The sequence below is a fragment of the Rugamonas violacea genome (assembly GCF_016461825.1).
In the GTDB taxonomy this organism is placed as follows: Bacteria; Pseudomonadota; Gammaproteobacteria; order Burkholderiales; family Burkholderiaceae_D; genus Rugamonas.
Window position 1 is genome coordinate 1 of record NZ_JAEMNU010000153.1, and the last position, 54,373, is coordinate 54,373.

Below are 54,373 nucleotides of genomic sequence, written 5' to 3' on the forward strand. Positions count from 1 at the left end.
ATCCGGCCCTCTCGCAAATCAAATCGTCGTCGGCATCCATTTTACCGGCTCACCTCGCTTCTTTCTAGACGATAGTCCGACAGACTGCTAGCCCAAGTATGTCGCAGATCATGCCAGTGGTTCGCGTCAACTATCTTGGCCGACCGGCCAAGATAATTGTCGCTCACCAATTACAGGTGTGCGGGTGGTCGGCAGTGACGAAACCAGCATCAAGAAGGGACACAATTACGTCGCCGTCGTGCACGATTTAGCGGCCAAGCGCCTGCTGTTCGTCACGCCGGGGCGCGACCACGAAACGGTAGCCGCCTTCAAGCGGGAATTGGTGGCGCACGGCGGCGTAACCGACGAGATCAAGCATGTCTGCATGGACATGAGCGCGGCCTATGCCAAGGGCGTGGCGGCAAGCTTGCCGAACGCACAGATCAGCTACGACAGCTTCTACGTCGTCGCCCTGGCCAACAACGCCATGGACTAGGTGCGGCGCGAGGAGATGCCCACCCAGCCTTTCGCAACCGTTTCCATGCGAACTTTGACTTGATCTAAGTCTGCGAGCTGCGCACAAAGACACCTCGACCGGCGCCCGGCTTGACCGGCCCCAACGCCTCCGCCAGCGGGGCACGCAACAATGCCCTTGGTTCCCACAACTACATCTGGAGACATCATGGCTATCGACGTGTACCTGCAAATCGACGGTATCAAAGGAGAATCGGCCGATTCCGCTCACCAGGGCTGGATCGAACTAACCTCGGTTCATATGGGGGTGACGCAGCCCCGCAGCGCAACCGCATCGACAGGTGGCGGTCACACCGCTGAACGCTGCGAGCATCGCACTCTGTCGTTGTCAAAACTTGCCGATGTGGCATCACCTATCCTGATGCAAACCTGCTCCACGGGCAAGACCATTCCGAAGGCAAAGTTCGAATTCATGCGAGCCGATGGTGAAGGCAAGCCTGTGAAGTATTACGAAGTCGAGCTGGAGAACGTCATGATCGCCAACATGGACCAGTTGATCAGCGAAGGTAACATCCTGCATGACGACATCGGACTGCGCTTTTCCAAGGTGAAATGGAAATACACGCAGCAAAAGATAGCAGGCGGCGCGGGCGGCAACACTTCCGGCGGCTGGGATCTCGCGGCCAGCAAGTGCGCTTGAGGGAGCCAGCCATGTCTAACGGCGTTCCTATTCAGCCAAGGAGTTCGAAGGGCCTCATCATGCTGCCCCAAGCGCCCGAGGACGCGGGCTATTATGTGTATGGGAATGTACACAACGTGCCAGGGACCGGGCCACTGGCACAGTACGCCCACCCCAGCCTGATGTCGCTGATTTTCTACATTGAGCGCGAGTGGCAGGCTATCGACGATAGAAAATTCGGTATCGGAAACATCAGCCTGGCCGACGGAAGAAAGTACGATCATGCCACCCATCGAAAAGGGATTGAGGTGGACTGCCGCCCAGTTCGAAAAGATAGGATGGTCGGCCAGGCTGCTCGCTGTTCACGCTTCGATAAAATTTATGACCGCGATGCGACCCTCAGGTTGATATGTATCTTTGCAGAGCACCCTATGGTCAATCTCATTTACTTCAACGACGACGTGATTCAGGATGCAATTGGCGGGGGCATTGTAACGTCCTGCCAGGGGCACGATGACCACTTCCATGTTCGAATAAAGGCGCAGCCATGAGCCCGCGTCTAGTCATCGTCGTCAGCGCGCTCGCAATTATTTCGCTAGCCGACGCTGCTGATAAAAAGGCACCAGGGCGGTATTTGGCCACGCCGCTCAAGGGCGATTACTACGTATATGGCGGGACGATGGCGGAAATGCTCCCCCCGACGGCGAAGGACCGAAAGGTGTCTTTTATGGTCAATGGACAATTAGCGAAAGACTTGTTCAATCAGATTGGGCCGGACGCAAAACATGCGTGTAGTGCGGAGACCGGCTACCATGAAAGACGCAAGGGGGATCTCGTTTGCATCCTTGATGAAGACGGATACAGTTGCTACTTCGGGCTCGATGTGACCATTGGGAAAAGCACCTACGGGGTGATCTGTTAAAGCGGTATTTTTGAGTACGATAATATCTGTTTCTCTCGAATTTGAGCAATTTGAATAGTTCCAAGCGAAAATCTGCTGTATATCCTGACAATCGCGTCGGTGTGAAGTGCCTGGGCCCAGCTCGTGTAGTCCAACGCTTGTGCGACCACTCGGCAGGCCCATGAACCGCAAAAAAAGGCCAGCAGTATGCCTTACACCCGCGTCAATTCGGCCGGTCCGGACGCCTACCGGGCGGGCTTTGCCCCCTCTCGCCGGCAAGGTCGTTTAAGATGCATGTTTTAACAGCCGCCCAAGTGCGCCGCTATGCATAACCTTTTGCTTGTCCTGCTCGCCCTGTTCCTCGTCGCGCTCAACGGTTTCTTCGTCGCCGCCGAGTTCGGCATCGTCACCCTCCGCCGCACCCGCATCCGCGCCATCGCCAAGACCCAGGGCCTGCGCGGGCGCATCCTGGCCACCGTCCACGGCCAGCTCGACACCTATTTGTCGGCCTGCCAGCTGGGTATCACGCTGGCCTCGCTGGGCCTGGGCTGGATCGGCGAGCCGGCCTTCGCCGGCCTGCTCGAGCCGCTGCTGCACGCGCTCGGCGTCAGCTCGCCCGAACTGGTGCACGGCATCGCCTTCGCCTTCGCCTTCAGCATCATCTCCTTCCTGCACATCGTGGTCGGCGAACTGGCGCCCAAGTCGCTGGCGATCCGCCTGCCCGAAGCGGTCGGCCTGTGGAGCGCGCTGCCGTTGTACGCCTTCTACTGGGCCATGTACCCGGCCATCTGGCTGCTCAACGCCAGCGCCAACATGGTGCTGGGCCTGGCCGGCCTGGCCGGCAAGGGCGGCCACGACTCGCACTACTCGGTCGACGAGCTGAAACTGATCCTGCGCACCAGCCAGCCGGGCGAAAAATTCAACAAGGACGAGCGCAACATCCTGGCCCACTCGCTGGACTTCTCCGACCTGGCCGTGTCCGACCTGATGCGCCCGATCCACGAGGTGATCGCGCTGCGCGCCGACCTGCCGCTCGACGACAACCTGCAGACCATGCTGCGCAACCGCTTCAGCCGCTATCCCTACTACAGCGCCGACGGCGAGCACGTGCTCGGCGTGATCCACCTGAAGGACCTGTTCTTCGCCCAGCAGCACGGCAAGCCGATCAGCGCGCTGGAGCCGCTGCTGCGCCTGGTCGAGACGATCTCGGCGCGCACCCCGGCGCTGGAGCTGTTCCGCCGCTTCCGCGACGGCGCGCCGCACTTCGCCCTGATCGGCGAGAAGGGCAAGCGGCCGGTCGGCTTCATCACCCTCGACAACCTGCTCGGCGCGATGGTCGGCGAGATCCACGACGAGTTCCGCCTCAACGAAAACGACTGGCTCAAGCAGCCCGACGGCACCCTGGTCGGCAAGGCCAGCCTGCCGATTTTCTCGCTCGAACGGCGCCTCGGCATCGACATCGAAAACGAGGAACTGGGGCTGGACGATGTAGAATCGGTGGGCGGCCTGATCATGCTGAAACTGGGCGACCTCCCCAAGCAGGGCCAGCGCATCAGCTTTAACAGTTTTGACATTGTTGCCAAGAAGATGAGCGGCCCGCGGATTTTGCTGGTCAAGGTGATTCCGAAGAGCGAACGCGGCACGGAATCGGACGAACAGGATTGAGCGGCGCCTAGACGCCGCCGGCCCCGCTCGGGGCCTTTTGGGGAGATCGGCGGTGCTGAAACGAGGTTTTCTGGCCTGCGCCCTACTCTGCTGCATCGCCGCGCCCCGGGCCGCGACGCACGCCCCGTTCGACTGCGGCGACATCGCGGTCGCCTTCTACGAGCACGGCGCCCTGTACTACCGCGACGGCAACGGCCGCTGGACCGGCATCGACAAGGACATCATCGACGAGCTGGGCAAACGCCTGGGCTGCCGCTTCCACGGCTTCGTCGACTCGCGCGTGCGCATCTGGACCAACCTGAAGGGCAACACGCTGCCGATGTCGGTGTCCGGCCTGGCCACGCCGGAGCGCTTGCAGTTCGCCCGCTTCGTGCCCTATTTCACCGCGCGCAACTACGTGCTGTTGCAAAAAAACACCAGTCCGGCCGTGCACGACCTGGCCAGCTTCCTCGCCGAGCCCAGCTACAAGGTGGCCGTCATCAAGAGCTTCAAGCACGGCGCCACCTTCGAGCCCTGGCTGAGCGAACTGCGCCGCCAGGGCCGGGTCTACGAAACGGCCGACTACAGCTCGCTGATGCGCCTGTTCAAGCTGGGCCGGGTGCAGGCGGTGCTGGCCTTGAACACCAGCTGGGCGCCGCTGGTGCGCCAGCGCGACTTGGGCGAGGGCGTCAAGATCATGGACTGGGCGCCGAAGGACGTCATCGTCGGCGGCCTGGTGCTGTCGCGCCAGCTGATCCCGGAGGCCACCGCCGAGCAGTTCGCCCTGGCCCTGCACGCCATGCGCGAGGACGGCACGCTGCGCGCCATCTTCACCCGCCACGTCGGCGCCGAGCTGGCCGCCGGCATGTTCAACTTCTAGCCGGCGCCGGCGCCGCCTTGCGCGCCGGCCCAGTCGCGCAGCAGGCCGAGCGCCACCGCCAGCAGGGTCGGGCCGATGAACAGGCCGACAAAGCCGAAGGCCAGCACGCCGCCCATCACGCCGAGCAGCACCAGGATGAAGGGCAGGCTGCTGCCGCGGCTGATCAGCATCGGCTTGACCACGTTGTCGACCCCGCTGATCAGGAACATCCCCCACACCAGCATGAAGATGCCCCAGCCGGTGCGGCCCTCGTTGAACAGCCAGATCGCCGCGCCGCCCCAGATCAGCGGCGGGCCGACCGGGATCAGCGAGAACAGGAAGGTGGCCACCGACAGCAGCGCCACGGCCGGCACGCCGGCGATGACGAAGCCGAGCGCCGCCACGGCGGCCTGCGCCAGCGCGGTGCCGAGCAGGCCGTACATGACGCCGCGCACGGTGCGGCTGACCGTGTCGACCAGCTCGGCGCGGCGCTCGCCGAGCAGTTGGTCCAGGCCGCGCGCCAGCGTGGCGACCATGCTCTCGCCGTCGCGGTAGAGGAAGAAGCTGACGAACACCGCCAGGCTGACCTGGGCCACGCCGCTGCCCAGCACCAGGCCGCCGCCCAGCAGGAAGGTGCGGGCCGGTTCCAGCATGCGCTTGGCCAGCGCCATCAACTCCTCGCGGCTGCCGAGCAGCTGGCGCAGATAGGCGTCGGCCGCCTCGCCGACCAGCGGCAGGCCCTTCAGCCAAGCCGGCGGCGCGATGGTGCCGGCGTCGATGCCGGCGCGGATCTGCTCATAGAAGCCGCTGGCGTTGTCGGCGATGTTGTAGGTGACCAGGGCCAGCGGCAGGATGATCAGCAAGGTCAGCGAACAGCTCATCACGGCGGCGGCCAGGGTGCGGCGGCGGCGCAGGCGGCGCAGCAGCATCAGGTACAAGGGCCAGCTGGAGATGGTGATGGCGGCGGCGAACAGGATCGCCGCCAGGAAGGGGCGCAGAACGAACAGGCAACCGATCACCAGCAGAATGGTGGCGGCGAGGCGGGTGTAGGGCTGAAAACGTGGGTCCATGCGGCTCCGTCAGGAAAAGGAGGGCGCGAGCAAAGCGCGCCCTCCCCGCAGGATAGCAGGATGGCGCTTCAGGACAACAGCTGTTTCAGGTCGTGCACGATGGGGCCGGGACCGAGGCCGTGGCGGACGAACAGGCGCAGCTTGCCTTCCTTGTCGAAGACGTAGCTGCCGGCGGTGTGGTCGACGGTGTAGCTGCCGGCCGTCTTGCCCGGCACCTTGGCGAAGAACACCTTGAACTCCTTGGCCACGGCGATGGTCTGCTCGGCCGTGCCGTACAGGCCGAGGAAGCGCTTGTCGAAGGCCGGCACGTATTCGGCCAGCAGGGCCTGGGTGTCGCGCTCCGGGTCGACGGTGACGAACAGCACCTGCACCTGCTCGGCCTGCGCTCCCATCTGCTGCATCACGGCGGCCATCTCGGCCATCGTGGTCGGACAGACGTCGGGACACTGGGTATACCCGAAGAACATCACCACCGCCTTGCCCTTGAAGTCGGCCAGGGTGCGCGCCTTGCCGTTGTGGTCGGTCAGGCTGAAGCCCTTGGCGTAATCGAGACCGGTCAGATCGGTGTTTTTGAACGCCAGCGGCGGTTTCTGGCCGCAGGCGGCCAACAGCATGGACAGGGACAACAGCAACAGGGTGAGCAGTTTTTTCATGGTTCGAATTTCAGGTAATGGTCCACCAGCAGCGCGGCGAACAACAGCGACAGGTAAATGATCGACCAGGTGAAGGCCTTGCGGGCGATCAGGTCGGTGTAGTGGCGGTAGATCTTCCAGGCGTGGCGCAGGAACACGGCGTTGAGGACGACGGCGCAGACCAGGTAAATCAGGCCGCTCATGTGCACGGCGAAGGGCAGCATGGTGGTGGCGGCCAGCGCGATCGAGTACAGCCAGACGTGGAACTGGGTGAACGGCAGGCCGTGGGTGACCGGCAGCATCGGCAGGCCGGACTTGGCGTAGTCGTCGCGCCGGTACATGGCCAGCGCCCAGAAGTGCGGCGGCGTCCACAGGAAGATGATGAGCACCAGCAGCCAGGCCTGCATCGGCACGTCGTTGGCGACGGCGGCCCAGCCCAGCGCCGGCGGCATGGCGCCGGACAGGCCGCCGATGACGATGTTCTGCGGCGTGGCCGGCTTGAGTATCATGGTGTAGATGACGGCGTAACCGACGAAGGTGACGAAGGTCAGCCACATGGTCAGCGGATTGACCAGCGCGTAGAGGATCCACATGCCGGCGCCGCCGATGACGGCGGAGAACACCGCCGTCTGCGCCACCGAGATGTCGCCCAGCGCCATCGGCCGGCGCGCGGTGCGCGCCATGCGCGCGTCGATCTCGCGCTCGGCCAGGCAGTTGACGGCGAAGGCGGCGCCGGCCAGCAGCCAGATGCCGACGGTGGCGGCGACCACCACGCGCCAGTCGGGCAGCTCGTCGGTCGCCAGGAACATGCCGATCACGGCGCAGAACACGGCCAGTTGGGTCACGCGGGGTTTGGTCAAGGCCCAGTATTGGGCGATGCGCGGGCTTGCTTTGTGTGTTGCGGTTTGGCTTGTCATGGGTGATGTCTGGCAGTCGTAGCGTGCGGGAATACTGCGCTGGCGGCTGCCTTCTGCGCGATCTCGTATTGGAACTTGGCCCGGTAGTTTAACATGGTCAGCAACACCACCAGCAGGGCCGCGCCGGCGTTATGCAGCACGGCCAGCGCCAGCGGGAAGCTGAGGAAGATGGTGGCCACGCCGCTGGCGATCTGCAAGGCCAGCAGCACGGCGATGCCGCGCGCGGTGCGCTGCAGCGCGCGGTGGCCCCAGGCGCGGTAGCAGGTGTAGCCGGTCAGCAGGGCGACGAGGAAGGCGAAGTTGCGGTGCACCCAGTGGATGGCGGTCAGCGCGGCGAACGGCAGGTAGTGGCCGGCGGCGGTCTTGCCCAGTTCGCGCCACAGGGTGAAGCCGTGCTCGAAGTCCATCGCCGGCACCAGCTTGCCGCCGCACAGGGGGAAGTCGGTGCAGGCCAGGGTGGCGTAGTTGGTGCTGGTCCAGCCGCCCAGCGCCAGTTGCAGCAGCAGCAGCAGGGCCGAGCCGGCCGCCAGCAGGCGGATGTTGCGCATCGCCGGCGGCGAGGCGGTCACCGCGCGCACCGGCTTGAGCAGCTGGTCCAGCCGGCCGCCGTACCACACCAGCAGGGCCAGCAGGCCCATGCCCAGCAACAGGTGGGTGGTGACGATCGCCGGTTGCAGCTTGAGCGTGACGGTCCAGGCGCCGAACGCGCCCTGCACGCAGACCGCCAGCAACAACAAGGCCGGCAGCAGCGGCGAGTATTCCGCCGCGCGCTGCTTGCGCCACTGCCAGCAGGACTGGATCAGCATCGCCGTGATCAGCACGCCGATGCCCATCGCCAGGTAGCGGTGGATCATCTCGATCCAGGCCTTGACCACGGTCACCGGGCCGTCCGGTTGCAGCGCCTGGGCCACGGCGATCTGCGCGTGCGCCAGGAAGGGATTGTGCTCGCCGTAGCAGCCGGGCCAGTCGGGGCAACCGAGGCCGGAGTCGGTCAGCCGGGTGAAGGCGCCGAAGACGATCAGGTCGAAGGTGAGGAAGGCGCAAACCCACACCAGCTTGCGGTACTTGTTGCTGTCGGCCGAGGTCCAGACCAGCGACAGCGGCAGCAGCGCGACCATCAGCCCGGTCAGCGCCAGTTGGGCCAGGGTGGAGAGGTGCATGGCGGGTCAGCCTATCGCCGAGGCCTTGAGCAGCTTGGACAGATCCTTCTTCACCTTGGACGGGTCGGCGTCCTTGGGGAAGCGCATCATCAGGTTGCCGCGCGGGTCGATCAGGTAGATGTGGTCGGCGGCCCGGTCGGCGCCGGCCTTGTCGGCGGCGCCCTGCTCCAGCGGCAGCCACTTGGCCACCGCCTCGGCCGGGGCGCGCAGCATGCGGGTGCCGTCGTTGACGCGCAGCAGCATGGTGTCCAGCGGCTCCTGGTCGGTGATCAGCCAGACCCGCTCGATGCGCTCCATCTCCTTGCCCTGCATGGTGCGCAGCTGGCGCATGGCGAACAGCTGGTCCTGGCAATCCTTCTGGCAGTCGGACGGGCCGACCTTGAGCATGATCCACTTGCCCTTGTAGTCGTCCAGCCCGGCCGGCTTGCCGTCCAGGCTGGTGCTGCCCAGCGCCGGGATCGGATGCTCGCGCGGGTCGATCAGCGCGCCGTAGTTGGTGCGGCCGCCCGGTTTGACGACGTAGTAGGCGAAGTAGGAGCCGAGCAGCGGCATGGCGCAGACGGCCAGCACGGCCAGCAGCTTCCAGCGGCCGCTGCTGACCTGGCGCGCCGCGCTCTGCGCCGTGGCGGCCGAGGCGGAGGCGGAGGCCGAGGCCGAGGCCGAGGCCGGGCTATCTTGTTGCGAATTATTTTCCACGTCTGAATCCCGTAAAGACAAAAAAGAGGACGGCCATCAGCGCCAGCGCATACCACTGGAACGCGTAGCCGCGATGTTTTTCCACGCCCAAGGCCGGCGCCGGCCAGTCGCGCACCAGTTGGGCGTCGGCGGCCGCGTTGAGCGCCGTCGCCGGTCCGCTCTGCTCGACCACGAAGGGCTGCAAGGTCATCGCGCCGGCGGCGGCAAGCTGGGCCGGCTCGGCGTTCTGCACGATGGCGCCCGGCAGCAGCGGCGCCGCGCTGCCCAACTGCATGACGTGGCCGGCGCTCAGCTTGACGATGCCCTCCAGCGTGACCCGCCCCACCGGCGTGGCGTAGGGCTGCATCTGCTCGCGCCGCGCCATGTTGCGCGGCAGCCAGCCGCGCTCGACCAACACGTGCAGCTCCGATCCCGCCATTTTAAACGGCATCAGCAAATAAAACCCGGCGCGGCCTTGATAGGGGCGGTTGTCCAGATACAGCGGCCAGTCGCGGCGGAACTCGCCCGTCAAGCGGACGCGGCGGTACTCGATGGCGGCGGCGGCGGCGGGCGTCAGCGGCGCGGCGGCGGACAGGCTCAGCGGCGCGGCGGCGTTGCCCTCGGCCAGCTTGCGCTGCAGCGCCGTCTTCTGCTCGGCGCGGCGCTGCTGCCAGTTGCCCAGGGAAATGCCGAGCGCCACCAGCAGCACGGTGGCGATGCAGGGCAGCAGGCGGAAACGGAAGGCGATACGCATTACAATGGTGCCTTATTCAATTTACAGCTGGCCAAACCCATGAAAATTGCCGTCGCCATCGCCTTCCTCCTGATCCTCGGCAGCCTCGGCTCGGCGCTGTTCTATCTAATGCGCGACAAAGGCAAGAGCAACAACACGGTGCGCGCGCTGGCCCTGCGCGTCGGCTTTTCGATCACACTCTTCCTGCTGATCCTGCTCGGCTACAAGCTGGGCTACATCAGCCCGACCGGCATCCGCTGACGCCGGCTTTCACACCACCCAAAAGCGGAGGGCCGGGGTCGGACCCGGCGGGTCCGACCCCAGTTTTCCGCCGCTGGGTCCGGCTGGCCTTGCCACCGCACTCACTCGGCCACCACGACGCCGTCAAATAAAAAAGCCGCGGCGGGAACTCCCGTCTGCGGCTTTTTTGCATCGCGGTCGACCGCCGCGAATTATAACCCCGTTACAGCCAGTAAACCACGACGTACAGGCCGAGCCAGACGACGTCGACAAAGTGCCAGTACCAGGCCGCGCCTTCGAAGGCGAAGTGGTTGTCGGCCGTGAAGTGGCCCTTGAGCAGGCGGTACAGCACCACCGACAGCATGATCGCGCCCATCGTCACGTGGAAGCCGTGGAAGCCGGTCAGCATGAAGAAGGTCGAACCGTAGATGCCCGAGGTCAGTTTCAGGTTCAGCTCGCTGTAGGCGTGCATGTATTCGTAGGCCTGGAAGCCCATGAAGACGGCGCCCAGCAGCACGGTGGCGGCCAGCCAGATGGCGGTCTTGGCGCGGTGGCCGGCGCGCAGCGCGTGGTGCGAGATGGTCAAGGTCACGCCCGAGGTCAGCAGCAGCGCGGTGTTGATGGTCGGAATCGGGAACGGCCCCATGGTCTTGAACTCTTCGACCGTGCCGGCCGGGCCGATGTTGCCCCACTGGGCGGAGAAGTCGGGCCAGATGAATTTGTGGTCGAGGTCGCCCAACCACGGCATCGAGATGCTGCGGGCGTAGAACAGCGCGCCGAAGAAGGCGCCGAAGAACATCACCTCGGAGAAGATGAACCAGCTCATCGACCAGCGGTAGGAGTAGTCGACGCGCTGGCTGTACAGGCCCTTCTCGGACTCGCCGATGGCGTCGCCGAACCAGAAGTACAGCACCGTGATGATGCCGGCCAGGCCGGCGAAGTTCAGGTACGGGCCCCAGGAGATATCGTTGACCCAGGCCGAGGCGCCTATCATGGTCAGCAACAGGGTCAGGCCGGCCAGCATCGGCCACTTGGACGGACCTGGCACGAAGTAGTACGGTGCCGCGGCGTTATGTGAACTCATCTTCATCTCCCTAAATCAACTATATTCGAGAATAGCTACTTGTTTTACTTTGGTACGACCAACTTGACGATGGTGATCAGCAAGGCGATCAACAGGGCCACGCCGAGCAGGCCGGCGATGACGATGTGCACCGGGTTCAGCTTGGCCGAGTCGGTGTCGAAGTCGCTCTTGCGGCGCAGGCCGAAGAAGGACCAGAACACCGCCTTCATCGAGTACAGGAAGGAGGCGTGCTGTTGCGGCTTGTCTGCTGGCTTCATGGTTGGCACCCGGTTCATTTCGCGGCCGTCTTGTCGAGGCCGGCAATTTCAAAAAACGTGTACGACAAGGTGATGGTCTTCACTTCCTTCGGCAGCGCCGGGTCGATGAAGAACACCACCGGCATCTGCCGCGCCTCGTTCGGTTTCAGCGTCTGCTGCTTGAAGCAGAAGCACTCGACCTTCTTGAAGTGCGGCGTCGCGCTTTGCGGCGCGTAGCTGGGGATGGCCTGGGCGTTGACGGTGCGCGCCTGGGTGTTGACCACCTCGTACATCACCGTGGCCAGTTCGCCCGGATGCACCTGCATGCTGGAGACCACCGGACGGAAGCGCCACGGTCCCTGGGCGTTGCCGTCGAACTCGATGGTCACGCTGCGGCTCTTGTCGACCTGGGTGTTCTTGTCCAGCTCGACGGTGCCGTCCTTCTGCGTCAACACGTTGATGCCCATCACCTCGCACAACTGCTTGTAGACCGGGATCAGCGCGTAGCCGAAGCCGAACATCATCACCGCGATGACGATCAGCTTGCCGAACATCTTGCGGTTCTGGCCCCGCGTCTCCTGGTCGAGGCCCACGTCAGCTCAGCCAGATACGTTTGACAAAGACGGACAGGAAAAACACCAGCGCCAGCGAGGCCAGGATCAAGCCGGTCTTCAGGTTGTTCGGTTTGTTCGGTTGGGACATGATCGGCTTTTCCAGTCGGTGGGCGCGGCGGCGTGGCATCCGCGCCGCCGCGCCGCGCCATTATTTGAACGTTGGCGGGGTTTCGAAGGTGTGGAACGGGGCCGGGCTAGGCACGGTCCATTCCAGTCCCTCGGCGCCTTCCCATGGCTTGTCGGCCGCCTTCTTGCCGCCACGGATGGTCGGCAGGACCACGCAGAACAGGAAGAACACTTGCGACAGGCCGAAGCCGAAGGCGCCGATGGTGGCCACCATGTTGAAGTCGGTGAACTGCGCCGGGTAGTCGGCGTAGCGGCGCGGCATGCCGGCCAGACCCAGGAAGTGCATCGGGAAGAAGGTGACGTTGAAGGTGATCAGCGACAGCCAGAAGTGCAGCTTGCCCATGGTTTCGTTGTACATGTGGCCGGTCCATTTCGGCGACCAGTAGTAGAAACCGGCGAACAGGGCGAACAGCGAGCCGGCCACCAGCACGTAGTGGAAGTGGGCCACGACGTAGTAGGTGTCCTGCAGCTGGATGTCGATCGGGGTGACCGCCAGGATCAGGCCGGTGAAGCCGCCGATGGTGAAGACGAAGATGAAGCCGACGGCGAACAGCATCGGGGTTTCGAAGGTCATCGACCCCTTCCACATGGTGGCGATCCAGTTGAACACCTTCACGCCGGTCGGCACGGCGATCAACATGGTGGCGTACATGAAGAACAGCTGCGAGGTCACCGGCATGCCGGTGGTGAACATGTGGTGGGCCCAGACGATGAACGACAGGATGGCGATCGAGGCGGTGGCGTAGACCATCGAGGCGTAGCCGAACAGCTGCTTGCGGGCGAAGGCCGGCAGGATCTGCGAGACGATGCCGAAGGCCGGCAGGATCATGATGTAGACCTCGGGGTGGCCGAAGAACCAGAAGATGTGCTGGTACATCACCGGGTCGCCGCCGCCGGCGGCGTTGAAGAACGAGGTGCCGAAGTGGCGGTCGGTCAGGGTCATGGTGATGGCGCCGGCCAGCACCGGCATGACGGCGATCAGCAGGTAGGCGGTGATCAGCCAGGTCCAGCAGAACATCGGCATTTTCATCAGGGTCATGCCGGGCGCGCGCATGTTGAGGATGGTGACGATGATGTTGATCGAACCCATGATCGAGGAGGCGCCCATCAGGTGCATGGCGAAAATCGCCATGTCCATGCCGGGGCCCATCTGGCTCGACAGCGGCGCGTACAGCGTCCAGCCGGCGGCGGTGGCGCCGCCCGGGACCAGGAAGGAGGTGGCCAGCAGGATCGCGGCCGGCGGCAGCAGCCAGAAGGAGAAGTTGTTCATGCGCGCGAAGGCCATGTCGGAGGCGCCCACTTGCAGCGGGATCATCCAGTTGGCGTAGCCGACGAAGGCCGGCATGATGGCGCCGAACACCATCACCAGGCCGTGCATGGTGGTCAACTGGTTGAAGAACTCGGGCTGGAAGAACTGCAGGCCCGGTTTGAACAGTTCGGTGCGGATCATCAGCGCCAGCACGCCGCCGGACAGCAGCATGATGAAGGAGAACCACAGGTAGAGGGTGCCGATGTCCTTGTGGTTGGTGGCGAACAACCAGCGCGACAGGCCGTGCGGATGATCGTGCGCGTGGTCGTGATGGTCGTGGGCGTGATCGATTGTGCTTGTGCTCATCTAAAGCTCCTGATTACTTGCGTGCAGCCACAACTTCGGCCGGTTGAACGATGTTTTCTGCGGCCTTGTTCGACCAGTTATTGCGGGTGTAGGTAATCACAGCGGCGATCTCCGTATCCGACAATTGCTTCCATGCAGGCATTTCGCTAGGGAACTTACCGCTTTTCTTACCGTGCAGCAGCACGTTGATCTGTTCGGCCTTCGGACCGTTGACGACCGGCGAGCCGTCCAGCGCGGCGAAGGCGCCGGGCACGCCCTTGCCGGTGGCCAAGTGGCAGACGGCGCAGGTGCTAGTGTAGACCTTTTCGCCCTTGACTTTGAGCTCGTCGATGGTCCAGACCTTGCTCGGATCGTCGGCCAGCGCGGCCATTTCCTTTTTCTTGCCATTGACCCAGAGCGTGTAGTCCTCGGCGCTGACCACCTTGACGACGATCGGCATGAAGGCGTGTTCCTTGCCGCACAGTTCGGCGCAATTGCCGCGATAGGTGCCGGTGTGGTCGGCGTTGAACCAGGTGTCGCGCACGAAGCCGGGGATGGCGTCCTGCTTGACGCCGAAGGCCGGCACCGACCAGGCGTGGATGACGTCGTTGGCGGTGGTGACGATGCGGATTTTTTTACCGACCGGCACGACGACTTCGTTGTCGACCTCGATCAGGTAGTTCTCGCCGCGTTTTTCGGTCGGTTCGACGCCGGGCGCGCCCACCTGCGAGCGCGGGGTCGACAGGTTGGACAGGAAGGAAATGCCCTCGCCCTCGCCCTTCAGGTAGTCGTAGCCCCATTTCCACTGCATGCCGGTGGCCTTGATGGTGATGTCGGCGTTGGTGGTGTCCTTCATGCCGACCACGGTGCGGGTGGCCGGCAGGGCCATGCCGATGACGATCAGGAAGGGCACCACGGTCCAGGCGATCTCGACCGTGGTGGATTCGTGGAAGGTGGCCGGCTTGTGGCCGAGCGATTTGCGGTGCTTGAAGATGGAGTAGAACATCACGCCGAACACGGCGACGAAGATCACCATGCAGATCACCATCATCCAGGTGTGCAGGTTGTAGATCTCGGTGGCGATCCGGGTCGCCGGCGGTTGCAGGTTCAATTCAAACGGGACCGGTCCGCCGGTGCCGCCGGTCGCCGCCGCGTAGCTGCCTGCCGCCTTGACGGCCGCCTGCTCCGCCCATGCTGGGATACCGGCAGCTGTCAACGACAGCCCGAGCATCAACGATTGAAGTCGCTTCGCATATTTCATGTTTTCCCCAACCACCCAAAAAAATAGATATTTTTTTAAACGGCGCCGGGATTCGCTGTTTTGAACCGCCAACGCACCATAAACACCTTCAGGTCCCTGCGACCGCGCGCCGCAACCCTTCATCGGCGTGATAGTGCGAGGGACCTAGACATCGGTCCGTATGGCCCCATCTTACTATCGGGCCACCGGTTGACACTGAACAGCAATGATTCTTTGTCACGCACACGCAACACATTCGAGCTGTTGTGCTTACTTGAAATCATGACAAAATTAGTCGCCGATTATAGCCAACAAAACTGACATACATCAAGAATTAATCCATCATGCAAGTATGGTCTCCGCCATGTTTGCACACCCCTGCGACAAAGGCGTGACAAGGTTGCCGAAATGTGCATTCCGGCCTCGGACAGCCCCGGGATCGCCGGCGCCGCCGGCGCCGCCCCACCCCTCAAACCATGGCTCAGCGCGGCTTGCGCGGCAGGTCGAAGCGGATGATCGCCTCGCCCTTCGAGGTCAGGCGCGGCGCCGGGCGGAAGGCGTGGCCGTAAATCACCTCGAAACTCAGTCCCAGCTTGCCGTCGGCGCGGCGGCCCCGTTCCAGCGCCGCCAGCAGGCGTTGCCAGGCGGCGCGGCCGAGCAGGCCACGGCGCCGCGTGCTGAGCGGATTGCCGCCCCAGGCGCGGGCGTCGGCCAGCAGGGCCTGCGCCGTGTCGTAGGTGACGGTGATGGTTTCCATGTCCAGGACGGGGGTCGAGAAGCCGGCCGCCACCAGTTGGTCGCCGAAGTCGTGCATGTCGACGAAAGGCAGCGCGTGCGGCGCCAGGTCGACCTGTGCGAAGGCGTCGCGCAGCTCCTTGAAGGTGTCCGGGCCGAAGCAGGAGAACATCAGCAAGCTGTCGACCCGCATCACGCGGCGCCACTCGGCGAACACACGGTCCGGCTGCGGATGCCAGTGCAGGGCCAGGTTGGACCAGACCAGGTCGACCGCGTTCGGCCCCAGCGGCAGCTCGGCGAAATCGCCGCACACCAGGTCGATGCCGGCCTTGGCCGGCAACAGCTTACTTAATAGTTGGTTGAGTCCGCTCAGCCGCGCCGCCGAGGCGCCCTGCGCGCGGGCCGCGTCCAGCATGGCGGCGGCGCCGTCGAGGCCGACGATCTGGGCCGCTTGATACTTTTTTTGCAACAGCGCCAGATCGGCACCGGCGCCGCAGCCGGCGTCGAGCACGCGCTGGGGCGCCAGCTTGACCAGGCCGAGGCGGTCGAACATCCGGCTGGCCACCTCGCGGCGCAGGAAATCGGAGGCTTGCACCCGCTCGGGGCGGGAAAACTGGGCGCGCACGCGCCGCAGGTCGATCGGGGCGCTCAATTTAGGCGGATTGGCTGGCACTTGCATGGTTCGGTCGGGCGAAGGTGAGATAATGTCGGCAGTGTACATGGTTGAGGAGCATCGCGATGCCAGCCGCGCCGGATTTGCCACCCCTGCGCACCGTGCTTACCGGCCCGGCGGCGGCGCTGCGGCGGCTACGCGGCGCCCTGTTGCGCGGCCTGCTGCCGGCCAGTTGCGCCCTGTGCGGCGGCGCCAGTGCGGACGCCCTGTGTGCCGGCTGCCGGGCGCAGTTCCTCGACGGGCCGGCGTTGCCACGTTGCCAACAGTGCGCCAATCCCCTGCCCCGGATGGAGCAGGACATGGCCGCCGAGGCCGTCTGCGGCAACGGCACGGCCGGCGGCAACGGCACGGCCGGCGGCGGCGGCATGGTCGATGGGAATGGCACGGCCGCTGGCAATCGGACGGCCGCTGGCGATCGTATGGCCGACGGCGACGGTCTGGCCGGCGCTGATGGCGTCGCCGCCCTGTGCGGCCAGTGCCTGCGCGACGGGCCGGCCTACGACCGCACCGTGGTGGCGGCCGACTACACCGCGCCGCTCGACCAGCTGGTGCTGCAACTGAAATTCGGCGGCCGTCTGGCGCTGGCGCCGCTGCTGGCGCAACTGCTGCGCGACGCCGTGCTGCGCCAACCCGGCTTCGCCCTGCCCGCCCTGCTCTGCCCGGTGCCGCTGGGGCCGCGGCGGCTGGCCGAGCGCGGCTTCAACCAGGCGCTGGAAATCGCCCGGCCGCTGGCGCGGGCGCTGGGCGTGGCCTTGCATCCCCGTCTGGCGGCGCGGGTGCACGAGACGCGGGCGCAGAGCAGCGTGGCACCGCACCAGCGCGGCGGCAACATCGCCCACGCCTTCGCGCTGGCCGAGCCGGCGCTGGTGGCCGGCCGCCACATCGGCATCGTCGACGACGTCATGACCAGCGGCCAGACGCTCAACGAGCTGGCCGCCATGTTCAAACGCCACGGCGCGGCGCGCGTCAGCAACCTGGTGTTCGCCCGCACGCCGCCGCATTGAACACATTGAGCGCCTTGAGCGCGCTGAGATGAGCGCCTTGAGCGCATTGAGATTATTTTTGAGGAGATTGCATTGTTTCACGTCGTACTGGTTCAACCCGAAATTCCGCCCAACACCGGCAACGTGATCCGGTTGTGCGCCAACACCGGCGCCCAGTTGCACCTGATCGAGCCGCTCGGCTTCCCGCTGGACGACTCCAAGCTCAAGCGCGCCGGCCTCGATTACCACGAGTACGCCCGCATGCAGGTGCACGCCAACTGGGAAGCCTTCCTGGCCGCCGTCCAGCCCGACCCGGCGCGCATGTTCGCCATGACCACGCACGGCTCGTCGCCGTTCGGCCAGGCCAGCTTCCAGCCCGGCGACGTGTTCGTGTTCGGCTCGGAGACGCGCGGCCTGGACCCGGCGCTGCGCGAATCGTTCGCGCCGGCCCAGCGCATCCGCCTGCCGATGCGGCCGGACAACCGCAGCCTGAACCTGTCGAACACGGTCGCCGTGGTGGTCTTCGAGGCCTGGCGCCAGAACGGCTACGCCGGCGGCGCCTGACACTCTGCCGCCCTGGCTTAGTGGCAGTGATGCGCTCTCCGCCCACATCGTTACGACAAGGCGTATATACACTTTTTCGACGGCAAACTCCAAGTTCGACAATACCAACATCGTCGATGCGCCCTAAGCTACTTGGGCAGTATCGAAAATCCATTGTGACTTGCCGGGTTTAGTCGTACATTTTGTATATACAAAGGTGGCGTGATGGGAACAATCGTCATTTCTGCTGCAGTGCGCGCAAAGCTTGAGCAAAAGCACAACGTGACCCGCTTGGAAGTTTGCGAGTGTTTCGACAACCGATGTGGAGTATTGCTCATTGACGATAGGGAGGAGCATCGACGTGATCCCCCTACCCTCTGGTTTATCGCAGAAACCAACACCGGTCGTCCCCTGAAAGTGGTGTTTCAAGTTCGGAGTGGGAATATGTATGTGATTACTGCATACGAGGCGAACGATATTGAAATGAACATCTACGAAACCAAGGGCAAGTAAGGTAAGGCATTTCGGGAGAGCACCATGAGCAAAGCAAAGATCGATGGCACGGCCGAAGCCTGGGAGACGGGGCAGCTTGGTCGCGACATGCAACACGCCAAGCCGGCACCACAAGTATTGGAAGCACAGATCGACGAGTCACTCGGCATGCAAATGATCTCGATCCGCCTTCCCAAAGACCTGATCGACGACTTTAAAAAAATTGCCGAGTGTCGTGGCGTTGCTTATCAACCGCTCATGCGCGAGGCGCTACAAAGATTTGTCGCTGCCGAGTACAAATTGATCGCGACCGAGTATGCGAATCTGAAAGCGGCAGCCACGCCAACATCCAAAGACACGACAAGGCGCGGCAAGCAAGCGGCTTGATCCTCCCCATGCCCGCCCGCCACCTGATTAATCAGTTGCGGATCTTGTTGAGCAGCTTGGTGGTCGAACGGTCGTGCTCGAAGTCGATGGCGACGGCGCGGCCGCCGTAGGCCAGCACCGCCTGGCCCTCCGGGATCGCCGCCATGTCGTAGTCGCCGCCCTTGACGTAGATTTCCGGGCGCGCTTGCAGCACCACCTCCAGCGCGGTGTCCTCGTCGAAGTCGACCACCAGGCTGACCGACTCCAGCGCGGCCAGCACGGCCAACCGGTCGGCGCAGGTGTTGAGCGGACGGTCGTCGCCCTTGCCCAGGCGCTTGACCGAGGCGTCGGTGTTGGCCGCCACCACCAGCGAGGCGCCCAGCGCGCGCGCCTGCGCCAGGTAGGTGACGTGGCCGCGATGCAGCAGGTCGAACACGCCGTTGGTCAACACCACCGGCTTGGGCAGCACGGCGACGCGCGCGGCCAGGTCTTCACGGGTACACATCTTCGATTCGAATTGGGGCATCTGTTTCTTCAGGTTAGGGGTTGGTGCGGCGCTACTGGCCCGGCGGCTCCGGCTCCGGCTCGGCCTCGATCTGCATGCTCAGCGCGCTGGCGGCCGCCGGGCCGGCGTCGCCGGGCTCCTTGCGGTCGCCGCGCAGCTTGATCTGCAGGCGCAGGCCGTTGGCCGAATCGGCGTTGCGGATCGCCTCCTCGTAGGCGATATGGCCCTTATTATAGAGTTCATACAGCGCTTGGTCGAAGGTGCACATGCCCAGCTCGCGCGATTTGTGCATGATTTCCTTGATCGCCTGGAAGTTGCCCTTGAAAATCATCTCGGCGATGGTCGGCGTGTTCAGCAAAATTTCGATGGCCGCCTTGCGGCCCTTGCCGTCCTCGGTGCGCACCAGGCGCTGCGAAACGATGGCGCGCAGGTTCGACGACAAATCCATCAGCAATTGGTTGCGCCGCTCCTCCGGGAAGAAGTTGATGATGCGGTCCATGGTCTGGTTGGCGTTGTTGGCGTGCAGCGTGCCCAGGCACAGGTGGCCGGTCTCGGCGAAGGCGATGGCGTGCTCCATGGTCTCGGTGTCGCGGATCTCGCCGATCAGGATCACGTCCGGCGCCTGGCGCAGGGTGTTCTTCAGCGCGTTGTGCCAGGACAGGGTGTCGACGCCGACCTCGCGGTGGGTGATCAGGCAACCCTTGTTCTTGTGCACGTACTCGACCGGGTCCTCGACCGTGATGATGTGGCCGGCCGAATTGCTGTTGCGGTAGTCGATCATCGCCGCCAGCGTGGTCGACTTGCCCGAGCCGGTGCCGCCCACCACCAGCACCAGGCCGCGCTTGGTCATGATGACCTCCTTCAACACCTCGGGCAGTTCGAGCTTCTCGAAATTCGGGATCTCCGAGGCGATGGTGCGGATCACCATGGCCACGCACTGCTGCTGGACGAAGACGTTGACGCGGAAGCGGCACACCTCGGGCAGGGAAATGGCGAAGTTGCATTCGAGCTCGGCCTCGAACTCGCGGCGCTGCTTGTCGTTCATGATGGACAGCGCCAGCGCGCGCGTCACCTCGCCGCTCAGGCGCTGCGCGCTGAGCGGCTTCATCGCCCCTTGCGACTTGATACTGGGCGGGAAGTCGGCGGAGATGAACAGGTCGGAGCCGCCCATGTGATGCATCACCTTGAGCAGCTTGTGCAGATAGGCCTGGGCCTCGTCGGGGCCAAAGGTGGCGGACATACACGGCCCTCCTTCTTGATACTGTTGCGAAAGCGAAGCACCGGTCCATTATATCGGCTGCATTCCGCTACAATAGATTTTCTTGTCCAGCCCGCCGCCCGGCGCGCGCCGGCCTCACCGCGCTTTCCTGTGGCTTTTCATGCATTGCGCCGAAGCATTGCCTGTGTTCAAATACATTCATGACCCTGACCGAACTGAAATATATCGTCGCCGTTGCAAGAGCGAAACACTTCGGACATGCCGCCGAAGCCTGTTATGTCGCCCAGCCCACGCTGTCGGTAGCGATCAAGAAGCTGGAGGACGAGTTGGGGGTGGTGCTGTTCGAACGGGGCGGCGCCGAGATTTCCGTCACGCCGCTGGGCGCGCAGATCGTCGCCCAGGCCGAGCGCGTGCTGGAGCAAACGGCCGCCATCAAGGAGTTGGCCAAGCAGAACAAAGACCCGCTGGCCGGCCCGTTGCGCCTCGGCGTGATCTACACCATCGGCCCCTCGCTGCTGCCGCCGCTGGTCAAGGGCATGATCGCCAAGGTGCCGCAGATGCCGCTGATCCTGCAAGAGAATTTCACCGTGCGCCTGCTCGAAATGCTGCGCCAGGGCGAGCTGGACGCCGCCGTCATGGCGCTGCCGCTGCCCGAGCACGGCATGTCCATGCAGGCGCTGTACGACGAGCCCTTCGTCGTGGCGATGCCGCAACAACACGCCTGGACCGGACGCAAGTCGATCCCCGCCGACGACCTGAAAACGGAGAACATGCTGTTGCTCGGCAACGGCCATTGCTTCCGCGACCAGGTGCTCGAAGTGTGTCCCGAGATGGCCCGCTTCGCCTCGCCCGGCAACGGCATGCAGCGCACCTTCGAAGGCTCCTCGCTGGAGACCATCCGCCACATGGTGGCCAGCGGCATCGGCCTGACCGTGCTGCCGCGCGCCTCGGTGCCCGACCTCGACACCAACGACGGCATGCTGCGCTTCCGCCGCTTCGACGCGCCGGAACCGTCGCGCCGCGTCGTCATCGTCTGGCGCAAGAGCTTCACCCGCAAGGCCGCCATCGACGCCATCTGCGAGGTGGTGCGCGACTGCGAACTGCCCGGCGTCAGCACGCTGTGCCTGAACGACAAATAGCCAGCGAAACCTGCCACGGCGTGACGGCCGCAACGCCACCCGGCGGCGGCGCCGGCGATTTGCGATAATGCCGCTTTTGCCCTTCCCGAAAACATGATGCTTTCCATGACCAAGCTGGAGTTGTACGCGCGCCTGTTAAGGCTGGACAAACCGATCGGCGTCGTGCTGCTGCTGTGGCCGACCCTGAGCGCGCTGTGGATCGCCTCGGCAGGCAAGCCCGACTGGACGCTGGTGCTGATCTTCTCGCTCGGCACCTTCCTGATGCGTTCGGCCGGCTGCGCCGTCAACGACTACGCCGACCGCGACATCGACAAGCACGTCAAGCGCACCGCCCAACGCCCCGTCACCAGCGGCCGGGTCAGCGGCAAGGAAGCGCTGGGCATCGCCGCCCTGCTGGCCGCGCTGGCCTTCTGCCTGCTGCTGCCGCTCAACCTGCTGACCAAGCAGTTGTCGGTGGTGGCCCTGCTGGTCGCCCTGACCTATCCCTACTTCAAGCGCTTCTTCCCGATCCCGCAAGCCTACCTGGGCGTGGCCTACGGCTTCGGCGTGCCGATGGCCTTCGCCGCCGTGCAGAACCAGGTGCCGGCGCTGGCCTGGGTGCTGCTGGCGTCGAACGTGTTCTGGGCCGTCGCCTACGACACCGAGTACGCCATGGTCGACCGCGACGACGACCTGAAGATCGGCATCAAGACCTCGGCCATCACCTTCGGCCGCTTCGACGTCGCCGCCGTCATGCTGTGCTACGCCGCGCACCTGGGGCTGACGCTGGCCTGCGGCTGGCAGGCCGGGCTGCGCGGCTGGTTCGTCGCCGGCCTGCTGGGCGCCGGCGCCATCGCCGTCTACCACTACACGCTGATCCGTGGCCGCCAGCGCGACGCCTGCTTCTACGCCTTCCGCCACAACAACATCCTCGGCGCCGTGGTGTTCGCCGGCGTGGCGCTGGACTACGCACTGCGCCAGGGCCGGCTGGCGTGAGTTGTCGCTGCACTGGTCACACTTGATCTAGCGCATAGGCGGCGCCGGGCGGCAACCTATACACTGGTTTCTTCCCGCGCCCCCCGCGCATCCCTCGAAAGGTCGAACATGGATCACATTCAACAGAACGGCAAGGCCGCCGGCGACGACGAGCTGGCGCGCAGCCAGGCCGCCAACGCCACCGCGCGCGACAAGCTGATGAGCGATTTGCAGAACGTCATCCACGAGGCCGAGTCCTGGCTGGACGACAGCACGGACCAGCTCGGCGCCGAGGCCGGCAAGGCGCGCCGCCATTTCGAGGACGCGCTGCTGACCGCCAAGAGCGACCTGCGCCGGCTGGAGGAAGGCGTGCTGGCGCGCGGCCGCCAAGCGGCCCGCAGCACCCAGGTCTACGTGCGGGACAATCCGTGGAAGGCGGTCGGACTGGGCGCGGCCGTCGGCGTCATCGCCGGCATGCTGATCGGCCGCAAGTAGCATCGCGGGGCGGCCCGGCCAGCGCCCCACGGCGGCGGCAATGCCTTCTTCGACACAAATTAGTTGATCTGCCGGGCAACTTGCCGCGACAATGGGACTCAGCATCCCTGTCGCTCTTCGAATGGACCCCATGGCCCGCCGCCCCCACCGCCGTCCTCCCCTGGCCACGCTGCTGACGCGGACCGCCCTGCTGTCGCTGTCGCTGTCGCTGGCCGGGCTGGGCGCATGCGCCGGCGCCGCCGAGGTGAGCATGGCCTTCGGCGAGAAGATCCCGCCCTACTGTTTTCCGGAAACCAACTCCGGCATCGAACTGGAGGTCATCGGCCAGGCGCTGGCCTATCGCGGCCACGTGCTCAAGCCCAAGTACTACTCCTTCGTCCGCATACCGATGGCGTTCCGGGCCCGCGAGGTGGACGCGGCGATGAGCGACCTGGGCGAGGACATGGCCGCCGCCGGCGCCCACTACGGCGAGCCGGCGGTGTTCTACGACAACGTGCTGATCAGTCTGAAGGAGCGGAAGCTGCAGTTCCGCAAGCCCGAGGACCTGCGCGGCCTGAACGTGATCGCCTTCGTCGGCGCCATCAAGCGCTATCCCGACTGGCTGGAGCCGGCGCGCCAGGACGGCCGCTACTTCGAGCAGAACAACCAGACGCTGCAGGTACTCACGCTGGACAAAAGCCGCTACGACGTCGCGCTGAGCGACCGCAACATCTTCCGCTACTTCACGCTGCAACTGCAACGCGAGCGGGGCATCGTGCTCAAGCCGACGGTCGAACAGCGCTTCGTCAAGCTCAACCCGCAGGACTACCGCCCCGTGTTCCACGACAAAAAGATCCGCGACGACTTCAACGCCGGCCTCAAGCAGCTGAGGGACAGCGGCCGCTACGCCGCCATCTACCAGAAATACCTCGGCGATCCACTACCCTGAGCGGGCCGCTCAGCCCTCGCTCAGCCCTCGCTCAGCCCTCGCCCAGCTCGCGGCCCAGCTCGCGGCCGCGCTCGGCGGCCGCCTTCATCGCCTTGACGATGGCGTCCTTGACGCCGCTCTCCTCCATGCTGCTCAGCGCGGCGTAGGTGGTGCCGCCCTTCGACGTGACGCGCTCGCGCAGCAGCGCCACCGCTTCGTTCGACTGCGCCGCCAACTGCGCCGCGCCGACGAAGGTGGCCAGCGCCAGCTCGCTGCCCTGGCGGGCGCTCAGGCCCATCTCCAGCGCGGCCTGCTGCATCGCCTCGATGAAATAGAAGACATACGCCGGACCGCTGCCCGACACCGCCGTCACCGGATCGATCAGGCTCTCATGGTCCAGCCAGACGGTGGCGCCGACCGCCTTCAGGATGGCGTCGGCGGCCTCCTTCTGCGCCGCGCTGACGCCGGCGGCGGCCACCATGCCGGTGATGCCCAGGCCGATCAACGCCGGCGTGTTCGGCATGCAGCGCACGATGGCGCCGTAGCCGCCCAGCCAGCGCGCCAGGTCGGCGGCGCCGATGCCGGCGGCGATCGACAGGATCAGCGGCTGCGCCGCCCGGTTCAACAGCTGCAGCAGCTCGGCCGCCACCGCGCGCATGCTCTGCGGCTTGACCGCCAGCACGATCACGTCGACCGCGCCGAGCGCGGCGTCGGCCGCAGTCGCGGTGCTGACGCCGAACTGCAGGCGCAGCTTCTCCAGCGCGGCGGCGTTGGGGTCGACCACGTGGATGTTGGCGCCGGCCGTCAGCTTGCCGGCCAGTCCGGCGATCAGGGCCGAGGCCATGTTGCCGCCGCCGATGAAGGCGATTTTCAGTGCGCTTGCGTTCATGTCTGTCTCTCGTGGTGGTCTGGGGGGATGCTGCCTGGACTAACTGGGCTGGACGTTACCCGGCCGGCGCGTAGTGGCGCGCGCCGAAGATGGCGCTGCCGACGCGCACGATGGTGGCGCCCTCGACGACGGCGGCGCGCAGGTCGGCCGACATGCCCATCGACAGGGTGTCGAGCGCCAGGCCGTCGGCGCGCAATTGTTCGTAGAGTTGGCGCAGCTGGGCGAAGGCGGCGCGCTGCGCGCTGTAGTCCTCGCTCGGCTCGGGGATCGCCATCAGGCCGCGCAGGCGCAGCTTGGGCAGCGCGGCGACGCGCCGCGCCAGCTCGGCCAGCTCGGCCGGCGCCACGCCGCTCTTGCTGGCCTCGCCGCTGATGTTGACCTGCAGGCAGATGTTGAGCGGCGCCATGCCGTCCGGGCGCTGCTCGGACAGGCGCTGGGCGATCTTCTCGCGCTCGACCGTATGGACCCAGTCGAAGTGTTCGGCGATGGGCCGCGTCTTGTTGCTCTGGATAGGACCGATGAAATGCCACTCCAGCGCCGCCGCGGCGGCCTGCTCGGCCGGCTGCGCCGCCAGGCCGGCGCGCACGGCAACGATCTTGTCGAGCGACTCCTGCAGGTAATTCTCGCCGAAGGCGCGCTGGCCGGCGCGCACCGCCTCCAGCACCGCCTCGGCGCCGAAGGTCTTGGACACCGCCAGCAGCCGCACGCTGTCCGCCCCGCGTCCGGCCTCCCTGGCGGTGGCAACAATTGTCGAGGCGATGGCTTGCAAGTTCTGGGCGATTGTGGACATAATCAGTGAGAATCAGTGAGCGTATAGTGTAGGAAACTTCGGTTAAGCAACAGCGTGGAACAGCATCGGCGCTGCCGGTGAATCGCCCCGGCGACCCTGCCTTCAACCCCAGCCACAGGGATTATAAATGGACATCTCAGAACTTCTCGCATTCTCGGTCAAGAACAAGGCCTCGGACTTGCACTTGTCGGCGGGCTTGCCACCGATGATACGGGTGCACGGCGACGTGCGGCGCATCAACCTGCCGCCGCTGGAGCACAAGGACGTCCACGGCATGATCTATGACATCATGAACGACGGCCAGCGCAAGGCCTACGAGGAGATGCTCGAAGTCGACTTCTCCTTCGCCATCCCGGGCCTGGCGCGCTTCCGCGTCAACGCCTACAACCAGGAGCGCGGCGCGGCGGCGGTGCTGCGCACCATCCCGTCGAAGATCATGAGCCTGGAAGAGTTGAACTGCCCGCGCATCTTCACCGAGCTGGCGCTCAAGCCGCGCGGCCTGGTGCTGGTGACCGGGCCGACCGGCTCGGGCAAGTCGACCACGCTGGCGGCGATGGTCAACCACGTCAACGAGACCGAGTACGGCCACATCCTCACCATCGAGGACCCGATCGAGTTCGTCCACGAATCGAAGAAGTGCCTGATCAACCAGCGCGAGGTGGGGCCGCACACGCTGTCGTTCAACAACGCGCTGCGCTCGGCGCTGCGCGAGGACCCGGACGTGATCCTGGTCGGCGAGCTGCGCGACCTGGAAACCATCCGCCTGGCCCTGTCGGCGGCCGAAACCGGCCACCTGGTGTTCGGCACGCTGCACACCTCCTCGGCCGCCAAGACCATCGACCGCATCGTCGACGTCTTCCCGGCCGACGAGAAGGAGATGGTGCGCGCCATGTTGTCCGAGTCGCTGCAGGCGGTGATCTCGCAGACCCTGCTCAAGACCAAGGACGGCGGCGGCCGCGTCGCCGCCCACGAGATCATGGTGGCCACGCCGGCCATCCGCAACCTGATCCGCGAGGCCAAGATCGCCCAGATGTACTCGGCGATCCAGACCGGCAGCAACGTCGGCATGCAGACGCTGGACCAGACCCTGACCGACCTGGTGCGGCGCAACGTGATCTCGGCGGCGGCGGCCCGTTCGGCCGCCAAGACGCCGGACAACTTCCCCGGATAGGAACCAGCATGGAACGCGACCAGGCATTCAAATTCATGTCCGACCTGCTGCGCCTGATGGTCAGCAAAAAAGGCTCCGACCTGTTCATCACCGCCGGCTTCCCGCCGGCCATCAAGATCGACGGCAAGTTGACGCCCGTCTCGACCCAGGTGCTGACGGCGGCCCACACCATCGACCTGGCCCGCTCGATCATGAACGACAAGCAGAGCGCTGGCTTCGAGCTGAGCAAGGAAGCCAACTTCGCCATCAGCCCGGGCGACCTGGGGCGCTTCCGCGTCTCCGCCTTCGTGCAGATGAGTTCGGTCGGCATGGTCTTGCGCACCATCACCAGCGAGATCCCCAAGCTCGACGACCTCGGCCTGCCCGAGGTGCTCAAGGAGGTGGTGATGGCCAAGCGCGGCCTGGTCATCATGGTCGGCGCCACCGGCTCGGGCAAGTCGACCACCCTGGCGGCGATGGTCGGCTACCGCAACGAGAACAGCTACGGCCACATCATCACCATCGAGGACCCGGTCGAGTATGTGCACCCGCACAAGAACTGCATCGTCACCCAGCGCGAGGTCGGCGTCGACACCGACGACTGGGCGGTGGCGCTGAAGAACACCCTGCGCCAGGCGCCGGACGTGATCCAGATCGGCGAGATCCGCGACCGGGAGACCATGGACCACGCCATCGCCTTCGCCGAGACCGGCCACCTGTGCCTGGCCACCCTGCACGCCAACAGCGCCAACCAGGCGCTCGACCGCATCATCAACTTCTTCCCCGAGGAGCGCCGCCAGCAGTTGCTGATGGACCTGTCGCTGAACCTGAAGGGCATGATCTCGCAGCGCCTGGTGCCGCTGAAGGAGAGCAAGGGGCGCGCCGTGGCAATCGAGATCATGCTCAACTCGCCGCTGATCTCCGACCTGATCTTCAAGGGCCAGGTGCACGAGATCAAGGAGTTGATGAAGAAATCGCGCGAGCTGGGCATGCAGACCTTCGACCAGTCGCTGTTCGATTTGCACGAAGCCGATAAAATCAGCTACGAGGACGCCTTGCGCAACGCCGACTCGGTCAACGATTTGCGCTTGGCCATCAAACTCGAGGGCAAGGCGGCGAAAAACCGCGACCTCTCGGCCGGAACCGAACACTTGGGAATCATCTAATGACGACAATCTACGAGCACGCCGCCGCCACGCTGTCCGGCGCCCCCGCCGACCTGAGCCAGTACCAGGGCCGGGTCCTGCTGATCGTCAACACCGCCAGCCAGTGCGGCTTCACGCCGCAGTACAAGGGGCTGGAGGCGGTCTACCAACAGTTCAAGGAGCGCGGCGCGGTGGTGCTGGGTTTCCCCTGCAACCAGTTCGGCGGCCAGGAGCCCGGCGCCGCCGACGAGATCGGCGCCTTCTGCGAGAAGAACTTCGGCGTCAGCTTCCCGCTGTTCGCCAAGGTCGACGTCAACGGCAGCGAGGCCCATCCGCTGTTCAAGCAGTTGAAGAAGGACGCCCCCGGCCTGCTCGGCACCGAGGCGATCAAATGGAACTTCACCAAGTTCCTGGTGCGCAAGGACGGCACCGTCTACAAGCGCTACGCCCCGGCCACCAAGCCCGAGGAGTTGGTCGGCGACATCGAGAAGCTGCTGGCCGAGTAAGGCCAAGGCAAGCCAAGGCGCCCCCGCCCCCGGGGTCAGCGCCCCCGGGGTCAGTGCCGACATTCGGACACGAGCTGAGCTTTGAAAGCCCGGCCGTTGGCCTCTCAACGCAACGCCAGCTGATGAGGCCGTGTCCGAATGTCGGCACTGACCCCCGCTCGCGCTCGCTCGCTGCGAGCCAGCATCGGCATCCTCATCTTCCCTGTCCCCCGGCTATGCCTAGCGGCTCTCACGGCGACCTACCTTTCCGGTTTTTCCCGCATGGAGGGAGGCTCTGCCGAGATGAGAGACTTCCACTTTGAAATCGTTTTCAAATAAAAACGCAACGCGCCGGTCTTTTCGGTAATAATGCTTGAGGACAATATTGCCGGAATCTACCCACCACCTATGTCGTTGCTGAGGAAACTACTGTCGTCTTGGCTGCGGATGGGCACCTACACGCGCCTGTTCGTGCCCATTTTCGCCCTCATCGCGGTGGTCGTTTGCGTGCGCTACTCGCTGCTGATCGAGGCCGAGGCGGCCAACGCCGACCTGCGCTACCAGCTCGACGCCCAGGAGTTGGGCGACTATCTGGACACCACCCTCAAGAGCGGCCTGGCGCCGCCCGACCGCGCCGCGCTGGAGACGGCGCTGGCCGGCGCCCTGCTGCTCAACCAGGACGCCAGTGCCGTGCGGCTGGACTATCCCGGCGGCCACCTCGAGGCGGTGCGCGCCGTCAAACCGGCGCCGACCAGCCCGGCTTGGTTCCAGTCGCTGCACGCGCTGCGCCCCCTGACCCGCGAACTGGCGCTGTCGAGCAGCGCCAACCTGGAACTCTCGTTCGAACCGACGCTGCCGCTGAACCGCGTCTGGCACACGGTGCGCCAGCAGGCGCACATCTCGGCGCTCAACATCGGCCTCATCTACCTGCTGCTCGGCCTGCTGATCTACGCCAACAAACGCATGCTGGCGCGGCTGGCGCGCGCCACCGACCGCTTCCAGGCCGGCGAGCACCACGTGCGCCTGCCGCTGCGCGGCACGCTTGAGGAACGCGCGCTGGCCAGCACCTTCAACAACATGGCGCAGGAGGTGCAGACGCTGGTCGGCTCCTTGCAGCGCAGCCAGCGCCAGCTGGGCGAACAGCTCGAACAGACCCGTTTGGCCCAGGCCCAGCTGCTGGCCGAGAAGGAGCGCATCGAGGTGACGCTGGCCTCGATCGGCGACGCCGTCGTCACCACCGACCTGGCCGGCCGCATCCTCACCTTCAACGCCGTGGCGCAGACGCTGATCGGCCTGAGCGAGGCCCAGGCGCGCGGCATGGAGCTGCACCAGGCCTTCGTCCTGGCCAACAACTTCGGCCAGCACTCGCTGCTCAAGGCGATGACGGCGATCTACGCCGGCGGCCCGGTGGTCAAGGCCGGCGGCCAAAGCCTGCGCCACCTGTCGGGCCAGGTGCGCATGGTCGAATACACCGCCGCCGCGATCCGCGACAGCGCCGGCCGCGTGCAGGGTTCGGTGCTGGTGTTCCGCGACGTCAGCGAGAAGCGCCACCTGATCCAGCAGATGTCCTGGCAGAGCAACCACGACGTCCTCACCGGCCTGCCCAACCGCGCCGCGCTGAGCGGCCGCTTCGAACAGGAGCTCGGGCACGCCCGCGACCGGCAGCAGCTATTGGCGGTCTGCCTGTTCGACCTCGACCATTTCCAGCAGATCAACCAGGGCCTGGGCCAGGCGGTCGGCGACGAGGTGCTCAAGCAGGTCGCCAACCGGCTGCACGACTTCGCCGGCCAGCGCCATTACGTGGCCAGGCTGGGCGGCGACGAGTTCGTGCTGCTGCTGCCGGAGATGGCCCAGCGCGGCGCCGTCGAGCAGGCCATGACGCGGCTGCTGGCGGCGCTGGCGCTCGACTACCAGTGCGACGGCGAGACCGTCAAGATGTCGGCCAGCGTCGGCGTGGCGCTGTACCGCGACAGCGAGATCAGCGCCGACCAGCTGCTGCGCCACGCCGACCAGGCGCTGTACCAGGCCAAGATCACCGGGCGCAACCGCTACCACTTCTTCGACGCCGACCTCGACGAGCAGGTGCGCACCCACCACAACCGCCGCACCGAGGTGCGCGCCGCGCTGCGCGGCGGCGAGATGCGCTTGTACTACCAACCCAAGCTGAACATGCGGCGCGGCCGCATCGTCGGCATGGAGGCGCTGCTGCGCTGGCAGCATCCGCTGCGCGGCGTGGTCGGGCCGGCCGAGTTCCTGCCCTTCGTCGAGCACACCGACCTGATCGTCGACATCGGCGAATGGGTGCTGCGCGAGGCGCTGCGCCAGTTGCAGAGCTGGCGCAGCTTCGACCCCGACTGGGTGGTCAGCGTCAACATCGCCGCGCGCCACTTCCAACGCAACGACTTCGTCGAGCACCTGACGGCGATCCTCGCCGAGTTCCCCGACGTGCCGCCGTACATGCTGGAGCTGGAGATTCTGGAATCGTCGGCGCTGAGCGACGTCGGCCACGTGCGCGCCATCATGCTGGCCTGCCAGGCGCTCGGCATCAGCTTCGCGCTGGACGACTTCGGCACCGGCTACTCGTCGATGAGCTATTTGAAGCGGCTGCCGGCCGACATCCTCAAGGTCGACCAGAGCTTCGTGCGCAACATGCTGGTCGACCGCGACGACCGCCACCTGGTCAGCGCCGTCATCGGCCTGGCGCGCGCCTTCGAGCTGGGCGTGATCGCCGAGGGCGTCGAAACGGTGGCGCACGGCGCGCTGCTGATGCGGCTCGGCTGCGACCTGGCGCAGGGCTTCGGCATCGCCCGGCCGATGCCGGCGCCCGAGGTGCTGCCCTGGGTCAGCGCCTTCGACACGGCGCCGGTCTGGCAGGCCGCCGCCCTGCTGCCGCCGATCGCCAGCCCGCAGGCCGAGCACGGCGCCGGCCGCGCCCAGGACGGCGCGGCGCTGGCGGGCTGATTCTACTGTCGAGTCCGTGTCCGAATGTCGGCACTGACCCCGAATGAGCATCGGGGTCAGTGCCNCCCCCCCGACATTCGGACATTGTTGTGACCAGGCTAGGCGCCGACAGCCGCCAGGGCGCGGTCGATCAGCTCGATCCAGTGCCGCACCGGCGTCGCGGTGCCGGACTGCAGATGGGCCTGGCAGCCGACGTTGGCCGAGACGATGGTCTCGGCGCCGGTGGCGGCCAGATTGGCCAACTTGCGGTCGCGCAGCTGCAGCGCCAGCTCGGGCTGCAAAATCGAGTAGGTGCCGGCCGAGCCGCAGCACAGGTGGCTGTCGGCGCACAGCTTGACGTCGACGCCGACGGCGCGCAACACGCCTTCGACCTTGCCGCGGATCTGCTGGCCGTGCTGCAAGGTGCACGGCGGATGGTAGGCGACGCGCTGGCCGATCCGCCCGCCGATGCGGCGCGCCAGCTCGGCCTCGAACTGCGGCATCACTTCGCTCAGGTCCAGTGTCAGCGCCGAGACGCGCGCCGCCTTGGCGGCGTAGGCGCCGTCGTGCGCCAGCAGGTGGCCATACTCCTTGACGGTGGCGCCGCAGCCGGAGGCGGTCATCACGATCGCCTCCACCGCGCCATCGCCGCCGGCCAGGCCGGCGACGTAGGGCCACCAGGCGTCGATGTTGCGGCGCATGTCGTCGAGCGCGCCGCCCTGGTCGTTCAAATGGTGGCGCAGCGCGCCGCAGCAGCCGGCCTTGGGCGCGACGATCAACTGCACGCCGAGCGCGTCGAGCACCCGCGCGGCGGCGCCGTTGATGTTGGGCGCCATGGCCGGCTGGGCGCAACCGTCCAGCACCAGCATGCGGCGCGCCTGCGTGCCTCCGGGCCAGTGGCCGCCGCCCTGGCGCTGCGGGATCTTGTCCTGCAACGGCTTGGACAGCAAGGGGCGCAACAGCTGGCCAGCGCGCAGCGCGGGCGTGAAGATCCATTTGCGCGTCAAGCCCTCCTTCAGCAGCAGGCGCTTGAAGCGCTGGCCCAGCGGCCGCTCGACGCGCGCCTCGACCACCTTGCGGCCGATGTCGGCCAGGCGGCCGTACTGCACGCCGGACGGACAGGTGCTTTCGCAGTTGCGGCAGGTCAGGCAGCGGTCCAGGTGCAACTGCGTCTTGGCCGTCACTGGCGCCCCTTCGAGCACCTGCTTGATCAGGTAGATGCGGCCACGCGGGCCATCGAGCTCGTCGCCGAGCAGCTGGTAGGTCGGGCAGGTGGCGGTGCAGAAGCCGCAGTGCACGCAGGCGCGCAGGATGGCTTCGGCTTCGTCGCCTTCCGGCGTGTTCTTGATGAAATCGGCGAGATTGGTTTGCATGGATACTTGGGGACTCAATCAATGGTTCGGTCGACGGCGCGGCTGCTTCGCCGCCGGTCTTCGGTTCAGTACATGCGTCCGGGATTGAAGATGCCCGCCGGGTCGAACTCCTGGTACAGCCGCTGGTTGATGCGCGCCAGCGCCGGCGCCAGCGGGTGGAAGGCGCCAACGCTCTTGTCGGCGGCGCGGAACAGCGTGGCGTGGCCGCCGGCGGCGGCGACACTGGCGCGTATCTGCGGCGCGGCGCCGGCGTCGGCGGCCAGCCAGCGCTGCGCCCCGCCCCATTCGATCAGCTGCTTGCCGTTGAGGATGATGGCGCTGGCCTGCGGCGGCAGCGACAGGCGCCACAGGCTGGCGCAGGCGAAGAAGTCGTGCGTCTGGTCGCGCAGGCTGTCCCAGTAGGCGTCGGCCTCGGCGTCGGGCAGCGCGGTGCCGCCCAGCTTGCGCTGCGCCGCTTCGACGGCGGCGCCGGCGCCGGACAGGCGCAGCGACAGCACGCCACGGTGCCAGCAGCTGGCCGAGATCGGCAGCGGCTGGCCGGCCCAGTCGTTCAAGCTGGCCAGCGCCTCGATCTCGCCCATCTCGAAGCGCAGGCTGGCCTCGCGCACCGGCAAGGGCAGCACCTTCAGCGACACCTCCATGATCAGGCCCAAGGCGCCGAGCGAGCCGGCCAGCAGGCGCGAGACGTCGTAGCCGGCGACGTTCTTCATCACCTGGCCGCCGAAGCGCAGCACCTCGCCCTGGCCGTTCATCAGCACGGCGCCGAGCACGAAGTCGCGCAGCGCGCCGGCGCTGGCGCGGCGCGGGCCGGACAGGGCGCAGGCGACCACCCCGCCGATGGTCGAGTCGGCGCTGTAGCGCGGCGGCTCGAAGGCCAGCATTTGATTGTGCCGCGCCAGCAGCGCCTCGATCTCGGCCAGCGGCGTGCCGCAGCGCGCCGTGATGACCAACTCGGTCGGCTCGTAGGCCACCACGCCGGTGTAGCCGCGGGTGTCGAGAATGGCGCCCTGCGGCGCGTTGCCGTACCAGTCCTTGCTGCCGCCGCCGCGCAGGCAGAGCGGGGTTTTTGCCGCCGTGGCGGCGCGGATCTGGGCTTGGAATTGTTCTAGGATCGCTTGCAAGATGTCTCCGTTAAAAACGTGGCAAATCGGCGAATTTCAGCAGGCCGCCGGTGACCCGCATCTTGCCGAATTCGGCGCAGCGGTTCAAGGTCGGGATCGCCTTGTTGGGGTTGAGCAGGCGCGCCGGATCGAAGGCGCGCTTGACGGCGTGGAAGGCGGCCAGTTCGGCCGGGGCGAACTGCACGCACATCGAATCGATCTTCTCGATGCCGACGCCGTGCTCGCCGGTGATGGTGCCGCCGACCGCCACGCACAGCGCCAGGATCTCGGCGCCGAAGGCTTCGGCGCGTGCGAACTCGCCGGGCGCGTTGGCGTTGAACAGGATCAGCGGATGCAGGTTGCCGTCGCCGGCGTGGAACACGTTGGCGCAGCGCAGCGCGTACTTGATCTCCATCGCGGCGATCCCGGCCAACACCTCGGCCAGGCGTTTGCGCGGGATGGTGCCGTCCATGCAGTAGTAGTCGGGCGAGATGCGGCCGGCCGCCGGAAAGGCGTTCTTGCGGCCGGACCAGAAGCGCATCCGCTCGGCCTCGTCGCGCGACACGGCGATGGCGCTGGCGCCGGCCTGCTGCAACACCGCCGACATGCGCGCGATGTCCTCTTCGACCTCCTCGCCGGTGCCGTCGGCCTCGCACAGCAGGATGGCGGCGGCCTCGGTGTCGTAGCCGGCCTTGACGAAGGGTTCCACCATGCGCGCCGAGGTCTGGTCCATCATCTCCAGCCCGGCCGGGATGATGCCGGCGGCGATCAACTCGGCCACCGCGTTGCAGCCGGCGCCGACCTGGTTGAACGAGGCCATGATGACGCGCGCCATGGCCGGCTTGGGAATCAGCTTGACGGTCACCTCGGTGACGATGCCGAGCATGCCCTCCGAGCCGATGAACAGCGCCAGCAGGTCGAGGCCGGGCGCGTCGAGCGCGTCGCCGCCCAGTTCGACCACGTCGCCGTCGATGGTGGCCATGCGCACGCGCAGCACGTTGTGCACGGTCAGGCCGTATTTGAGGCAGTGCACGCCGCCCGAGTTCTCCGCCACGTTGCCGCCGATGGTGCAGGCGATCTGCGACGAGGGGTCGGGCGCGTAGTACAGCGCGTGCTGCGCCGCCGCCTCGGAGATGGCCAGGTTGCGCACGCCGGGCTGCACCACCGCCGTGCGCGCGTACGGGTCGAGCCGGACGATCTGGCTCATCCGCGCCGTCGACAACACCACGCCGTCGACGATCGGCATGGCGCCGCCGGACAGGCCGGTGCCGGCGCCGCGCGGCACGATCGGCACCTTCAACTGGCGGCAAACGTTGAGGATGGCCAGCACCTGCGCTTCGGTTTCCGGCAGGGTGACGATCATCGGCAACTGGCGGTAGGCGGCCAGGCCGTCGCACTCGTAGGGACGGGTGTCCTCCATGGCGGACAGCACGCAGCGCGGCGGCAGCACGGCGCCCAGGGCGGCGGCGACCTCGCGCTGGCGCGCGGCCAGAACAACCGGGTCGGCCGGGTCGGCCGGGTCGGGTATGGCAATAGTCATGGGGCGGAAACCGGGAAGCGCTTGAACAGCGACGATTGTAAGCACAAAAAGTCGGGAATAGCGCCTTGGTGGGGCGAATACCGTCCTTTTCGCCACAAATCCGGCCGCCATCGACCAGCACTGTCGTATTCCGCTCAGACGGCCCCCCCATCGGCACAGCGCAAGCCGGCCAAGACTTGCGCTGCGACGCTCCGATTTGGCGTATCCTCACACCTCTCACCTCTCACCTACTTCACCAATCAGGAAGCATCATGGGCAACCGACTCTCGAAAATCGCCACCCGCACCGGCGACAATGGCACCACCGGACTGGGCGACGGCAGCCGCACCGACAAGGACAACGTGCGCGTGCACGCGATGGGCGACGTGGACGAGCTGAACTCGAACATCGGCCTGCTGCTGTGCGAGGCCATGCCGGACGCGCTGCGCGAGGAGCTGATCTCGATCCAGCACGACCTATTCGACCTGGGCGGCGAGCTGTGCATCCCCGGCTACCAGATGATCACCGAAACCCACGTGGCGCGGCTCGACGACCTGCTGGCCAAGTACAACGCCGACCTGCCGGCGCTGACCGAATTCATCCTGCCGGCCGGCTCGCGCGCCGCCGCCGTCGCGCACATTTGCCGCACCGTCTGCCGCCGCGCCGAGCGCGCCATCGTCACCCTGGGCAAGGCCGAGACCATCCACGACATGCCGCGCCAGTACGTCAACCGCCTGTCGGACTTGATGTTCGTGCTGTCGCGCGTGCTCAACCGCTTCGCCGGCGGCAGCGACGTGCTGTGGCAGCACGAGCGCAAGCGCGGTTGAAGCGGGGGCGCCCGGTTTAGCCAACCCACAGGCAAAAATCTGGGGGCGATGCGGCTCGGTTTAGAAGACCCACAGGCGTAAAACTGGGGTCAGACCCAGCGGGTCTGACCCCCGCGCTCTGCCTTTGGGTGGTTTTAGGGCCGCCGGCGCCTTGACTGCCGGCCTAGGGCCGCGCCTGCGCCACCACCGCGTCGAGCTGCGGCGCGGTGAACAGCAAGGCCATGCCCTTGGCCATGCTGAGCCGCGACGCCGGCGCCGGATGGCCGCTCGACAGCATGGAGGCGGCGTCGTCGGCCGCCAGCTTGCGGTAGAAGCTGACCATGGCCGCCCCGGCCCAGCCGGCGCGATGCGCCAGCACCATGCCCAGTTGATCGGCCTCGCTCTCCTGCAGCTGGGACAGGCCGGACAAGCGGATCTGCAACGACAAATCGGTGGCCAGCCGCTCCAGCAGCACGTCCAGCGGCGGCTCCGGCTGGCGGTTGAAGTACAGCGCCTCGGACAGGGTTTCGCGGTCGTGCTCGGCCACCGCGTGCGCCACCTCGTGGGCCAGCAAGGTGGCCAGTTCGCCGTCGTCCAGCGCCAGCTTGCGCACGAAGGCGCTGCCGACCAGGATCTTCCCGCCGGCCATGCACTGCGCGTCGACGTCGGCGTCGCGGGTGGTGTGGAACTCCCACTGCCAGGCGGCCGCCTCGGGTTTGAGTTCGGCGGCGGCGCGCACCAGGCCGGCGCCGATGCGCTGCAGCCGCGCCAGCAGCGCACGGTCGTCGTCGAGCCGGCCGCCGGCCGCCAGTTCGACCACCTGCTCGAGATAGCGGCCCTCCATCTGCTCGGCCACCTCGTCGGCGCCGAAGCGCAGCTCCTGCCAGCGGCCCGAGTCGGGCACCTGGCCGCACGCGGCCCGGCACAACATTGCCAGCCCAACCACTGCGAGTGCGCCGCGCCGCATATCTCCCCCGCCACCCGGTCCGCCGATGGACGCGGCGCGCAATGCGCCGCGATCTGATATAAACGATTTATATCAATATAGGACTGAAGCGGACACATGGCAAGAAATCCTTGAGCCCGGTTTGTGGCGGCGCAACTCGCGCGGCGAAAAAAAAAGCGACGCCGCAGCGTCGCTTCCATTCCGCCAGCCGCTTGGGCTCAGGCGTTGTTGACCACCAGCCGCGGCTCCTCGCCGCCGAAGCGGCGCTTGATCGAGGCGGTGATGCCGGCGCTGTCCAGGCCCACGCTGGCGAGCAGCTTGGCCGGGTCGCCGTGGTCGATGAACTTGTCCGGCAGGCCGAGCATCAGCAGCGGCTTGACGATGCCCTCGGCGGCCAGCGCCTCGGCCACGGCCGAACCGGCGCCGCCCATGATGCTGCCCTCCTCCACCGTCACCAGATAGTCGTGGTCGGCGGCCAGCTGCTTGAGCAGGGCCACGTCGAGCGGCTTGACGAAGCGCATATTGGCCACCGTCGCCTCCAGCGCGGCGCCGGCGGCGACGCTGGGCGCCACCATCGAGCCGAAGGCCAGGATGGCGATCTTCTGGCCCTGGCGCTTGATCTCGCCCTTGCCGATTTCGATCGAGTCGAGCTGCTGCACGATGGCCGCGCCGATGCCGGCGCCGCGCGGATAACGCACCGCCGCCGGGCCGGGATGGTGGTAGCCGGTGGTGAGCATCTGGCGGCACTCGTTCTCGTCCGAGGCGGCCATCACCACCATGTTCGGAATGCAGCGCAGATAGGCCATGTCGTAGTTGCCGGCGTGGGTGGCGCCGTCGGCGCCGACCAGGCCGGCGCGGTCCAGCGCGAAGGTCACGTCCAGGTTTTGCAGGGCGACGTCGTGGATCAGTTGGTCGTAGCCGCGCTGCAGGAAGGTCGAGTAGATCGCCACCACCGGTTTCAGGCCCTCGCAGGCCAGGCCGGCGCCGAAGGTCACCGCGTGCTGCTCGGCGATGCCGACGTCGAAGTAGCGCTCCGGGTACTTCTGCTCGAAGGCCACCATGCCTGAGCCCTCGCGCATGGCCGGCGTGATGCCGACCAGGCGCTTGTCCTGCGCCGCCATGTCGCACAACCAGTTGCCGAACACGTCGGTGTAGCTCATCTTGCCCGGCGCGGCGGGCGGCTTGATGCCCTCGGCCGGATTGAACTTGCCGGGGCCGTGGTACAGGGTCGGCTCGGCCTCGGCCAGCTTGTAGCCCTGGCCCTTCTTGGTCACCACGTGGAGGAACTGCGGCCCCTTCAGGTGCTTGATGTTCTGCAGCGTCGGGATCAGCGAGTCGAGGTCGTGGCCGTCGATCGGGCCGATATAGTTGAAGCCGAACTCCTCGAACATCGTGGCCGGCACCACCATGCCCTTGGCGTGCTCCTCGAAGCGCTTGGCCAGCTCCAGCACGGGGCCGGGCAGCACCGACTTGCCGACGTTCTTGGCGGCGGCGTAGAACTGGCCGGACATCAGCCGCGCCAGGTAGCGGTTCAGCGCGCCGACCGGCGGCGAGATCGACATGTCGTTGTCGTTCAGGATCACCAGCAGGTTGACGTCTTCCTGCACGCCGGCGTTGTTGAGCGCCTCGAAGGCCATGCCGGCGGTCATCGAGCCGTCGCCGATGACGGCGATGGCGTGGCGCTGCTCGCCCTTGATCTTGGCCGCCTGCGCCATGCCCAGCGCGGCCGAGATCGAGGTCGACGAGTGGGCCGTGCCGAAGGTGTCGTATTCGCTCTCGTCGCGCTTGGGGAAGCCGGAGATGCCGCCCAGCTGGCGCAGCGTGTGCATGCGCTCGCGCCGGCCGGTGAGGATCTTGTGCGAGTAGGTCTGGTGGCCGACGTCCCAGACGATGCGGTCGTGCGGCGTGTTGAACACGTAGTGCAGCGCCACGGTCAGTTCGACCGTGCCGAGGTTGGACGACAGGTGGCCGCCGGTCTTGGAGACCGAGTCGAGCAGGTAGTGGCGCAGTTCGTGCGCCAGCGGCGTCAGTTGGTGACGCGCCAGCTTGCGCACGTCGGCCGGTGAGTCTATGTTTTCGAGCAAGTTCATTTATGCCTTCCGCTGCACGATCAAATCCGCGAGTTCGCGTAACCGCAGAGCTTTTTCTCCGAACGACGCGAGCGCTGCGTGCGCCTCGAGCCGCAATTGTTCCGCCAACGCGCGCGACGCTTCCAAACCCAGGATCGAGACATAGGTCGGTTTGTTGTCGGCGGCGTCCTTGCCGGCGGTCTTGCCCAGCGTGGCCGAGTCGGCCGTCGCGTCGAGCACGTCGTCGACCACCTGGAAGGCCAGGCCGATGGCGCGCGCGTAGGCGTGCAGGGCGGCCGTTTCGGCCGCGTCGAGCTGCTTGCCGGCGGTGGCGCCCAGCAGCACGGCGGCGCGCAGCAGCGCGCCGGTCTTCAGCTGGTGCATCTGCTCCAGCTGCGGCAGCGTCAGGCTCAGGCCGACGCTGTCGAGGTCGATCGCCTGGCCGCCGCACATGCCGGCCGAGCCGGCGGCGTGCGCCAGCAGGCGCAGCATGGCCGCCAGCCGGGCCGGCGGCAGCGCGCCGTTGTCGACGTCGGCTTCGGCCAGCACCAGGAAGGCCTGCGATTGCAGCGCGTCGCCGACCAGCAGCGCGGTGGCCTCGTCGTAGGCGATGTGGACGGTCGGCTTGCCACGGCGCAGCGCGTCGTCGTCCATGCAGGGCATGTCGTCGTGCACCAGCGAGTAGGCGTGGATCATCTCCACCGCCGCCGCCGCGCGGCGCAGCGTGTCGCCGGCGGCGCCGAACAGGGCGCCGGCGGCGTACACCAGCAGCGGGCGCACCCGCTTGCCGCCGCCCAGCAGGGCGTAACGCATGGCCGCGTGCAGCTTGGCCGGCAGCACATCGGCGGCCGGCAGCAGGGCCGCCATGTCGGTTTCCGAGGCGGCCTGCACGGTTTTCATCCAGTCGTCGAAGGCGGCGCTCATTGCGCCGCCTCGTCGGCGTCGGCGAAGGGCTTGAGCATGTCGCCCTCGAGCACCTTGACCTGGGATTCGACCTTGTCGAGCTGGCCGGCGCAGAACTTCACCAGCGCCGAACCGCGCTGGTAGGCCGCCACCGAAGCCTCCAGCGGCAGCTGGCCGGCCTCCATTTGCGACACCAGTTGCGCCAGTTCGGCCATCGCTTCTTCGAACGAGGCGGAGGCGGCGGCTGTGTCGGCTGTTAATTTCTTGGACATAAGGGTTTCAAATCTTCAAGGCAATAGCGGCAGCAAGGGCTGCGAGCGCAGTGTAGCCCGTTATTTTAGAACAAACCACCTGATCGGGTGGAACTAAAGGCAAGGCCGGCACGCGCGACACGGGCACTTATAGAGGCAAAAGCGCGCGAATCGACGAAATATGGCTAGATTTTAGCGTAATCGGCCCCATATCCGCAGCGAACATACGTTTATTACAATTTATTCGAGGGCGAAGTGGCACCCCGGCCCGCTTTGAGGGCCGGAAGGCGGTATAATCGCCGGTTCTGTCCGAAATACCGTTTCAAAAACTTGAATTCAGGTCTTTACGGATTCTGTCTCTCTTTGGTTTGATGTACATATTAAGGGGGTTGGGATGTCCGATCTGGGTACCCACGCCAAGCTCGCGCGTTCAAACGCGCAACTTCCGGTAAGCGTCTATTTTGACGATGCGCTTCTGCAGCGCGAAATGCAGCAACTTTTCCAGGCCGGCCCGCGCTACGTCGGGCATGAACTGATGGTGCCGAACGTCGGCGACTTCGCCACCCTCGTTTCCGAAAACGAGGGTCGCATGCTGGTGCGCAACGCAAACGGCTTGGAGCTGCTGTCCAACGTCTGCCGCCACCGCCAGGCGCTGATGTTCAACGGCCGCGGCAACGCCAACAACATCGTCTGCCCCCTGCACCGCTGGACCTACGACCTCAAGGGCGAGCTGATCGGCGCGCCCCACTTCGCCGAGACGCCCTGCCTGAACCTGCCGAAAACCGCGCTGCAAAGCTGGAACGGCCTGCTGTTCGAGCAGAACGGCTACAACGTCATGGACAAGCTGGCGCAGTTGTCGGTCACCAAGGACCTCGATTTCTCCGGCTACATGTTCGACCACGTCGAGGTGCAGACCTGCAACTACAACTGGAAGACCTTCATCGAGGTCTATCTGGAGGACTACCACGTCGAGCCCTTCCACCCGGGCCTGGGCGGCTTTGTCAGCTGCGACGACCTGCGCTGGGAATTCGGCCGCGACTACAGCGTGCAGACGGTGGGCGTCAACAAGGGCCTGCTCAAGTCCGGCTCGGCGATCTACCAGCGCTGGCAGGAGCAGGTGCTCAAGTTCCGTGGCGGCGAACCGCCGCCGTACGGCGCCATCTGGCTGACCTTGTACCCGAACATCATGGTCGAGTGGTATCCGCACGTGCTGATCGTCTCGACCCTGTGGCCGGACGGCCCGCAGCGCACCAAGAACGTGGTCGAGTTCTACTACCCCGAGGAAATCGTGCTGTTCGAGCGCGAGTTCATCGAGGCGGAACGGGCCGCCTACATGGAAACCGTGCTCGAGGACGACGAGATCGCCCTGCGCATGGACGCCGGCCGCAAGGCCCTGCTGCAGCGCGGCACCAGCGACGCCGGCCCCTACCAGTCGCCGATGGAAGACGGCATGCAGCACTTCCACGAGTGGTATCGCAACAATATCGAGTTGTAAGCCAGGCGCGGCGCCCGCCCCAACGGCGCCAATCCGGGGTCGGACCCGCGAGGGGTCTGACCCCGGCTCTCCGCCTTTGGGTGGTTTGAGAGCCGCCGGCGCCTTCGCCCTCCCACCGCCCTCCAAGCGGGCAAAAACAGGCCGCACGCCGGCAGAACCAGGATGTCGATGCACTCGCTTTGGATGTTGTTAGCCAGCTTCTTGTTCGCCGCCATGGGCGTCTGCGTCAAGCTCGCCTCCGACCAGTTCTCCACCTCGGAGATCGTGATGTACCGCGGCATCGTCGGCGTCAGCGTCATGTTCTGCATGATCCGCCTGCACGGCGGCAGCTTGCGCACCAGCATGCCCTACGCCCACCTGTGGCGCGGCGTGGTCGGCGTGGTCTCGCTGTGGCTGTGGTTCTACTCGATCGCCAAGCTGCCGCTGGCCACGGCGATGACCCTCAACTACATGGCGCCGATCTGGATCGCCGTGTTCCTCTTCGCCGCCGGCTGGTGGCACGGCAAGAACCGGGTCGAATGGCAGTTGATGGCCGCCGTCGCCGCCAGCTTCGCCGGCGTCACCCTGCTGTTGCAACCGGCCTTCGCCGCCAATCTGCTCACCCCGGCGCTGATCGCGCTCGGCTCCAGCGTGCTGTCGGCGCTGGCCTACATGCAGGTGCGCAAGCTGGGCCTGGCCGGCGAGCCGGAATACCGCGTGGTGTTCTACTTCTCGGTGATGAACCTGGCCGCCGGCGTGGCCGGCCACATCCTGGCGGCCGGCGCCGGCCCGGTGGTCTGGCACCCGATCGCCAGCCTGCACGGCGCCCTGCTGCTGCTCGGCATCGGCCTCTGCGCCACCGCCGCGCAGATGGCGATGACCCGCGCCTACCGCCTCGGCAAGACCCTGGTGGTGGCCAACCTGCAGTACACCGGCATCGTCTTCTCCAGCGTCTGGGGCGTGCTGGTGTTCGGCGACGTGTTCGACTGGCACAGCTGGGCCGGCATCCTGATCATTCTCGCCTCCGGCAGCGCCGCAACGTTTTACAATAACCGCAACAGCGGCAAGAGCATCGCCGCCTCCGATCCCATCGCCAGCGAAGTTTAAGGAGCGTCCCCCATGCACACCACCCTGATCGACAGCACCACCCTGGCGCAGCACCTGACCGACCCCGACTGGGTCGTGCTCGACTGCCGCCACGACCTGATGAACCTGAGCGCGGGGCGCGACGGCTTCGCCATCGGCCACATCCAGAACGCCCAGTTCGCCGACCTGGAGAGCGACTTGTCCGGCGCCAAGGTGGGCGCCGACGGCAAGTTTCGCGGCCGCCACCCGCTGCCCGACCGCGCCGCGCTGATCGAGACCTTGCGCGCCTGGGGCGTCAACGACAACAGCCAAGTGGTGGCCTACGACGCCCACGGCGGCATGTTCGCCGCCCGCCTCTGGTGGCTGCTGCGCTGGATCGGCCACCCGGCCGTGGCGGTGCTCGACGGCGGCCTGGCCGCCTGGCAGAGCGCCGCCCTGCCGCTGGTGACGCCGTTGGCGGCTCGGCCGCGCGGCAACATCGCCGAAAAGCCGACGCTGGCCAAGACCGTCACGGCGGCCGAGCTGCTCGACAACCTGCACGGCGGCGAGCTGACCGTGATCGACGCCCGCGCGGCGGACCGCTACCGTGGCGAGAACGAGACCATCGACCCGGTGGGCGGCCACATCCCCGGCGCCAAGAACCGCTTCTTCAAGGACAACCTGACAGGCGACGGCCGCTTCAAGACCGAGCGCGAGCTGCGCCACGACTTCGCCGCCCTGCTCGACTCGGCGCCCGACGCGGTGATGCAGTGCGGCTCCGGCGTGACCGCCTGCCACAATCTGCTGGCCCTGGAAGTGGCCAAGCTGCCCGGCGCGGCGCTGTATCCCGGCTCGTGGAGCGAATGGTGCGCCGACCCGGCGCGGCCGGTGGCGACCGGCGCCTGAGCTAAGCCGCCCCCCCGGCGGCGCTGGCGTGACCAGCGGATGACCCTGAGTTCGCCATCTGCGACTTGGTACGCAATGACATGACCGGTGCGGGGAACTGGAAAGCGCCAGGTTCCCGCCCTGATAGTGGGCGTGCCGATACCCGGCTGCCGGGCCAGGATAGCCAGCGTTTTCCGCACGCGCTCAACGATCAGCGCGGCACTCCGCGCGTCTTGCCGGGCAATATGGTCTATGGTTTGGATGAACGATTCTTGCGCTCGGGGCAACCAGCGCACGACCAGCTTAGCCGGTTCGCCGTTGCCGTTTGGCATGGGTATCGATAAGACATTCAGCGGACGCCATCACTTCCGCATCATCCACACCGCGATGGGTTTTGAAATAAACTTCCGCCTCCAAGCTGACCAGCAGGCTTTCTTCACATTCGGCAAAACCGTCGCGCAAGACGAGCGGCAACAACTCGTCCAGCGGCGTTCCCGCCAGCGCGGCAAGCGTCAACAGACGCGCCCTATCCTCTGCGGACAGGTTCGCCAATCCATCTTGCAATTCTTTTTGTTTGGTAGACATGGGCCGTCGCTCCAACATGGGCTGCGAACTGAAATCATACTCCCGGCGGCGGGCCGGTCAAGTCACTCTGCGGCGCCCGGCTTGAGCGGCCACAAGCTTCGACCGTCTCAATGCCCGTGCGTGAGGAACAGCACGATGACCACGCCGAGGGCGATCAGCAGCACCTGCGGGATGGTCTCGCGCAGCGTGGCGCGGCGCTGCATCTGCGGCATCAGGTCGCTGACGGCGATGTAGATGAAGCCCGACGAGGCGAACACCAGCACGTAGGGGATCAGGTTGCTGGCGCGGTCCAGGGTGAAATAGCCGAGCACGCCGCCGGCCACCGCCATCAGGCTGCACAACAGGTTGAACACATAGGCGCGCGTGCGCGAGAAACCGGCGTTGAGCAGCACGATGAAGTCGCCGATCTCCTGCGGGATCTCGTGGGCGATGATGGCCAGGCCGGTCACCAGGCCCAGCTCAGGATTGGCCAGGAAGGCGGCGGCGATCAGAATGCCGTCGGTGAAGTTGTGCATGCCGTCGCCGACCAGGATCATCCAGCCGGCCTTGCCGGCCTCGCGCTTGTCGTGGCCGTGGTGGTGGTGGTGGCCGTCGCCCTCGTGATGGTGCGAGTGGCGCAGGATGGCCAGCTTTTCCAGCATGAAGAAGGCCAGCAGGCCGGCCAGCAGGGTGGCGAACAGGCTGCGCGGGTCGGCCTGCGACTCGAAGGCCTCGGGCAGCGCGTGCAACAGCGAGGTCGACAACATGATGCCGACCGACAGGCTGACCATGCGCTCGACCATCTTCGACAGCAGGGCGAACGAAAATACCGCAGCGGCCGAAATGCTGACGACGCCGGCGACGGTGGTCGCCAGCAGAATGGAAATGAGTACGGGATCGATTTTGCTTACCTCTTGTTATGCCTGCCTGGAACGGGTCCGGGGCGACATTTTACCGCCCGGAACGGATTCTTGCCGAATTTAGCGCGAAATTGAGCGGAATTGGGCCGGAAACGCCGGCCAACCCCGGCGGCGAAGAGCCGGTGGCGCCGGCCAACCCCAGCGGCAACGAGTCGGTGACGCCGGCCAACCCCAGCGGCAAAGAGCCGGGGTCAGACCCCGAGGGGTCTGACCCCAGGGTTGCGCCGTTGGGTTGCGCCGTTGGCTTGCGCCGCCGGCTTGCGCCGTTGGCTTGCCTTAGTGCGCCTCGTCCCAGTTCTTGCCGACGCCCACCTCGGCCGTCAGCGGCACCTTCAGCGCGGCGACGCCGGCCATCAGCTCCGGCAGCTTTTCGCGCACCAGCGCCAGCTCGGCGTCCGGCACCTCCAGCACCAGTTCATCGTGCACCTGCATGATCATGCGGGTTTGCAGGCCGTCGCGTTCCAGCCAGCCCTGCACGGCGATCATCGCCAGCTTGATCAGGTCGGCCGCCGTGCCCTGCATCGGCGCGTTGATCGCGGCCCGTTCGGCGCCCTGGCGGCGCGGGCCGTTGGGCGAGTTGATCTCGGGCAGCCACAGACGGCGGCCGAACACCGTCTCGACATAGCCGCGCGCCTTGGCCTGCTGGCGCGTGTCCTCCATGTACATGCGCACGCCGGCGAAGCGGGCGAAGTAGCGGTCGATATAGCTTTGCGCGGCGGCCCGTTCGATCCCCAAATTGCCGGCCAGGCCGAAGGCGCTCATGCCGTAGATCAGGCCGAAGTTGATGACCTTGGCGTAGCGGCGCTGCTCGCTGTCGACCTCCGCCGCCGGCACGCCGAAGATCTCGGCGGCGGTGGCGCGGTGGATGTCGATGCCCTCGGCGAAGGCGCGCAGCATGTTCTCGTCGCCGGAGATGTGCGCCATGATGCGCAGCTCGATCTGCGAATAGTCGGCCGAGACGATGTGGCTGCCCGGCGCGGCGATGAAGGCTTCGCGGATGCGGCGGCCTTCCTTGGTGCGGATCGGGATGTTCTGCAGGTTCGGATCGTTCGAGGCCAGCCGGCCCGTCACCGCCACCGCCTGCGCGTAGTTGGTGTGGACCCGGCCGGTAGTCGCGTTGATCATCTTCGGCAGCTTGTCGGTGTAGGTCGACTTCAGCTTGGCCAGGCCGCGATACTCCAGCAGCACCTTCGGCAGCGGGAAGTCCTCAGCCAGCTTTTGCAGCACCTCCTCGTCGGTCGACGGCGCGCCGCTCGGCGTCTTCTTCACCACCGGCAGCTTGAGCTTCTCGAAGAAGATCTCGCCGATCTGCTTGGGCGAGCCGAGGTTGAACGGCTGCTCGGCCAGCTCGTGGGCCTTCAACTCCAGTTCCTTGATGCGCGCGGCCAGCTCGTTCGACTGGATGTCGAGCAGGCCGGCGTCGATCATCACGCCGTTGCGCTCGATCTTCTGCAGCACCACGGCGGTCGGCAGTTCGATCTCGCGGTAGATGAAGTTCAGTTTGTCGTCGCGCTCGACCTCCTCGATCATCGTCCGGTGCAGGCGCAGCGTGATGTCGGCGTCCTCCGCCGCGTACTCGGTGGCGCGGGCGATTTCCACTTGGTCGAAGGTGATCTGGTTGACACCCTTGCCGCACACGTCGACGAAGGGGATGGTGGTCACGTTCAGGTGGCGCAGCGCCAGGCTGTCCATGTCGTGGCTGCGGTGCGATTCGAACACGTAGGACTGCAGCAGCGTGTCGTGGACGATGCCGCGCAAGCTCACGCCGTGGTTGGCGAAGATGTGGCTGTCGTACTTCAGGTTCTGGCCGACCTTCGGCTTGTTGGCGTCCTCCAGCCAGGGCTTCAGGCGCGCCAGCACATGCTCGCGGCTGAGCTGCTCGGGGGCGCCGGCGTAGGCGTGGGCCAGCGGGATGTAGGCGGCCACGCCCGGCTCGACCGACAGCGAAATGCCGACCAGCTGCGCCGTCATCGGCTCCAGCGAGGTGGTTTCGGTGTCGACGGCGGTTAGCGCGGCGCTGTCGATCAGGGCGATCCAGGCGTCGAGCTGGGCGTCGCTGAACACGGTCTCGTATTTCAGCTCGGCCGGCGGGGCGGCGAACAGGTCGCCGTTGAGCGAGGCGGCGGCGGCGATCGGGCCGCCATTGGCGGCCGCTGCGGCCGGCGCGGCCGAAGCTTTGCCGGCGGCCGGCGCGGCGCCGGCCACGCCGCCCAATTCACGCAGCAGCGTCTTGAAGCCGTACTTGGCGAAGAACTCCACCAGCGTCGGGCCGTCCTCGCCACGCGCCTGCAGCGACTCGGTGATCGTCGCCATGTGCGCCGACAGGTCGCAGTCGGTCTTGACGGTGATCAGGGCGCGGCCCTGCGGCAGCCAGTCCAGCGCCTTGCGCAGGTTCTCGCCGACCGCGCCGCCGACGCTGGCGGCGTTGGCGATCACGCCTTCCAGGCTGTCGTACAGGCCGAGCCACTTGAGCGCCGTCTTCGGGCCGCACTTGGAGACGCCGGGCACGTTGTCGACGGTGTCGCCGATCAGGGTCAGGTAGTCGATGATGCGGTTCGGCGGCACGCCGAACTTGGCCAGCACGCCGGCCTCGTCGAGCTTCTCGTTGCTCATCGTGTTGATCAGCGTGACGCGGCCGTTGACCAGCTGGGCCAGGTCCTTGTCGCCGGTCGAGACGACGACGTCCATGTCGGCCAGCGCCGCCTGCACGGCCAAGGTGCCGATGACGTCGTCCGCCTCGACGCCCTCGACCATCAGGATGGGCCAGCCCATCGCCTTGACGGCCAGGTGGATCGGTTCGATCTGCAGGCGCAGGTCGTCCGGCATCGAGGCGCGCGTGGCCTTGTATTCCGGGTACATGTCGTCGCGGAAGGTCTTGCCCTTGGCGTCGAACACGCAGGCGATGAAGGCGGCCGGATAGTCGGCGCGCAGGCGGCGCAGCATGTTGACCATGCCGTGCATGGCGCCGGTCGGATGGCCGTCCGGGCTGCGCAGGTCGGGCAGCGCGTGGAAGGCGCGATAGAGGTAACTGGAACCGTCAACTAACAGCAGGGTCTTATGCATAATGCCAATGGAGTGTGGCCGGCCGCGCACAGGGGCGGCTGGCGGTGGGGAATCGGGTGTGTCGTGCAATATAGCGTGTCTGCCATTATCGCAGAGTTTGGGACGGCGCTGCCGGCGGGTGGCTGGCCTTGTCAAAACACCGCGTCAAGACGGGGCGTCAAGACGGGGCGTCAAGACGGGGCGTCAAGACGGGGCGTCAAACACATCGGGCATCGTAAGCCCAGCGCCGGACGGTCGTCGCCACAATCGCGACGGCATCGGCATGGCCTGGATTCAACAACACATTGAATTCCTCCGGCACGATGACCGACGGCACTAATAACAGCGCGGAGCGTCGACTCGATGCCCAGGCATCCCCAGCCGCCATGCTGGCACGGCCCGCCGGCACGGCATCCCAGCCGCCCGGCGGCGGGGCAAGGACTTCGCGCCGGCTCCAAACCAGGTCGGGGATGTCGATTCTCACGAGAAAGCGATTAAGCGGCAGGGCTGCTGTGCGCGCAAAGCCCAGGGTTTCCAGCATTGCCAACGCGATACTGGAAGAGCAATAGACCATCGCCGTGCGGCGGCTATTCCACCTGCCGCCGGAGCGCGCCGCGCCGGCGCCACTCACGTCGTTGGCCGAATAGGCCGGCGCCTCGACCGCGATGCGCCATACGCTGGCCGTCATGCGTAGGCGCCGCTTTGTGCCATAGCCAACAAATTGGAGAGCAGTTTCTGCCCTTCGACGGTGTCCAAAAAGCTGGCCGGCGTGCGGCCGTTGAGCGCGGGCACGGGTTCGGCTAGCCAGTTGGCAACCCATGTTGCCGGATTAAAACCCACCGGCTCGCCCGATTCATGCACCATGGCATCGACCTGGCCGATCAGCGCTTCGACGCCCAGCACGCGCTCGGAGTCCTCCGGCGGCAGCGGCTGCTTCGCCCTTGCCTTGCGGCTGACCGTGGCGCGCGACATGCCCAGCAGCGCCAGCAAGCGTCCCTCGGGTATGCCCATTTGGACGGACAGCACGGCCAGGCGCGCCGCCGGCACGCCGCGCCGTATCAATTCGATGCGGTCCACCGCATTCATCAGGTAGACATTTTCGTCGGCCAATTTCATCGCGCCCGCCCCTCGGCTGTCCCATCAAGCTATCAGCCTAGCTCAATCGAGACAAATGGCAAGCAAACGGCCGCCGGCTTTGCGCGTCGACAAAGGTCGGACCGGCCATGCCATGCCAACACGAAAAATTAACACTATGACAAACATGTGCCGCAGCCGGCCCCATGCGCCGGCCAAAATCGCGCATTAAAAACAGCGCGGCGTGTCAGTTTGTTACAATGGTCCATACCAAGATATCCGCAGTGCTCTTACTTAGGCGATTCCTCACCATGATGCGCAACTCCAAACTCTGGCAAGTCCTCCTTCTGTCCCTGAGCGCGCTGGCCGCGACGGCCCACGCCCAGTCGCCGAGCGACGCGCCGCCTAAGTTGGAGAAGATCGAAGAAGTCGCCGACGACCCGATCACGGTCAACGCCAAACCGGCGGCGGAGAAGCAAATCACCGAAAAACGCGAAGGCGGCCGGGTGACCGAAGTCAAGGTCAAAAGCGGCAAAAGCAGCTACACGCTGAAGCCCAACAATCCCATCGGCACCGCCTTGCCCGGCGATGCCACCGGCAGCGCCAATCGCGGCCCGATGTGGACCGTGAAAGAGTTTGACCTCGGCAAGAAAAAACAAAAGTCCAAGGATGAGGACGGCGCGGCCGACGAGTCGGCACCGCCGGCGGCCAAGTAAGCCCCCCTCGCCCTGCCCTCCCGCGCCGCAACTTGCGGCGCGCCCTTTTACCGAACCTATAAAATCGCTTCCCCATGGCAGTTTTTACACCGGTCACCCTGGATGACGTCAGCCAGTGGATCAAGCAATTCCCCCTCGGCAAGGCGCTGGCCCTCAAAGGCATCGCCTCCGGCATTGAAAACAGCAACTTCTTCCTGAGCACCGAGCGCGGCGAGTACGTGCTGACGATCTTCGAGAACCTGTCCTTCGAGCAACTACCCTTCTACCTGAAGCTGATGCACCACCTGGCCGAGCGCGGCGTGCTGGTGCCGGCGCCGGTGGCCAACCAGCAAGGCGAACTGATCGCAGCCCTGCACGGCAAGCCGGCGGCCATCGTCAGCAAGCTGGCCGGTAGCTCGCAGATGGCGCCGCAGCCGGTCCATTGCGCCGCCGTCGGCGCCATGCTGGCCAAGATGCACCTGGCCGCCAGCGACTTCCCGTTGCAGCAGGCCAATCTGCGCGGCCTGGACTGGTGGAACGAGACGACGCCGCAGGTGCTGCCCTTCCTGTCGGAGAGCAACGCCCACCTGCTGTGCGCCGAGATGCACTTCCAGGACGCCTTCGCCGGCTGCGACACCTACCGCGCGCTGCAACGCGGCCCGGTGCACGCCGACCTGTTCCGCAACAACGTGATGTTCGACGGCGCGCGCCTGACCGGCTTCTTCGACTTCTACTTCGCCGGCTGCGACACCTGGCTGTTCGACGTCGCCGTCACCGTCAACGACTGGTGCGTCGACCTGGACAGCGGCGTGCTCGACACCGCGCGCGTGCGCGCCCTGCTCGACGCCTACCACGCCGTGCGGCCGTTCACCGCCGCCGAGCAGACCGCCTGGCAGCCGATGCTGCGCGCCGCCGCGCTGCGTTTCTGGCTGTCGCGCTTGTACGACCTGCACCTGCCGCGCGAGGCCGAAATGCTGACGCCGCACGATCCGGCGCACTTCGAGCGCATCCTGCGCGAACGCATCGCCACTCCCGCGCCGGAGCTGTTCTGATGGAAAAGCTCCCCGCAAACACCGGCTGGCATTGGGTCAAACAGGGTTTCGCCCTGTTCCGCCAACAACCCGGCGGCCTGTCGACGCTGTTCCTCGGCTATATGCTGATCATGCTGCTGATCGGCAGCGTGCCACTGCTGGGCCAGTTGCTGCCGGTGATCCTGGTGCCGGTGTTCTCGATCGCCTTCATGCAGGCCTGCAACGACATCGAGCAGGGCAAACGCATCTCGCCGAAGCGTCTGCTGATCGGCTTCCGCAAGCCGGTCTTCGCCGTCCTGTTCACGCTGGGCCTGTTGTACCTGGCCATGGCCGCGCTGGCGCTGGGCGTCTCCGCGCTGGCCGACGACGGCGTGTTCTTCAAGCTGCTCACCGGCCAGATCGAACCGGCCGCCGCCAAGAACGCCAACCTGGGCGGCGCGATGCTGCTCGCGCTGCTGATCTACATCCCCGGCGCGATGGCCTTCTGCTTCGCCGCGCCGCTGATCTACTGGCAAAACATGAGCCTGGGCAAGGCGATTTTCTTCAGCTTCTTCGCCGTGCTGCGCGCGCTGAAAGCCTTCGTCGTCTTCATCCTGGGTTGGTTCGGCATCAGCGTGGTGCTGAGCCAGGTCGTCATCCTCGTGTTCGGCGCGCGTGAATCGGCGATGATGGTGATGCTGCCGATCTCGGTGATCCTGACGGTGATGCTGCATTGCTCCTTCTACGCCAGTTACCGGCAGATCTTCGGCGCACCGCAGCCGGAGGCGGCGCCGGCGCCGCTGCCGATCGACGAGGAATAGGCCCGCGACAGGCTCGCGCCCGCAGCCGGCAAGGAAACCCAGGCGTCAGTCTGCAACCCCAGGTGTAAAACTGAAACCCCAAACGTAAATCTGGGGTCGGACCCCGAGGGGTCCGACCCCGGCTTTGCCGTGGGGGTACGCATAGCGCCACCGGCGCCTTAGCCCCTCCCCACCACCATCAGCGTCCCAAGCGGTCCAGCTTGGCGATGCTCAAGTCGAGCACCTTCATGCCATGGCTGCCGAAGTTGATCTGCGCGCGGGCGTTGCTGCCGCTGCCCTCCAGGTTGACGATCACCCCCTCGCCGAACTTGCCGTGCGCCACAGACTCGCCGATGCGCCAGCCGGCGCCCGTGCTGACCGACTTCTGCACCAGCTTCTGGGCGATGGCGTTGTCCGAGCCGACCAGCGGCGTCTCGTCCCAGGCCGACTTGCGGCTGTTGGCCGACCAGTGCGACTGCACCTTGGGCGACAACCACTTCAGCGACTCCTCCGGCAACTCGTCGAAGAAGCGCGACTTCAGGTTGTAGCGGGTCTGGCCGTGCAACATGCGGGTCTGGGCGAAGCACATGTACAGGCGCTGGCGCGCCCGCGTGATGGCCACGTACATCAAACGCCGCTCCTCCTCCACGCCGCCCTCCTCGCGCGAGCTGCTCTCGTGCGGGAACAGGCCCTCTTCCAGGCCGGTGATGAAGACATTGTTGAACTCCAAGCCCTTGGCCGAGTGCACCGTCATCATCTGCACGGCTTCCTGGCCGACGGTGGCCTGGTTGTCGCCGGCCTCCAGCGAGGCGTGCGACAGGAAGGCCGACAACGGCGACATCACGGTCGGCAGCGCGGCGTCGGCGTCGATGATCTCGATGCCGTCCTCGTTGACGATGGCATCGCCGGCCTGGGCCAGCGACTTCGGCCCCAAGTGGGCCGGCGCGCCTTGGCCGAAGCCTTCCTCGGAGACGAACTGGGTGGCCGCGCTGACCATCTGCTCCAAATTCTCGATGCGGTCGGCGCCCTCTTTTTCCGTCTGGTAGTGGGTCAGCAGGCCGCTGGCCTCCAACACCACGCGCACCAGTTCCGGCAGCGGCATCTGCTGGGTCTCGAAGCGGGCGCCCTCGACCAGCTTGACAAAGTTGCCCAGCGACGAGCCGGCCTTGCCGGCCACATACGGCACCGCCGCGTACAGCGAAATGCCGTACTGGTCGGCCGCCGCCTGCAGCGCCTCGACCGAGCGCAGGCCGATGCCGCGCGTGGGGAAGTTGACCACGCGCAGGAAGGCCGAATCGTTGTGCGGGTTGTCCATCAATTGCAAATAGGCAATGGCGTGCTTGACCTCGGCGCGCTGGAAGTAGCGCTGGCCGCCGTAGACGTGATACGGGATGCCGGCCGAGAACAGCGCGTGCTCGATCACGCGCGACTGCGCGTTGGAACGGTACAGCACGGCGATCTCGCTGCGCGAGGCCCCCTCGGCGATCAGGCTCTTCGATTCCTCGATGATCCACTGCGCCTCGGCCAAGTCGGAGCTGGCCTCGTAGATGCGGACCGGCTCGCCGTGGCCGGCGTCGGTGCGCAAGTTCTTGCCCAGACGCTTGCTGTTGTTGGCGATCAGCATGTTGGCGCTGTCCAGGATGTGACCGTGCGAGCGGTAGTTCTGCTCCAGCTTGATCAGGTTCTGCACCTTGAACTCGCGCTCGAAGGCGCTCATATTGCCGACGTTGGCGCCACGGAAGGCGTAGATGCTCTGGTCGTCGTCGCCGACGGCGAACAGGGCGCCACCACCGTTGCTCTGGCCATGGCCGGCCATCAGCTTGAGCCAGTTGTATTGCAGATCGTTGGTGTCCTGGAACTCGTCGACCAGGATGTGCTTGAAGCGCTGCTGGTAATGCTCGCGCAGCGGCTGGTTGCGGCTGAGCAGCTCGAAGGTGCGCAGCAGCAGCTCGGCGAAGTCGACCACGCCCTCGCGCTGGCACTGGTCGTCGTACATCTGGTACAGCTCGACCATCTTGCGTTCGATCGGATCGTAGGCCTCGACCTTGTCGGCGCGCAGGCCCTGGTCCTTGGCGTTGTTGATGAAGTACATCACCGTCTTCGGCGGATACTTCTCGTCGTCGATGTTGTTGGCCTTGAGCAGGCGCTTGATGACCGACAACTGGTCCTGCGAATCGAGGATCTGGAAGGTTTGCGGCAGCGCCGCGTCGCGGTAGTGGGTGCGCAGCAGGCGGTTGCACAGGCCGTGGAAGGTGCCGATCCACATGCCGCGCGTATTGATCGGCAACATCGCCGACAAGCGCGTCATCATCTCCTTGGCGGCCTTGTTGGTGAAAGTCACCGCTAGGATGCCGGCCGGCGACACCTGCCCGGTCTGGATCAGCCAGGCGATGCGGGTGGTCAACACGCGGGTCTTGCCGGAGCCGGCGCCGGCCAGGATCAGGGCGCTCTGGGCCGGCAGGGTGACGGCGGCGAGTTGTTCGGGATTCAGGTTGTGAAGGAGATTGTGCATGCCGTGATTATACCGGGCCGGCGCGCGACCGCTGTGGTTTTGTACAGTCCACAAACCCGGCGGGGGGGGGGGGGGGGGGGGGGGGGGGGGGGGTGGGG

Annotated in this window: 55 protein-coding genes and 2 pseudogenes; 26 read left to right on the top strand and 31 right to left on the bottom strand. The window is 66.1% G+C overall.

The genetic code is table 11. The features are described 5' to 3' along the window. Nucleotides 1-178 precede the first annotated feature (178 nt). From H7U20_RS28430 to H7U20_RS28455, 6 genes and pseudogenes are all read left to right on the top strand, one after another. Nucleotides 179-472: pseudogene (locus tag H7U20_RS28430) on the top strand (ISL3 family transposase); the annotation flags it as partial. Nucleotides 473-661: 189 nt separating this feature from the next. Continuing rightward, on the top strand, nucleotides 662-1,153 hold the full coding sequence (locus H7U20_RS28435) for an Hcp family type VI secretion system effector (protein ID WP_199762505.1): 492 nt from the start codon (nucleotides 662-664) through the stop codon (nucleotides 1,151-1,153). Between the two features lie 11 nt (nucleotides 1,154-1,164). Then, complete coding sequence (locus H7U20_RS28440) at nucleotides 1,165-1,683, top strand: hypothetical protein (RefSeq protein WP_199762506.1); 519 nt, start codon at nucleotides 1,165-1,167, stop codon at nucleotides 1,681-1,683. Further along, nucleotides 1,680-2,054, top strand: coding sequence for a hypothetical protein (locus tag H7U20_RS28445; RefSeq protein ID WP_199762507.1), 375 nt, complete (start codon nucleotides 1,680-1,682; stop codon nucleotides 2,052-2,054). Before H7U20_RS28440 ends, H7U20_RS28445 begins: the two co-directional genes overlap by 4 nt. Nucleotides 2,055-2,357: 303 nt before the next feature. Further along, nucleotides 2,358-3,698, top strand: coding sequence for a hemolysin family protein (locus H7U20_RS28450; protein WP_199762508.1), 1,341 nt, complete (start codon nucleotides 2,358-2,360; stop codon nucleotides 3,696-3,698). 52 nt (nucleotides 3,699-3,750) lie between these two features. After that, the gene (locus tag H7U20_RS28455) at nucleotides 3,751-4,557 is read left to right on the top strand and encodes a substrate-binding periplasmic protein (protein ID WP_199762509.1); all 807 of its coding nucleotides are present in this window, start codon (nucleotides 3,751-3,753) and stop codon (nucleotides 4,555-4,557) included. Here H7U20_RS28455 and H7U20_RS28460 read toward each other — a convergent pair. From H7U20_RS28460 to H7U20_RS28485, 6 genes are all read right to left on the bottom strand, one after another. Next, nucleotides 4,554-5,606 (bottom strand): AI-2E family transporter, encoded by a 1,053-nt coding sequence (locus H7U20_RS28460; RefSeq protein ID WP_199762510.1) that lies wholly within the window; start codon nucleotides 5,604-5,606, stop codon nucleotides 4,554-4,556. The genes H7U20_RS28455 and H7U20_RS28460 overlap by 4 nt on opposite strands. Before the next feature lie 68 nt (nucleotides 5,607-5,674). Next, nucleotides 5,675-6,259 carry an SCO family protein gene (locus H7U20_RS28465; RefSeq protein WP_199762511.1) on the bottom strand — a complete coding sequence of 195 codons (585 nt, stop codon included), beginning with the start codon at nucleotides 6,257-6,259 and terminating at the stop codon, nucleotides 5,675-5,677. After that, entirely contained in the window at nucleotides 6,256-7,155 is a 900-nt protein-coding gene (gene cyoE / locus H7U20_RS28470) for a heme o synthase (protein ID WP_199762512.1), read from the bottom strand. Before cyoE ends, H7U20_RS28465 begins: the two co-directional genes overlap by 4 nt. Further along, nucleotides 7,152-8,315: a COX15/CtaA family protein gene (locus tag H7U20_RS28475; protein ID WP_199762513.1), complete on the bottom strand. Its 1,164-nt coding sequence runs from the start codon at nucleotides 8,313-8,315 to the stop codon at nucleotides 7,152-7,154. Before H7U20_RS28475 ends, cyoE begins: the two co-directional genes overlap by 4 nt. A gap of 6 nt (nucleotides 8,316-8,321) precedes the next feature. After that, on the bottom strand, nucleotides 8,322-8,894 hold the full coding sequence (locus H7U20_RS28480; protein ID WP_199762638.1) for an SCO family protein: 573 nt from the start codon (nucleotides 8,892-8,894) through the stop codon (nucleotides 8,322-8,324). Nucleotides 8,895-9,000: 106 nt separating this feature from the next. Further along, nucleotides 9,001-9,744, bottom strand: a complete 744-nt coding sequence (locus H7U20_RS28485; RefSeq protein WP_199762514.1) for an SURF1 family protein — start codon at nucleotides 9,742-9,744, stop codon at nucleotides 9,001-9,003. A gap of 39 nt (nucleotides 9,745-9,783) precedes the next feature. Here H7U20_RS28485 and H7U20_RS28490 point away from each other — a divergent pair, with 39 nt between their 5' ends. After that, nucleotides 9,784-9,984 (top strand): twin transmembrane helix small protein, encoded by a 201-nt coding sequence (locus H7U20_RS28490; protein ID WP_199762515.1) that lies wholly within the window; start codon nucleotides 9,784-9,786, stop codon nucleotides 9,982-9,984. A 202-nt stretch (nucleotides 9,985-10,186) separates the two neighbouring features. On the opposite strand, the gene H7U20_RS28495 is transcribed toward H7U20_RS28490, so the two are convergent. From H7U20_RS28495 to H7U20_RS28520, 7 genes are all read right to left on the bottom strand, one after another. After that, nucleotides 10,187-11,047, bottom strand: a complete 861-nt coding sequence (locus H7U20_RS28495; protein WP_199762516.1) for a cytochrome c oxidase subunit 3 — start codon at nucleotides 11,045-11,047, stop codon at nucleotides 10,187-10,189. Between the two features lie 44 nt (nucleotides 11,048-11,091). After that, the gene (locus H7U20_RS28500) at nucleotides 11,092-11,304 is read right to left on the bottom strand and encodes a DUF2970 domain-containing protein (RefSeq protein WP_199762517.1); all 213 of its coding nucleotides are present in this window, start codon (nucleotides 11,302-11,304) and stop codon (nucleotides 11,092-11,094) included. Nucleotides 11,305-11,318: 14 nt separating this feature from the next. After that, nucleotides 11,319-11,876: a cytochrome c oxidase assembly protein gene (locus H7U20_RS28505; RefSeq protein ID WP_199762518.1), complete on the bottom strand. Its 558-nt coding sequence runs from the start codon at nucleotides 11,874-11,876 to the stop codon at nucleotides 11,319-11,321. Nucleotide 11,877: 1 nt separating this feature from the next. Continuing rightward, entirely contained in the window at nucleotides 11,878-11,985 is a 108-nt protein-coding gene (locus H7U20_RS30595; protein ID WP_227458014.1) for a cytochrome oxidase small assembly protein, read from the bottom strand. Nucleotides 11,986-12,045: 60 nt separating this feature from the next. Then, entirely contained in the window at nucleotides 12,046-13,638 is a 1,593-nt protein-coding gene (gene ctaD, locus H7U20_RS28510; RefSeq protein ID WP_199762519.1) for a cytochrome c oxidase subunit I, read from the bottom strand. Nucleotides 13,639-13,651: 13 nt separating this feature from the next. Then, complete coding sequence (gene coxB / locus H7U20_RS28515) at nucleotides 13,652-14,878, bottom strand: cytochrome c oxidase subunit II (RefSeq protein WP_199762520.1); 1,227 nt, start codon at nucleotides 14,876-14,878, stop codon at nucleotides 13,652-13,654. Nucleotides 14,879-15,338: 460 nt separating this feature from the next. Further along, complete coding sequence (locus H7U20_RS28520; protein WP_199762521.1) at nucleotides 15,339-16,271, bottom strand: methyltransferase domain-containing protein; 933 nt, start codon at nucleotides 16,269-16,271, stop codon at nucleotides 15,339-15,341. Nucleotides 16,272-16,330: 59 nt separating this feature from the next. Between H7U20_RS28520 and H7U20_RS28525 the strand changes: the two genes are divergently transcribed. The 4 genes from H7U20_RS28525 (at nucleotide 16,331) to H7U20_RS28540 (ending at nucleotide 18,670) form a co-directional block, all read left to right on the top strand. Then, nucleotides 16,331-17,269: a ComF family protein gene (locus tag H7U20_RS28525; protein ID WP_233411159.1), complete on the top strand. Its 939-nt coding sequence runs from the start codon at nucleotides 16,331-16,333 to the stop codon at nucleotides 17,267-17,269. Between the two features lie 72 nt (nucleotides 17,270-17,341). Beyond that, nucleotides 17,342-17,812: a tRNA (uridine(34)/cytosine(34)/5-carboxymethylaminomethyluridine(34)-2'-O)-methyltransferase TrmL gene (gene trmL, locus H7U20_RS28530; protein ID WP_199762522.1), complete on the top strand. Its 471-nt coding sequence runs from the start codon at nucleotides 17,342-17,344 to the stop codon at nucleotides 17,810-17,812. Nucleotides 17,813-18,016: 204 nt separating this feature from the next. Continuing rightward, complete coding sequence (locus H7U20_RS28535) at nucleotides 18,017-18,304, top strand: BrnT family toxin (protein WP_199762523.1); 288 nt, start codon at nucleotides 18,017-18,019, stop codon at nucleotides 18,302-18,304. Between the two features lie 24 nt (nucleotides 18,305-18,328). Next, a complete protein-coding gene (locus H7U20_RS28540) occupies nucleotides 18,329-18,670 on the top strand; it encodes a CopG family antitoxin (RefSeq protein ID WP_199762524.1) in 342 nt (113 codons plus the stop codon). Nucleotides 18,671-18,701: 31 nt separating this feature from the next. Here the strand turns inward: H7U20_RS28540 and H7U20_RS28545 are convergent, their stop codons facing one another. Next, nucleotides 18,702-19,175 (bottom strand): adenylyltransferase/cytidyltransferase family protein, encoded by a 474-nt coding sequence (locus tag H7U20_RS28545; protein ID WP_199762525.1) that lies wholly within the window; start codon nucleotides 19,173-19,175, stop codon nucleotides 18,702-18,704. 31 nt (nucleotides 19,176-19,206) lie between these two features. Continuing rightward, entirely contained in the window at nucleotides 19,207-20,394 is a 1,188-nt protein-coding gene (locus tag H7U20_RS28550; RefSeq protein WP_199762526.1) for a PilT/PilU family type 4a pilus ATPase, read from the bottom strand. 179 nt (nucleotides 20,395-20,573) lie between these two features. Between H7U20_RS28550 and H7U20_RS28555 the strand changes: the two genes are divergently transcribed. From H7U20_RS28555 to H7U20_RS28570, 4 genes are all read left to right on the top strand, one after another. After that, nucleotides 20,574-21,512, top strand: coding sequence for a hydrogen peroxide-inducible genes activator (locus tag H7U20_RS28555; RefSeq protein WP_199762527.1), 939 nt, complete (start codon nucleotides 20,574-20,576; stop codon nucleotides 21,510-21,512). 105 nt (nucleotides 21,513-21,617) lie between these two features. Continuing rightward, a complete protein-coding gene (gene ubiA, locus H7U20_RS28560; RefSeq protein ID WP_199762640.1) occupies nucleotides 21,618-22,487 on the top strand; it encodes a 4-hydroxybenzoate octaprenyltransferase in 870 nt (289 codons plus the stop codon). A 108-nt stretch (nucleotides 22,488-22,595) separates the two neighbouring features. Further along, nucleotides 22,596-22,961, top strand: coding sequence for a DUF883 family protein (locus H7U20_RS28565; RefSeq protein ID WP_199762528.1), 366 nt, complete (start codon nucleotides 22,596-22,598; stop codon nucleotides 22,959-22,961). A 130-nt stretch (nucleotides 22,962-23,091) separates the two neighbouring features. Beyond that, a complete protein-coding gene (locus H7U20_RS28570; protein WP_199762529.1) occupies nucleotides 23,092-23,889 on the top strand; it encodes a substrate-binding periplasmic protein in 798 nt (265 codons plus the stop codon). A 31-nt stretch (nucleotides 23,890-23,920) separates the two neighbouring features. Here H7U20_RS28570 and proC read toward each other — a convergent pair whose 3' ends face one another. After that, complete coding sequence (gene proC / locus H7U20_RS28575) at nucleotides 23,921-24,757, bottom strand: pyrroline-5-carboxylate reductase (RefSeq protein WP_233411160.1); 837 nt, start codon at nucleotides 24,755-24,757, stop codon at nucleotides 23,921-23,923. A 55-nt stretch (nucleotides 24,758-24,812) separates the two neighbouring features. Next, complete coding sequence (locus tag H7U20_RS28580) at nucleotides 24,813-25,547, bottom strand: YggS family pyridoxal phosphate-dependent enzyme (RefSeq protein ID WP_199762530.1); 735 nt, start codon at nucleotides 25,545-25,547, stop codon at nucleotides 24,813-24,815. Nucleotides 25,548-25,674: 127 nt separating this feature from the next. Between H7U20_RS28580 and H7U20_RS28585 the strand changes: the two genes are divergently transcribed. From H7U20_RS28585 to H7U20_RS28600, 4 genes are all read left to right on the top strand, one after another. Beyond that, nucleotides 25,675-26,718 carry a type IV pilus twitching motility protein PilT gene (locus tag H7U20_RS28585; protein WP_199762531.1) on the top strand — a complete coding sequence of 348 codons (1,044 nt, stop codon included), beginning with the start codon at nucleotides 25,675-25,677 and terminating at the stop codon, nucleotides 26,716-26,718. Between the two features lie 8 nt (nucleotides 26,719-26,726). Continuing rightward, the gene (locus H7U20_RS28590; protein WP_199762532.1) at nucleotides 26,727-27,863 is read left to right on the top strand and encodes a PilT/PilU family type 4a pilus ATPase; all 1,137 of its coding nucleotides are present in this window, start codon (nucleotides 26,727-26,729) and stop codon (nucleotides 27,861-27,863) included. Next, nucleotides 27,863-28,348, top strand: coding sequence for a glutathione peroxidase (locus tag H7U20_RS28595; protein WP_199762533.1), 486 nt, complete (start codon nucleotides 27,863-27,865; stop codon nucleotides 28,346-28,348). Before H7U20_RS28590 ends, H7U20_RS28595 begins: the two co-directional genes overlap by 1 nt. 426 nt (nucleotides 28,349-28,774) lie before the next feature. Beyond that, nucleotides 28,775-31,288, top strand: coding sequence for a putative bifunctional diguanylate cyclase/phosphodiesterase (locus H7U20_RS28600; RefSeq protein WP_199762642.1), 2,514 nt, complete (start codon nucleotides 28,775-28,777; stop codon nucleotides 31,286-31,288). 98 nt (nucleotides 31,289-31,386) lie between these two features. Here H7U20_RS28600 and glcF read toward each other — a convergent pair whose 3' ends face one another. From glcF to H7U20_RS28615, 3 genes are all read right to left on the bottom strand, one after another. Beyond that, complete coding sequence (gene glcF / locus H7U20_RS28605) at nucleotides 31,387-32,640, bottom strand: glycolate oxidase subunit GlcF (RefSeq protein ID WP_199762534.1); 1,254 nt, start codon at nucleotides 32,638-32,640, stop codon at nucleotides 31,387-31,389. Between the two features lie 65 nt (nucleotides 32,641-32,705). Continuing rightward, on the bottom strand, nucleotides 32,706-33,761 hold the full coding sequence (gene glcE / locus H7U20_RS28610) for a glycolate oxidase subunit GlcE (protein WP_199762535.1): 1,056 nt from the start codon (nucleotides 33,759-33,761) through the stop codon (nucleotides 32,706-32,708). A gap of 10 nt (nucleotides 33,762-33,771) precedes the next feature. Beyond that, nucleotides 33,772-35,280, bottom strand: coding sequence for an FAD-linked oxidase C-terminal domain-containing protein (locus H7U20_RS28615; protein ID WP_199762536.1), 1,509 nt, complete (start codon nucleotides 35,278-35,280; stop codon nucleotides 33,772-33,774). A 251-nt stretch (nucleotides 35,281-35,531) separates the two neighbouring features. Between H7U20_RS28615 and H7U20_RS28620 the strand changes: the two genes are divergently transcribed. Further along, entirely contained in the window at nucleotides 35,532-36,086 is a 555-nt protein-coding gene (locus tag H7U20_RS28620) for a cob(I)yrinic acid a,c-diamide adenosyltransferase (protein WP_199762537.1), read from the top strand. 163 nt (nucleotides 36,087-36,249) lie between these two features. On the opposite strand, the gene H7U20_RS28625 is transcribed toward H7U20_RS28620, so the two are convergent. The 4 genes from H7U20_RS28625 to H7U20_RS28640 form a co-directional block, all read right to left on the bottom strand. Then, entirely contained in the window at nucleotides 36,250-36,996 is a 747-nt protein-coding gene (locus H7U20_RS28625; protein ID WP_233411161.1) for a M48 family metalloprotease, read from the bottom strand. A gap of 233 nt (nucleotides 36,997-37,229) precedes the next feature. Then, nucleotides 37,230-39,101 carry a 1-deoxy-D-xylulose-5-phosphate synthase gene (dxs, locus tag H7U20_RS28630; protein WP_199762539.1) on the bottom strand — a complete coding sequence of 624 codons (1,872 nt, stop codon included), beginning with the start codon at nucleotides 39,099-39,101 and terminating at the stop codon, nucleotides 37,230-37,232. Further along, on the bottom strand, nucleotides 39,102-40,004 hold the full coding sequence (locus tag H7U20_RS28635) for a polyprenyl synthetase family protein (RefSeq protein WP_199762540.1): 903 nt from the start codon (nucleotides 40,002-40,004) through the stop codon (nucleotides 39,102-39,104). Continuing rightward, complete coding sequence (locus H7U20_RS28640; protein ID WP_199762541.1) at nucleotides 40,001-40,255, bottom strand: exodeoxyribonuclease VII small subunit; 255 nt, start codon at nucleotides 40,253-40,255, stop codon at nucleotides 40,001-40,003. Before H7U20_RS28640 ends, H7U20_RS28635 begins: the two co-directional genes overlap by 4 nt. A 373-nt stretch (nucleotides 40,256-40,628) precedes the next feature. On the opposite strand from H7U20_RS28640, the gene H7U20_RS28645 reads away from it, so the two are divergent. The 3 genes from H7U20_RS28645 to H7U20_RS28655 all read left to right on the top strand — a co-directional run bounded on the left by H7U20_RS28645 (nucleotide 40,629) and on the right by H7U20_RS28655 (nucleotide 43,679). After that, the gene (locus H7U20_RS28645; RefSeq protein ID WP_199762542.1) at nucleotides 40,629-41,729 is read left to right on the top strand and encodes an aromatic ring-hydroxylating oxygenase subunit alpha; all 1,101 of its coding nucleotides are present in this window, start codon (nucleotides 40,629-40,631) and stop codon (nucleotides 41,727-41,729) included. Nucleotides 41,730-41,897: 168 nt separating this feature from the next. Next, the gene (locus tag H7U20_RS28650) at nucleotides 41,898-42,815 is read left to right on the top strand and encodes a DMT family transporter (protein WP_199762543.1); all 918 of its coding nucleotides are present in this window, start codon (nucleotides 41,898-41,900) and stop codon (nucleotides 42,813-42,815) included. A gap of 12 nt (nucleotides 42,816-42,827) precedes the next feature. Next, nucleotides 42,828-43,679, top strand: a complete 852-nt coding sequence (locus H7U20_RS28655; RefSeq protein ID WP_199762544.1) for a sulfurtransferase — start codon at nucleotides 42,828-42,830, stop codon at nucleotides 43,677-43,679. A 47-nt stretch (nucleotides 43,680-43,726) separates the two neighbouring features. Here the strand turns inward: H7U20_RS28655 and H7U20_RS31050 are convergent. From H7U20_RS31050 to H7U20_RS28685, 6 genes and pseudogenes are all read right to left on the bottom strand, one after another. Further along, a pseudogene (locus H7U20_RS31050) lies at nucleotides 43,727-43,990 on the bottom strand (type II toxin-antitoxin system RelE/ParE family toxin); the annotation flags it as partial. Further along, nucleotides 43,962-44,243, bottom strand: a complete 282-nt coding sequence (locus H7U20_RS28665; protein WP_199762545.1) for a hypothetical protein — start codon at nucleotides 44,241-44,243, stop codon at nucleotides 43,962-43,964. The gene H7U20_RS28665 and the pseudogene H7U20_RS31050, both read right to left, overlap by 29 nt. A 107-nt stretch (nucleotides 44,244-44,350) precedes the next feature. Continuing rightward, nucleotides 44,351-45,025, bottom strand: coding sequence for a ZIP family metal transporter (locus H7U20_RS28670; protein ID WP_233411162.1), 675 nt, complete (start codon nucleotides 45,023-45,025; stop codon nucleotides 44,351-44,353). Between the two features lie 393 nt (nucleotides 45,026-45,418). Then, a complete protein-coding gene (gene polA, locus H7U20_RS28675) occupies nucleotides 45,419-48,205 on the bottom strand; it encodes a DNA polymerase I (RefSeq protein ID WP_199762546.1) in 2,787 nt (928 codons plus the stop codon). Between the two features lie 196 nt (nucleotides 48,206-48,401). After that, complete coding sequence (locus tag H7U20_RS28680) at nucleotides 48,402-48,872, bottom strand: RES family NAD+ phosphorylase (protein ID WP_199762547.1); 471 nt, start codon at nucleotides 48,870-48,872, stop codon at nucleotides 48,402-48,404. Continuing rightward, a complete protein-coding gene (locus tag H7U20_RS28685; protein WP_233411163.1) occupies nucleotides 48,869-49,300 on the bottom strand; it encodes an antitoxin Xre-like helix-turn-helix domain-containing protein in 432 nt (143 codons plus the stop codon). Before H7U20_RS28685 ends, H7U20_RS28680 begins: the two co-directional genes overlap by 4 nt. A gap of 164 nt (nucleotides 49,301-49,464) precedes the next feature. Between H7U20_RS28685 and H7U20_RS28690 the strand changes: the two genes are divergently transcribed. From H7U20_RS28690 to H7U20_RS28700, 3 genes are all read left to right on the top strand, one after another. Further along, nucleotides 49,465-49,974 (top strand): hypothetical protein, encoded by a 510-nt coding sequence (locus H7U20_RS28690; RefSeq protein ID WP_233411164.1) that lies wholly within the window; start codon nucleotides 49,465-49,467, stop codon nucleotides 49,972-49,974. A 74-nt stretch (nucleotides 49,975-50,048) separates the two neighbouring features. Beyond that, entirely contained in the window at nucleotides 50,049-51,005 is a 957-nt protein-coding gene (locus H7U20_RS28695; protein ID WP_199762548.1) for a homoserine kinase, read from the top strand. Next, entirely contained in the window at nucleotides 51,005-51,784 is a 780-nt protein-coding gene (locus tag H7U20_RS28700; protein WP_199762549.1) for a BPSS1780 family membrane protein, read from the top strand. The genes H7U20_RS28695 and H7U20_RS28700 overlap by 1 nt, the downstream gene beginning before the upstream one ends. 178 nt (nucleotides 51,785-51,962) lie before the next feature. Here H7U20_RS28700 and H7U20_RS28705 read toward each other — a convergent pair whose 3' ends face one another. Beyond that, nucleotides 51,963-54,275 carry a UvrD-helicase domain-containing protein gene (locus tag H7U20_RS28705; protein WP_199762550.1) on the bottom strand — a complete coding sequence of 771 codons (2,313 nt, stop codon included), beginning with the start codon at nucleotides 54,273-54,275 and terminating at the stop codon, nucleotides 51,963-51,965. Nucleotides 54,276-54,373: the final 98 nt, after the last annotated feature.

Coding starts and splice junctions, on each gene's coding strand:
- H7U20_RS28435 (WP_199762505.1), top strand. CDS start 662: ATGGCTATCGACGTGTACCTGCAAATCGACGGTATCAAAGGAGAATCG.
- H7U20_RS28440 (WP_199762506.1), top strand. CDS start 1,165: ATGTCTAACGGCGTTCCTATTCAGCCAAGGAGTTCGAAGGGCCTCATC.
- H7U20_RS28445 (WP_199762507.1), top strand. CDS start 1,680: ATGAGCCCGCGTCTAGTCATCGTCGTCAGCGCGCTCGCAATTATTTCG.
- H7U20_RS28450 (WP_199762508.1), top strand. CDS start 2,358: ATGCATAACCTTTTGCTTGTCCTGCTCGCCCTGTTCCTCGTCGCGCTC.
- H7U20_RS28460 (WP_199762510.1), bottom strand. CDS start 5,606: ATGGACCCACGTTTTCAGCCCTACACCCGCCTCGCCGCCACCATTCTG.
- H7U20_RS28465 (WP_199762511.1), bottom strand. CDS start 6,259: ATGAAAAAACTGCTCACCCTGTTGCTGTTGTCCCTGTCCATGCTGTTG.
- cyoE (WP_199762512.1), bottom strand. CDS start 7,155: ATGACAAGCCAAACCGCAACACACAAAGCAAGCCCGCGCATCGCCCAA.
- H7U20_RS28475 (WP_199762513.1), bottom strand. CDS start 8,315: ATGCACCTCTCCACCCTGGCCCAACTGGCGCTGACCGGGCTGATGGTC.
- H7U20_RS28485 (WP_199762514.1), bottom strand. CDS start 9,744: ATGCGTATCGCCTTCCGTTTCCGCCTGCTGCCCTGCATCGCCACCGTG.
- H7U20_RS28490 (WP_199762515.1), top strand. CDS start 9,784: ATGAAAATTGCCGTCGCCATCGCCTTCCTCCTGATCCTCGGCAGCCTC.
- H7U20_RS28495 (WP_199762516.1), bottom strand. CDS start 11,047: ATGAGTTCACATAACGCCGCGGCACCGTACTACTTCGTGCCAGGTCCG.
- H7U20_RS28500 (WP_199762517.1), bottom strand. CDS start 11,304: ATGAAGCCAGCAGACAAGCCGCAACAGCACGCCTCCTTCCTGTACTCG.
- H7U20_RS30595 (WP_227458014.1), bottom strand. CDS start 11,985: ATGTCCCAACCGAACAAACCGAACAACCTGAAGACCGGCTTGATCCTG.
- ctaD (WP_199762519.1), bottom strand. CDS start 13,638: ATGAGCACAAGCACAATCGATCACGCCCACGACCATCACGACCACGCG.
- coxB (WP_199762520.1), bottom strand. CDS start 14,878: ATGAAATATGCGAAGCGACTTCAATCGTTGATGCTCGGGCTGTCGTTG.
- H7U20_RS28520 (WP_199762521.1), bottom strand. CDS start 16,271: ATGCAAGTGCCAGCCAATCCGCCTAAATTGAGCGCCCCGATCGACCTG.
- H7U20_RS28525 (WP_233411159.1), top strand. CDS start 16,331: ATGCCAGCCGCGCCGGATTTGCCACCCCTGCGCACCGTGCTTACCGGC.
- H7U20_RS28535 (WP_199762523.1), top strand. CDS start 18,017: ATGGGAACAATCGTCATTTCTGCTGCAGTGCGCGCAAAGCTTGAGCAA.
- H7U20_RS28540 (WP_199762524.1), top strand. CDS start 18,329: ATGAGCAAAGCAAAGATCGATGGCACGGCCGAAGCCTGGGAGACGGGG.
- H7U20_RS28545 (WP_199762525.1), bottom strand. CDS start 19,175: ATGCCCCAATTCGAATCGAAGATGTGTACCCGTGAAGACCTGGCCGCG.
- H7U20_RS28550 (WP_199762526.1), bottom strand. CDS start 20,394: ATGTCCGCCACCTTTGGCCCCGACGAGGCCCAGGCCTATCTGCACAAG.
- H7U20_RS28555 (WP_199762527.1), top strand. CDS start 20,574: ATGACCCTGACCGAACTGAAATATATCGTCGCCGTTGCAAGAGCGAAA.
- ubiA (WP_199762640.1), top strand. CDS start 21,618: ATGACCAAGCTGGAGTTGTACGCGCGCCTGTTAAGGCTGGACAAACCG.
- H7U20_RS28565 (WP_199762528.1), top strand. CDS start 22,596: ATGGATCACATTCAACAGAACGGCAAGGCCGCCGGCGACGACGAGCTG.
- H7U20_RS28570 (WP_199762529.1), top strand. CDS start 23,092: ATGGCCCGCCGCCCCCACCGCCGTCCTCCCCTGGCCACGCTGCTGACG.
- proC (WP_233411160.1), bottom strand. CDS start 24,757: ATGAACGCAAGCGCACTGAAAATCGCCTTCATCGGCGGCGGCAACATG.
- H7U20_RS28580 (WP_199762530.1), bottom strand. CDS start 25,547: ATGTCCACAATCGCCCAGAACTTGCAAGCCATCGCCTCGACAATTGTT.
- H7U20_RS28585 (WP_199762531.1), top strand. CDS start 25,675: ATGGACATCTCAGAACTTCTCGCATTCTCGGTCAAGAACAAGGCCTCG.
- H7U20_RS28590 (WP_199762532.1), top strand. CDS start 26,727: ATGGAACGCGACCAGGCATTCAAATTCATGTCCGACCTGCTGCGCCTG.
- H7U20_RS28595 (WP_199762533.1), top strand. CDS start 27,863: ATGACGACAATCTACGAGCACGCCGCCGCCACGCTGTCCGGCGCCCCC.
- H7U20_RS28600 (WP_199762642.1), top strand. CDS start 28,775: ATGGGCACCTACACGCGCCTGTTCGTGCCCATTTTCGCCCTCATCGCG.
- glcF (WP_199762534.1), bottom strand. CDS start 32,640: ATGCAAACCAATCTCGCCGATTTCATCAAGAACACGCCGGAAGGCGAC.
- H7U20_RS28615 (WP_199762536.1), bottom strand. CDS start 35,280: ATGACTATTGCCATACCCGACCCGGCCGACCCGGCCGACCCGGTTGTT.
- H7U20_RS28620 (WP_199762537.1), top strand. CDS start 35,532: ATGGGCAACCGACTCTCGAAAATCGCCACCCGCACCGGCGACAATGGC.
- H7U20_RS28625 (WP_233411161.1), bottom strand. CDS start 36,996: ATGTTGTGCCGGGCCGCGTGCGGCCAGGTGCCCGACTCGGGCCGCTGG.
- dxs (WP_199762539.1), bottom strand. CDS start 39,101: ATGAACTTGCTCGAAAACATAGACTCACCGGCCGACGTGCGCAAGCTG.
- H7U20_RS28635 (WP_199762540.1), bottom strand. CDS start 40,004: ATGAGCGCCGCCTTCGACGACTGGATGAAAACCGTGCAGGCCGCCTCG.
- H7U20_RS28640 (WP_199762541.1), bottom strand. CDS start 40,255: ATGTCCAAGAAATTAACAGCCGACACAGCCGCCGCCTCCGCCTCGTTC.
- H7U20_RS28645 (WP_199762542.1), top strand. CDS start 40,629: ATGTCCGATCTGGGTACCCACGCCAAGCTCGCGCGTTCAAACGCGCAA.
- H7U20_RS28650 (WP_199762543.1), top strand. CDS start 41,898: ATGCACTCGCTTTGGATGTTGTTAGCCAGCTTCTTGTTCGCCGCCATG.
- H7U20_RS28655 (WP_199762544.1), top strand. CDS start 42,828: ATGCACACCACCCTGATCGACAGCACCACCCTGGCGCAGCACCTGACC.
- H7U20_RS28665 (WP_199762545.1), bottom strand. CDS start 44,243: ATGTCTACCAAACAAAAAGAATTGCAAGATGGATTGGCGAACCTGTCC.
- H7U20_RS28670 (WP_233411162.1), bottom strand. CDS start 45,025: ATGGTCGAGCGCATGGTCAGCCTGTCGGTCGGCATCATGTTGTCGACC.
- polA (WP_199762546.1), bottom strand. CDS start 48,205: ATGCATAAGACCCTGCTGTTAGTTGACGGTTCCAGTTACCTCTATCGC.
- H7U20_RS28680 (WP_199762547.1), bottom strand. CDS start 48,872: ATGACGGCCAGCGTATGGCGCATCGCGGTCGAGGCGCCGGCCTATTCG.
- H7U20_RS28685 (WP_233411163.1), bottom strand. CDS start 49,300: ATGAAATTGGCCGACGAAAATGTCTACCTGATGAATGCGGTGGACCGC.
- H7U20_RS28690 (WP_233411164.1), top strand. CDS start 49,465: ATGCGCCGGCCAAAATCGCGCATTAAAAACAGCGCGGCGTGTCAGTTT.
- H7U20_RS28695 (WP_199762548.1), top strand. CDS start 50,049: ATGGCAGTTTTTACACCGGTCACCCTGGATGACGTCAGCCAGTGGATC.
- H7U20_RS28700 (WP_199762549.1), top strand. CDS start 51,005: ATGGAAAAGCTCCCCGCAAACACCGGCTGGCATTGGGTCAAACAGGGT.
- H7U20_RS28705 (WP_199762550.1), bottom strand. CDS start 54,275: ATGCACAATCTCCTTCACAACCTGAATCCCGAACAACTCGCCGCCGTC.